Origin of the sequence: Ensifer sp. 22521 (assembly GCF_052044795.1) — a bacterium.
In the GTDB taxonomy this organism is placed as follows: Bacteria; Pseudomonadota; Alphaproteobacteria; order Rhizobiales; family Rhizobiaceae; genus Ensifer.
This window is the reverse complement of the sequence record NZ_JBQENM010000013.1, coordinates 1-54,803: the sequence shown is the minus strand read 5'-3', so window position 1 is coordinate 54,803 and position 54,803 is coordinate 1. Positions and strand designations below refer to the sequence as shown.

54 protein-coding genes, 1 tRNA gene, 1 other RNA gene and 1 pseudogene (1 of these 57 running past the window's edge) are annotated in these 54,803 nt (G+C 63.1%); 31 read left to right on the top strand and 26 right to left on the bottom strand.

The features are described from left to right. A protein-coding gene (locus ACTJKE_RS20835; RefSeq protein ID WP_058326184.1) for a lytic murein transglycosylase crosses the window boundary here: on the bottom strand, positions 1–213 show its start. It extends 1,026 nt beyond the left edge of the window; 213 of the gene's 1,239 nt are visible here — the first part of the coding sequence; the start codon lies at positions 211–213; its stop codon lies beyond the left edge, outside the window. A 42-nt stretch (positions 214–255) separates the two neighbouring features. Then, complete coding sequence (recR, locus tag ACTJKE_RS20830) at positions 256–861, bottom strand: recombination mediator RecR (RefSeq protein ID WP_057247812.1); 606 nt, start codon at positions 859–861, stop codon at positions 256–258. Positions 862–1,001: 140 nt separating this feature from the next. Here recR and ACTJKE_RS20825 point away from each other — a divergent pair, with 140 nt between their 5' ends. Next, positions 1,002–2,828, top strand: coding sequence for a patatin-like phospholipase family protein (locus tag ACTJKE_RS20825; RefSeq protein ID WP_058326183.1), 1,827 nt, complete (start codon positions 1,002–1,004; stop codon positions 2,826–2,828). A gap of 64 nt (positions 2,829–2,892) precedes the next feature. Here ACTJKE_RS20825 and ACTJKE_RS20820 read toward each other — a convergent pair whose 3' ends face one another. The 3 genes from ACTJKE_RS20820 to ffs all read right to left on the bottom strand — a co-directional run bounded on the left by ACTJKE_RS20820 (position 2,893) and on the right by ffs (position 5,267). Further along, a complete protein-coding gene (locus tag ACTJKE_RS20820; protein WP_057247810.1) occupies positions 2,893–3,216 on the bottom strand; it encodes a YbaB/EbfC family nucleoid-associated protein in 324 nt (107 codons plus the stop codon). Positions 3,217–3,255: 39 nt separating this feature from the next. Further along, positions 3,256–5,124 carry a DNA polymerase III subunit gamma/tau gene (locus tag ACTJKE_RS20815; RefSeq protein ID WP_057247809.1) on the bottom strand — a complete coding sequence of 623 codons (1,869 nt, stop codon included), beginning with the start codon at positions 5,122–5,124 and terminating at the stop codon, positions 3,256–3,258. Between the two features lie 45 nt (positions 5,125–5,169). Next, an RNA gene (gene ffs, locus ACTJKE_RS20810) (signal recognition particle sRNA small type) lies at positions 5,170–5,267 on the bottom strand. A gap of 64 nt (positions 5,268–5,331) precedes the next feature. Here ffs and ACTJKE_RS20805 point away from each other — a divergent pair. The 4 genes from ACTJKE_RS20805 to ACTJKE_RS20790 all read left to right on the top strand — a co-directional run bounded on the left by ACTJKE_RS20805 (position 5,332) and on the right by ACTJKE_RS20790 (position 7,943). Beyond that, the gene (locus ACTJKE_RS20805; protein ID WP_058324514.1) at positions 5,332–5,781 is read left to right on the top strand and encodes an HIT family protein; all 450 of its coding nucleotides are present in this window, start codon (positions 5,332–5,334) and stop codon (positions 5,779–5,781) included. Between the two features lie 2 nt (positions 5,782–5,783). Beyond that, positions 5,784–6,764, top strand: a complete 981-nt coding sequence (nudC, locus tag ACTJKE_RS20800; protein WP_440637151.1) for an NAD(+) diphosphatase — start codon at positions 5,784–5,786, stop codon at positions 6,762–6,764. A gap of 28 nt (positions 6,765–6,792) precedes the next feature. Then, on the top strand, positions 6,793–7,500 hold the full coding sequence (locus ACTJKE_RS20795; RefSeq protein WP_058326182.1) for a helix-turn-helix transcriptional regulator: 708 nt from the start codon (positions 6,793–6,795) through the stop codon (positions 7,498–7,500). Positions 7,501–7,574: 74 nt separating this feature from the next. Next, complete coding sequence (locus tag ACTJKE_RS20790) at positions 7,575–7,943, top strand: VOC family protein (RefSeq protein ID WP_058324513.1); 369 nt, start codon at positions 7,575–7,577, stop codon at positions 7,941–7,943. Between the two features lie 162 nt (positions 7,944–8,105). Here the strand turns inward: ACTJKE_RS20790 and ACTJKE_RS20785 are convergent, their stop codons facing one another. From ACTJKE_RS20785 to ACTJKE_RS20775, 3 genes are all read right to left on the bottom strand, one after another. Beyond that, a complete protein-coding gene (locus ACTJKE_RS20785) occupies positions 8,106–8,243 on the bottom strand; it encodes a DUF1127 domain-containing protein (protein WP_064817013.1) in 138 nt (45 codons plus the stop codon). A gap of 484 nt (positions 8,244–8,727) precedes the next feature. Then, complete coding sequence (locus ACTJKE_RS20780) at positions 8,728–9,582, bottom strand: prephenate dehydratase (protein WP_057247803.1); 855 nt, start codon at positions 9,580–9,582, stop codon at positions 8,728–8,730. A 19-nt stretch (positions 9,583–9,601) separates the two neighbouring features. Then, positions 9,602–10,360 carry a 3-deoxy-manno-octulosonate cytidylyltransferase gene (locus tag ACTJKE_RS20775; protein WP_057247802.1) on the bottom strand — a complete coding sequence of 253 codons (759 nt, stop codon included), beginning with the start codon at positions 10,358–10,360 and terminating at the stop codon, positions 9,602–9,604. Between the two features lie 156 nt (positions 10,361–10,516). Between ACTJKE_RS20775 and ACTJKE_RS20770 the strand changes: the two genes are divergently transcribed. Next, complete coding sequence (locus tag ACTJKE_RS20770; RefSeq protein WP_057247801.1) at positions 10,517–11,218, top strand: c-type cytochrome; 702 nt, start codon at positions 10,517–10,519, stop codon at positions 11,216–11,218. Positions 11,219–11,367: 149 nt separating this feature from the next. Here ACTJKE_RS20770 and ACTJKE_RS20765 read toward each other — a convergent pair whose 3' ends face one another. After that, positions 11,368–12,312, bottom strand: a complete 945-nt coding sequence (locus tag ACTJKE_RS20765) for an AEC family transporter (protein ID WP_057247800.1) — start codon at positions 12,310–12,312, stop codon at positions 11,368–11,370. Positions 12,313–12,443: 131 nt separating this feature from the next. On the opposite strand from ACTJKE_RS20765, the gene ACTJKE_RS20760 reads away from it, so the two are divergent. From ACTJKE_RS20760 to ACTJKE_RS20745, 4 genes and pseudogenes are all read left to right on the top strand, one after another. After that, entirely contained in the window at positions 12,444–12,725 is a 282-nt protein-coding gene (locus ACTJKE_RS20760) for a BON domain-containing protein (RefSeq protein WP_057247799.1), read from the top strand. Between the two features lie 248 nt (positions 12,726–12,973). After that, positions 12,974–14,157 (top strand): annotated as a pseudogene (gene cml / locus ACTJKE_RS20755) (CmlA/FloR family chloramphenicol efflux MFS transporter). 126 nt (positions 14,158–14,283) lie between these two features. Then, positions 14,284–15,090, top strand: a complete 807-nt coding sequence (locus tag ACTJKE_RS20750; RefSeq protein WP_058326180.1) for a MerR family transcriptional regulator — start codon at positions 14,284–14,286, stop codon at positions 15,088–15,090. A 47-nt stretch (positions 15,091–15,137) separates the two neighbouring features. Continuing rightward, positions 15,138–16,067 carry a hypothetical protein gene (locus tag ACTJKE_RS20745; protein ID WP_058326179.1) on the top strand — a complete coding sequence of 310 codons (930 nt, stop codon included), beginning with the start codon at positions 15,138–15,140 and terminating at the stop codon, positions 16,065–16,067. Between the two features lie 117 nt (positions 16,068–16,184). Here the strand turns inward: ACTJKE_RS20745 and ACTJKE_RS20740 are convergent, their stop codons facing one another. From ACTJKE_RS20740 to ACTJKE_RS20730, 3 genes are read right to left on the bottom strand one after another with little or no spacing between them, the layout of a single operon-like run. Continuing rightward, a complete protein-coding gene (locus ACTJKE_RS20740; protein WP_057247795.1) occupies positions 16,185–16,808 on the bottom strand; it encodes a dihydrofolate reductase family protein in 624 nt (207 codons plus the stop codon). A gap of 12 nt (positions 16,809–16,820) precedes the next feature. Then, on the bottom strand, positions 16,821–17,297 hold the full coding sequence (locus ACTJKE_RS20735) for an SRPBCC family protein (protein WP_057247794.1): 477 nt from the start codon (positions 17,295–17,297) through the stop codon (positions 16,821–16,823). Position 17,298: 1 nt separating this feature from the next. After that, entirely contained in the window at positions 17,299–17,631 is a 333-nt protein-coding gene (locus ACTJKE_RS20730) for an ArsR/SmtB family transcription factor (protein WP_057247793.1), read from the bottom strand. Positions 17,632–17,829: 198 nt separating this feature from the next. On the opposite strand from ACTJKE_RS20730, the gene ACTJKE_RS20725 reads away from it, so the two are divergent. Beyond that, positions 17,830–18,252 carry a DUF6636 domain-containing protein gene (locus ACTJKE_RS20725; protein WP_113399017.1) on the top strand — a complete coding sequence of 141 codons (423 nt, stop codon included), beginning with the start codon at positions 17,830–17,832 and terminating at the stop codon, positions 18,250–18,252. 150 nt (positions 18,253–18,402) lie between these two features. Here ACTJKE_RS20725 and ACTJKE_RS20720 read toward each other — a convergent pair whose 3' ends face one another. After that, positions 18,403–18,756: a MerR family transcriptional regulator gene (locus ACTJKE_RS20720; protein ID WP_057247792.1), complete on the bottom strand. Its 354-nt coding sequence runs from the start codon at positions 18,754–18,756 to the stop codon at positions 18,403–18,405. Between the two features lie 92 nt (positions 18,757–18,848). Here ACTJKE_RS20720 and ACTJKE_RS20715 point away from each other — a divergent pair, with 92 nt between their 5' ends. Then, entirely contained in the window at positions 18,849–19,664 is an 816-nt protein-coding gene (locus ACTJKE_RS20715) for an aminotransferase class IV family protein (protein ID WP_058326177.1), read from the top strand. Positions 19,665–19,713: 49 nt separating this feature from the next. On the opposite strand, the gene ACTJKE_RS20710 is transcribed toward ACTJKE_RS20715, so the two are convergent. From ACTJKE_RS20710 to ACTJKE_RS20695, 4 genes are all read right to left on the bottom strand, one after another. Beyond that, complete coding sequence (locus tag ACTJKE_RS20710) at positions 19,714–20,352, bottom strand: class I SAM-dependent methyltransferase (RefSeq protein WP_058326176.1); 639 nt, start codon at positions 20,350–20,352, stop codon at positions 19,714–19,716. Positions 20,353–20,492: 140 nt separating this feature from the next. Then, the gene (locus ACTJKE_RS20705; protein WP_113512238.1) at positions 20,493–21,350 is read right to left on the bottom strand and encodes a sigma-70 family RNA polymerase sigma factor; all 858 of its coding nucleotides are present in this window, start codon (positions 21,348–21,350) and stop codon (positions 20,493–20,495) included. A 126-nt stretch (positions 21,351–21,476) separates the two neighbouring features. Then, positions 21,477–21,782 carry a putative quinol monooxygenase gene (locus ACTJKE_RS20700; protein ID WP_057247789.1) on the bottom strand — a complete coding sequence of 102 codons (306 nt, stop codon included), beginning with the start codon at positions 21,780–21,782 and terminating at the stop codon, positions 21,477–21,479. Positions 21,783–21,922: 140 nt separating this feature from the next. Then, positions 21,923–22,012 (bottom strand) — tRNA-Ser (locus tag ACTJKE_RS20695). A gap of 381 nt (positions 22,013–22,393) precedes the next feature. Between ACTJKE_RS20695 and ACTJKE_RS20690 the strand changes: the two genes are divergently transcribed. The 3 genes from ACTJKE_RS20690 to ACTJKE_RS20680 all read left to right on the top strand — a co-directional run bounded on the left by ACTJKE_RS20690 (position 22,394) and on the right by ACTJKE_RS20680 (position 24,920). Continuing rightward, a complete protein-coding gene (locus ACTJKE_RS20690; protein WP_057247788.1) occupies positions 22,394–22,711 on the top strand; it encodes a hypothetical protein in 318 nt (105 codons plus the stop codon). A gap of 42 nt (positions 22,712–22,753) precedes the next feature. Continuing rightward, positions 22,754–23,407: a peptide-methionine (S)-S-oxide reductase MsrA gene (gene msrA / locus ACTJKE_RS20685; protein ID WP_058326263.1), complete on the top strand. Its 654-nt coding sequence runs from the start codon at positions 22,754–22,756 to the stop codon at positions 23,405–23,407. A 520-nt stretch (positions 23,408–23,927) separates the two neighbouring features. Beyond that, positions 23,928–24,920 carry a BMP family lipoprotein gene (locus ACTJKE_RS20680; RefSeq protein ID WP_057247787.1) on the top strand — a complete coding sequence of 331 codons (993 nt, stop codon included), beginning with the start codon at positions 23,928–23,930 and terminating at the stop codon, positions 24,918–24,920. Between the two features lie 80 nt (positions 24,921–25,000). Here ACTJKE_RS20680 and ACTJKE_RS20675 read toward each other — a convergent pair whose 3' ends face one another. Both ACTJKE_RS20675 and ACTJKE_RS20670 read right to left on the bottom strand, forming a co-directional pair. Continuing rightward, positions 25,001–25,210 (bottom strand): SlyX family protein, encoded by a 210-nt coding sequence (locus ACTJKE_RS20675; RefSeq protein ID WP_057248228.1) that lies wholly within the window; start codon positions 25,208–25,210, stop codon positions 25,001–25,003. A gap of 102 nt (positions 25,211–25,312) precedes the next feature. Continuing rightward, a complete protein-coding gene (locus ACTJKE_RS20670) occupies positions 25,313–26,050 on the bottom strand; it encodes a sulfate transporter family protein (protein WP_058326173.1) in 738 nt (245 codons plus the stop codon). 204 nt (positions 26,051–26,254) lie between these two features. Here ACTJKE_RS20670 and ACTJKE_RS20665 point away from each other — a divergent pair, with 204 nt between their 5' ends. Genes ACTJKE_RS20665 through ACTJKE_RS20655 form a run of 3 tightly spaced genes read left to right on the top strand, consistent with a single transcriptional unit; the run spans position 26,255 to position 29,246 of the window. Continuing rightward, complete coding sequence (locus ACTJKE_RS20665) at positions 26,255–27,616, top strand: amidase (protein WP_058326262.1); 1,362 nt, start codon at positions 26,255–26,257, stop codon at positions 27,614–27,616. Then, complete coding sequence (locus tag ACTJKE_RS20660) at positions 27,613–28,524, top strand: ROK family protein (RefSeq protein WP_058326172.1); 912 nt, start codon at positions 27,613–27,615, stop codon at positions 28,522–28,524. The genes ACTJKE_RS20665 and ACTJKE_RS20660 overlap by 4 nt, the downstream gene beginning before the upstream one ends. Continuing rightward, positions 28,521–29,246 carry a copper homeostasis protein CutC gene (locus tag ACTJKE_RS20655; protein WP_058326171.1) on the top strand — a complete coding sequence of 242 codons (726 nt, stop codon included), beginning with the start codon at positions 28,521–28,523 and terminating at the stop codon, positions 29,244–29,246. Before ACTJKE_RS20660 ends, ACTJKE_RS20655 begins: the two co-directional genes overlap by 4 nt. A 73-nt stretch (positions 29,247–29,319) precedes the next feature. Here the strand turns inward: ACTJKE_RS20655 and nagA are convergent, their stop codons facing one another. Genes nagA through ACTJKE_RS20635 form a run of 4 tightly spaced genes read right to left on the bottom strand, consistent with a single transcriptional unit; the run spans position 29,320 to position 33,173 of the window. Further along, positions 29,320–30,480 carry an N-acetylglucosamine-6-phosphate deacetylase gene (nagA, locus tag ACTJKE_RS20650; protein ID WP_058326170.1) on the bottom strand — a complete coding sequence of 387 codons (1,161 nt, stop codon included), beginning with the start codon at positions 30,478–30,480 and terminating at the stop codon, positions 29,320–29,322. After that, positions 30,477–31,499, bottom strand: a complete 1,023-nt coding sequence (locus ACTJKE_RS20645; RefSeq protein ID WP_058326169.1) for an SIS domain-containing protein — start codon at positions 31,497–31,499, stop codon at positions 30,477–30,479. Before ACTJKE_RS20645 ends, nagA begins: the two co-directional genes overlap by 4 nt. 28 nt (positions 31,500–31,527) lie before the next feature. Further along, positions 31,528–32,292 carry a GntR family transcriptional regulator gene (locus tag ACTJKE_RS20640; RefSeq protein WP_058326168.1) on the bottom strand — a complete coding sequence of 255 codons (765 nt, stop codon included), beginning with the start codon at positions 32,290–32,292 and terminating at the stop codon, positions 31,528–31,530. Beyond that, positions 32,289–33,173, bottom strand: a complete 885-nt coding sequence (locus ACTJKE_RS20635) for an N-acetylglucosamine kinase (protein ID WP_058326167.1) — start codon at positions 33,171–33,173, stop codon at positions 32,289–32,291. Before ACTJKE_RS20635 ends, ACTJKE_RS20640 begins: the two co-directional genes overlap by 4 nt. 199 nt (positions 33,174–33,372) lie before the next feature. Here ACTJKE_RS20635 and ACTJKE_RS20630 point away from each other — a divergent pair, with 199 nt between their 5' ends. The 9 genes from ACTJKE_RS20630 to ACTJKE_RS20590 all read left to right on the top strand — a co-directional run bounded on the left by ACTJKE_RS20630 (position 33,373) and on the right by ACTJKE_RS20590 (position 45,165). After that, positions 33,373–34,269, top strand: a complete 897-nt coding sequence (locus ACTJKE_RS20630) for an N-acetylmuramic acid 6-phosphate etherase (protein ID WP_058326166.1) — start codon at positions 33,373–33,375, stop codon at positions 34,267–34,269. A gap of 57 nt (positions 34,270–34,326) precedes the next feature. After that, the gene (locus tag ACTJKE_RS20625; protein ID WP_058324494.1) at positions 34,327–35,586 is read left to right on the top strand and encodes an ABC transporter substrate-binding protein; all 1,260 of its coding nucleotides are present in this window, start codon (positions 34,327–34,329) and stop codon (positions 35,584–35,586) included. Positions 35,587–35,952: 366 nt separating this feature from the next. Further along, entirely contained in the window at positions 35,953–36,903 is a 951-nt protein-coding gene (locus ACTJKE_RS20620) for a carbohydrate ABC transporter permease (RefSeq protein WP_057248225.1), read from the top strand. 11 nt (positions 36,904–36,914) lie between these two features. After that, positions 36,915–37,754: a carbohydrate ABC transporter permease gene (locus ACTJKE_RS20615; RefSeq protein WP_057247778.1), complete on the top strand. Its 840-nt coding sequence runs from the start codon at positions 36,915–36,917 to the stop codon at positions 37,752–37,754. Further along, positions 37,751–38,815, top strand: coding sequence for a Gfo/Idh/MocA family protein (locus ACTJKE_RS20610; protein WP_058326165.1), 1,065 nt, complete (start codon positions 37,751–37,753; stop codon positions 38,813–38,815). Before ACTJKE_RS20615 ends, ACTJKE_RS20610 begins: the two co-directional genes overlap by 4 nt. A 13-nt stretch (positions 38,816–38,828) precedes the next feature. After that, positions 38,829–39,830, top strand: a complete 1,002-nt coding sequence (locus ACTJKE_RS20605; RefSeq protein WP_058326164.1) for an ABC transporter ATP-binding protein — start codon at positions 38,829–38,831, stop codon at positions 39,828–39,830. A gap of 258 nt (positions 39,831–40,088) precedes the next feature. Next, positions 40,089–41,309 (top strand): efflux RND transporter periplasmic adaptor subunit, encoded by a 1,221-nt coding sequence (locus tag ACTJKE_RS20600; protein ID WP_440692288.1) that lies wholly within the window; start codon positions 40,089–40,091, stop codon positions 41,307–41,309. Between the two features lie 9 nt (positions 41,310–41,318). After that, on the top strand, positions 41,319–44,459 hold the full coding sequence (locus ACTJKE_RS20595) for an efflux RND transporter permease subunit (protein ID WP_058326163.1): 3,141 nt from the start codon (positions 41,319–41,321) through the stop codon (positions 44,457–44,459). A 61-nt stretch (positions 44,460–44,520) separates the two neighbouring features. Then, positions 44,521–45,165 (top strand): TetR family transcriptional regulator, encoded by a 645-nt coding sequence (locus ACTJKE_RS20590; protein WP_058324490.1) that lies wholly within the window; start codon positions 44,521–44,523, stop codon positions 45,163–45,165. A gap of 52 nt (positions 45,166–45,217) precedes the next feature. Here the strand turns inward: ACTJKE_RS20590 and purU are convergent, their stop codons facing one another. Beyond that, a complete protein-coding gene (gene purU, locus ACTJKE_RS20585; protein WP_058326162.1) occupies positions 45,218–46,072 on the bottom strand; it encodes a formyltetrahydrofolate deformylase in 855 nt (284 codons plus the stop codon). Between the two features lie 238 nt (positions 46,073–46,310). Continuing rightward, complete coding sequence (gene polA, locus ACTJKE_RS20580) at positions 46,311–49,319, bottom strand: DNA polymerase I (RefSeq protein WP_113512239.1); 3,009 nt, start codon at positions 49,317–49,319, stop codon at positions 46,311–46,313. Positions 49,320–49,410: 91 nt separating this feature from the next. On the opposite strand from polA, the gene ACTJKE_RS20575 reads away from it, so the two are divergent. The 4 genes from ACTJKE_RS20575 to ACTJKE_RS20560 all read left to right on the top strand — a co-directional run bounded on the left by ACTJKE_RS20575 (position 49,411) and on the right by ACTJKE_RS20560 (position 53,710). Further along, positions 49,411–49,797, top strand: coding sequence for a hypothetical protein (locus ACTJKE_RS20575; protein ID WP_058326160.1), 387 nt, complete (start codon positions 49,411–49,413; stop codon positions 49,795–49,797). A 362-nt stretch (positions 49,798–50,159) separates the two neighbouring features. Beyond that, on the top strand, positions 50,160–50,603 hold the full coding sequence (locus ACTJKE_RS20570) for a MarR family winged helix-turn-helix transcriptional regulator (protein ID WP_058326159.1): 444 nt from the start codon (positions 50,160–50,162) through the stop codon (positions 50,601–50,603). A gap of 335 nt (positions 50,604–50,938) precedes the next feature. Further along, on the top strand, positions 50,939–52,330 hold the full coding sequence (locus tag ACTJKE_RS20565; protein WP_058324486.1) for a M20/M25/M40 family metallo-hydrolase: 1,392 nt from the start codon (positions 50,939–50,941) through the stop codon (positions 52,328–52,330). A 420-nt stretch (positions 52,331–52,750) separates the two neighbouring features. Beyond that, positions 52,751–53,710: a lysylphosphatidylglycerol synthase transmembrane domain-containing protein gene (locus tag ACTJKE_RS20560; protein WP_058324485.1), complete on the top strand. Its 960-nt coding sequence runs from the start codon at positions 52,751–52,753 to the stop codon at positions 53,708–53,710. Positions 53,711–53,724: 14 nt separating this feature from the next. Here ACTJKE_RS20560 and ACTJKE_RS20555 read toward each other — a convergent pair whose 3' ends face one another. Beyond that, on the bottom strand, positions 53,725–54,660 hold the full coding sequence (locus ACTJKE_RS20555) for an IS110 family transposase (protein ID WP_058326157.1): 936 nt from the start codon (positions 54,658–54,660) through the stop codon (positions 53,725–53,727). Positions 54,661–54,803: the final 143 nt, after the last annotated feature.

Below are 54,803 nucleotides of genomic sequence, written 5' to 3'. Positions count from 1 at the left end.
AGGCGCCAGATCCGGCAGGTCCCAGTTGAGCTTCACGTCGGCGAAGGCGGCCTTGAACGAACCGGCAGAAATGCCCGCCTTCTGCGCTTCCGGCCAGAGATCGTTCTGAAGCCAGGCGCGAAACTCCGCCTCGACATCCGCCTTCGTCGCGGCATGCGCGAACCCCAGCCAGCCACAGAGCAAAAAGGTCGAAAGTGAAAGAAGTCTCAGCATAAGGCTTCCCTGTCGGTTGGATCGCGGGGTTCGAAAATAGCGTCAGATCGACGTGCGGGCGCGAAGGGCGGCTGCCAGCGTGCCTTCGTCGAGATAGTCGAGTTCGCCGCCAACAGGCACGCCATGGGCAAGCCGGGTGATCTTCACTTCCATGCCCTCGAGCTGGTCGGTGATGTAGTGCGCCGTGGTCTGGCCCTCGACCGTCGCATTCACGGCGATGATCAGTTCGCGGACGCCGCCATTGGCGACGCGCTGGACAAGTCCTTTGATGTTGAGGTCTTCAGGACCGACACCGTCGAGCGGGGAGAGCGTGCCGCCAAGCACGTGATAGGCGGCGTTCATCGCGCCGGCGCGCTCCAGCGCCCAGAGGTCGGAAACGTCCTCGACGACGATGATGACCGACTGGTCGCGACGCTCGTCCGAGCAGACGGTGCAGGGATCGATCGTATCGACATTGCCGCAGCAGGAGCAAATGCGGACCTTACGGTGGGCCTCGCCCATCGCGTCGGCGAGCGGCCCCAGCAACTGGTCCTTCTTCTTGACGAGATGGAGGGCGGCGCGCCGTGCCGAACGCGGCCCGAGCCCCGGGACTTTTGCCAGGAGCTGGATGAGTTTTTCGATTTCGGGGCCGGTGACTCGTTTTGCCATGCGGCGCTTTTAGCCCATATCGAGCCCGAACGGAATCGACTTCGCACACTGCAATGGGCCATCGCAAAGGGCGCAGGAGAAATCGGCGTGCATTCGACGAGGGCGCAATCTATTGTTGATCGCAGCAGATGGAGGCTCCGATGACCAATACGCCTTTCCGCTATGCAGCCCCCAGCGATGAATGCGATCTGATCATGAAAGGCGGCATCACTTCGGGTGTCGTCTTCCCGCGCGCCATTACCGAACTCGCGACCCGCTACCGCTTCATGCACATCGGCGGCACATCGGCCGGTGCGATTGCCGCCGTCATGACAGCCGCTGCCGAATACCGACGCCAAAGTGCCGCAACGGCGGACGAAAAGAACGCTGGCTTCGCGCTGATCGATGCGATGCCGAAGGAGCTGGCCGCCAATCTCCCGACCTTCTTCCAGCCATCGGCGGAAACAGCGCCGCTCTTTCGCGTCGGGATGGCGATGGTGCGAACGCAGGGAAGCAAGGTGGCGGCGGCAGGCCTGGAGGCCCTCAGGGTTTTTCACTTGGCGTTGCTTCTTGCCGCCCTCCCCGGCCTCGCGCTGATCGTCGCCGGCATCGCCGCGACCGACTGGGCGCTTGGCATCCTGGGGGCGCTCGTCGTCCTGATCGGCGCGATGGCGATGTTGACCTATCAGCTCTATCGCGCGGTCGCGGTGGTGTTGCCGGCCCACGACTTCGGCCTATGCAGCGGCCTGACCCAACCGGGCGCGAAGAAACCTGCATTCACCAACTGGATTGCCGAGCGGATCGAAGCCATTGCCGGCCCGGTTCGCTCCGACGGAGAAGCGCGGCCTTTGACGATCGGCGATCTCGATCGCTACGAGATCACGTTGAAGAGCGTCACCACCGATCTCTCTTCGCGGCGGCCTTACGAGCTACCCTTTGGCGACCGGGTGCACAATTACCGCAAGTCGGAATTCGAAAGGCTGTTTCCGCCGTCCATCATGAGCTACCTCCTGAAGGAGAGCAAACCACGCGACATCGTAGGGCCGGACGGCGTGCGGGATTACTACCAGCTACCGCCGGCAAGGAAGCTGCCGGTGGCGATCATCGCCCGCATGAGTCTCAGCTTCCCCGGATTGATCCGCGGCGTTCCACTCTATCGCTACGATTATTCCCTGCGCGCGGCAGCCCGGCGCGATCCGTCAACCCATATCCGCTGCCTGTTTTCCGATGGCGGCATCACCAGCAATTTCCCGATCCATTTGTTCGACGGACTGCTGCCCGGTCGCCCGACCTTCGGTATTTCGCTGGCGAGTTACGATCCGAGGCGCCATGGAGAGGATGAGGACGGATCAGGTGGCAGCCGCGTGCACCTGCCGCGCCGTACGGCCGAAGGCAAGGCGACGCCGGTCTATCCGGTCGAGGGACTTTTCGCCTTCGTCGGCGCTATCCTCGACACAGCCCGCAACTGGCAGGACACGCTACAGAGCCAGCTCCATGGCTACAGCGAACGCATTGTCGAGGTGAGGCTCGACGATGCCAAGGAAGGCGGGCTCAATCTCGACATGGATGGAGAAACCGTGAATTTCCTGAGTATGCTCGGCGGCAAGGCCGGCGACGTCGTGCTCAAGAATTTCGACTTCAACGAACATCGATGGCGCCGGGCGATGACGATGCTGCCGACACTTTCCGAGTCGCTGCGCAAGCTGTCCAATCGTTACATGGAACCGGCGACCGAGCGCAGGATCGACTATCCGGCGATCCTGACGGAATACGATCCGACCGGCCTCGTCGGCGTTACAAAGGCTGATCGCCTAGCGCTGAACGAGCTTACCCAGAAGCTCGCAGCCATAGGCGCCGAACTCGATCGGCGCCCGATTCCTCCACCTTCCAGCCAGAAGGTGGATCTCAGGATCACCGCCAGCATGGATACCAATCCACGCGGGGCGAACCCTCCGCGGCCGGACACGCCACCGGCGCCCAATCAATAGAGCGGGATGCGGAATAATGCGTGCGGTTTTCCGAACGCACCGCGCTCCAACTCGTTCAAACCGGTCAGAACGGCAGCTTCATGCCGGGCGGGATCGGCAGGCCGGCGGTCAGTTCGGCGGTCTTTTCCGCCTGGACGGCTTCGGCCTTGTCCTTGGCGTCCTTGTGGGCGGCGACGATCAGGTCTTCGAGGATCTCGACGTCGTCTTCCTTGAAGAGCGAAGGATCGATCTTCAGGCTCTTGAGGGTGCCCTTGCCGTCGAGGCGGACGGTCACCAGACCACCGCCGGACGTGCCGTCGACTTCGAGTGCGGCGATCTCCGCCTGCATCTTCTCCATCTTGGCCTGCATTTCCTTGACCTTGCCCATCATCCCCATGATGTCGCGCATCGTCGTCTCCTGTTTTTCTGTTTCTGCTCGCAGACGGGACTATTCGATGTCGTCGCCAGGGACGATATCGCCGTCGGCGGATTCGGCTGTAGCCGGAGCAACACTCTCGGCCTCTTCCTCGACGGCGCGAATGCGCACGTCGGTGATCTTGGCACCCGGGAAGCGGGCGAGAATGGCCGCGACATCCGGGTCCTGGCGCGCATCGTTGACGCGCTGTTCCTGCGCCCGCTGTTCGGCCTCGATCAGCGTCGGCTCGCCGCGCTCGCGGCTGTAGCTGACGATCCAATGGATGCCGGTCCATTCCTTGAGCTTGACCGCGACTTCACCAAGCAGCGTCTTCGGCGCATCGTCGGAAACATTGACGTCGAGACGACCGGCCTCGATATGCACCAGACGCAGGAAGCCGCGCACCAGCGTCTTCAGCTTGATGTCGCGGTTCTTGGCGCAAAGTTCGGCGATATCTGCGATCGAATTGACCGGAACCGACGGCTGCGGCTTGGCAGCTGGGGCCACCGCGGGTCGCTCCTCGATACGGCCGACGGTGACCGGCTGGGGTGCTGCATCCGGCACGGCGCGCAGCATCGTCGCGCCGTTGCTCGTCGGGCGCTGCACCGGCATCGCCTGCGTTGCCTGCGCCGAAATCGATCCTGAGGCGGAGGCCTGTGCCCCGCCGCCATTGCCGCCAACCGGCCCGGAACGGGCGCCGCCGCCTTCACCGCCGGAAAGCTCAAGCACGCGTCGCGCAGCCTCTTCCGGCGCCGGCAGGTGTGCGGCATGCGCCAGCCGGATCAGCACCATTTCGGCAGCTCCCGCCGGGCGCGACGAGCTTTCCGCTTCCGGAATGCCCTTGAGCAGCATCTGCCAGATACGCGAGAGTGCCGTGACCGCAACGCTTTCGGCGAAGACGGCACCGCGGGTGCGCTCGATCTCGCTCAGCGACTGATCGTTGACCGCCTCCGGCACGTATTTCATGCGGGTGACGAGATGGGTGAAATCGGCAAGGTCGGTCAGAACGACCGTCGGATTGGCTCCGGCCTCGTATTGCGCGGTAAATTCCTGGAGTGCGGCCGCAACATCGCCTTTGACGACATGGTCGAAGAGATCGACGATGCGGGCGCGGTCGGCAAGGCCGAGCATCGAGCGCACGGTCTCGACCTCAACCGCACCGCCGCCGTGCGCAATCGCCTGGTCGAGCAGCGACAGGCCGTCACGCGCCGATCCTTCGGCGGCGCGGGCGACCATGGCGAGCGCTTCCGGATCGAAGGAAACGCCTTCCTTGCCGAGGATCGTCGAAAACAGGCCGACGAGATCAGACGCGCTGATGCGGCGCAGATCGAAGCGCTGGCAGCGCGACAGCACCGTGATCGGAACCTTGCGGATTTCGGTGGTGGCGAAGATGAACTTCACATGTTCCGGCGGCTCTTCGAGCGTTTTCAACAGGCCGTTGAAGGCCTGGGTCGAGAGCATGTGCACTTCGTCGATGATGTAGACTTTATAGCGCGCCGATACCGGGCGGTAGCGAACCTGTTCGATGATCTCTCTGATGTCATCGATGCCGGTATGCGAGGCGGCGTCCATTTCGATGACGTCGACATGGCGGCCATCCATGATCGCCTGGCAGTGTTCGCCCGGCACACGAAGGTCGATCGTCGGCCTGTCGGTCTCAGCGGTCTTGTAGTTCAGCGCACGGGCGAGGATGCGGGCGGTGGTGGTCTTGCCGACCCCGCGCACACCGGTCAGCATATAGGCCTGCGCGATGCGACCCGTTTCAAAAGCGTTGGTGAGCGTGCGCACCATCGGTTCCTGGCCGACCATCAGGTCGGAGAAATCCTTGGGGCGATACTTGCGCGCCAGAACACGGTAGGCGGCCGGTTTCTCAACGGATGAAATGGACGTGTCGTCGCTCATCGACCCTGCCGCTGTTCGAACTCTTGTCCCGACAGGACGGAAAAGGTGGGAGGCTGGCACGATGACCCGTGCCGGGGCTCGTTAGGGCTGCTTCCTTCCGGACCTGACCCGGTTGGCGAGTGGCTCGTCCACCACCAACCTCCCGGCTTCCATATCGGCAATATCGAAAGCAAATGCAAGCCAAGCCATCAAAAAACTGATATCGATATGCAAAACAAGGCGAATCCGTTGTCTTTGCCTGAGGAGAATGACTTGGCGACCTTCACTCTCGACGAGCGGCTCGAACGCGACGGCATCCCGATCGCCTCGATCGGCCTCTGTCAGATGCGGCTGATGAACGACCGCCGCTGGCCCTGGCTCGTGCTCATTCCGCAGCGTGAAGGCATTTCGGAAATCTTCGACCTGACCCCACTCGACCAGACGATGCTGACCTTCGAGACGACCATGGCGGCAACCGCCCTGAAGACGGTCACCGGCGCTCAAAAGATCAATGTCGGCGCATTGGGCAATATCGTTCGGCAACTACATGTGCATATCATCGCCCGCAACGACGGCGACCCGAACTGGCCGGGGCCGGTCTGGGGCTTTGGCAAGCCGGAGCCGTGGGACGAAAAAGAGCATCGAGACTTCGCAGCGCGCATTCTGGAAAACCTCTGAACATGACGAAATCGATCTTTGACCTTCGTAGCCCGCATCCGGAGCCAAGCACTCTCGTCGCCTTTTCCGAAAACCATCTGGACCGCCAGTCGGAGCACCGCAGCGACGATTGCGTCGAGCTGGCGCTCAAGCACCCGGGCGCCCATTTCCTGGCCTTCTCGGGACCGAAGCTGATCGTCAAGCACGACGAGAAGATCATCGACCCGCTGTTTGCCCCTTACGAACTCGAAGGGCTCGAACCGGTGCTCGACGAGACCATCCTGCTCGGCTACCTGCCGAACGGCGAGCCACGGCTTGCCGTGCCGACGGGCTTGACCGAAGAGACGATCACTGAGCCCTTCAAGATCGCCGATGGCCGCACGCTCTACCGGCAGCAGATGCTGCCGGAGGAACTGCTCGGCCAATTCGCCCAGGCCTCGAGCCTCATTACCTGGAACGCCAACAACCGCTTCTGCGGCCGCTGCGCCGGGCCGATGGACGGCACGGCCGGCGGCTATCGCCGGGTCTGCACCGCCTGCGGCCACATGGTCTTTCCGCGAACAGATCCGGTCGTCATCATGATGACGATCGACCTTGAGCGCGACCTCTGCCTGCTTGGCCGCAGCCCACATTTCGCGCCGGGCATGTATTCCTGCCTTGCCGGTTTCGTCGAGCCGGGCGAGACGATCGAAAATGCCGTGCGCCGGGAAACGCACGAGGAGTCCGGCATCCACATCGGCCGGGTGCGCTACCATGCCTCGCAGCCCTGGCCGATGCCGCACACGCTGATGATCGGTTGTTATGCCGAGGCGAAATCGACCGTCATCAAGCGCGACGAGCAGGAGCTGGAAGACGTGCGCTGGTTCACGCGCGAGGAAACGATCGCGATGCTCGAACGCTCGACCGGCGTTGCCAATACCGGCGACGAGCATATTCCGCCGCCGAAGGGCGCGATCGCGCACCAGCTGATGCGCGACTGGCTCGCCTGGGACGAGCGGGCCTGAGGGCGACGGGTTACGAGGAGGGCCGACCGTGTCCCGCTCCGAACGGCTGCTGGATCTTCTGCAGGTGCTCCGGCGCTACCGCCAGCCGGTGAGCGGCCAGCGGCTGGCGGAAGAGACCGGCGTCAGCCTCCGAACGCTCTATCGCGATATCGCGAGCCTGCAGGCGCAGGGCGCCCATATCGAGGGCGAACCGGGGCTCGGCTATGTGCTGAAGCCCGGCTTCATGCTGCCGCCGATGATGTTCTCGGCGGAGGAAATCGAGGCACTGGTGCTCGGATCGCGCTGGGTTTCAAAGCGTACCGACGACGATCTCGCAGGTGCTGCAGCGAACGCCCTTGCCAAGATCGCCGCGGTGCTTCCGGCAGAGCTTCGCGAGGAGCTGGACAGCTCGACCCTGCTCGTCGGGCCGAGCCCGCCGGCCACCAACGGCATCGACATTGCCGCGCTCAGGCGGGCGATCCGCAACGAGCGCAAGGTGGAACTCGACTACGTGGACAACGATGGCAGTGCAACGCAGCGCACGATCTGGCCCTTTGCGCTCGGCTTCTTCGAGAACGTGCGCATGGTCATGGCGTGGTGTGAACTGCGCCTGGATTTCCGGCACTTCCGCGCTGACCGCATGCGCCGGATGACTGTCACCGAAGCGCGTTACCCTCGTCGCCGCCAGATATTGATGAAGGACTGGCGCGCCAGCCAGGACATCGCCGCATCCAAGCGCCAGACGGTCGGCTCCTGACGACTCTCGATGCTGACAGAAGTTGGCAGCCACCACGCCTAGCCTGCAATTCCCCGCAACAAGGAGGAAACAACATGGCCAAGGCAAATCTCATCGTTCTTTATGTCAAGGACCCGCTGGCGAGCGTGGCGTTCTACCGCGATGTCCTCGCGCAGGAACCAAGCGTCACCTACCAGACCTTTTCGTCCTTCGAACTGCCCGGCGGCTTCACCCTCGGGCTCTGGGCCGAACATACGGTCGCGCCGGAGCCGACGGCATCAGGCCATCGCTCGGAACTGGCTTTCATGGTGGAGGATGAGGGCGCAGTGCGCGCGCACTACGAGAAATGGAAGGCGGAAGGGCTGCAGATTGCGCAGGAATTGACCGAGATGGATTTCGGTCCGACCTTCGTCGCGCTCGATCCGGATGGTCACCGGCTGCGTGTCTGCCTCTTCGATTCGTGATCGAGAGGACAGCGGCGCGTATCCCGCCAGCCCTACAGCGCCGCACGTCTTAGCAGACGTGCAAAGGTCGCTGCAGCACTTACATTGCCGCATATTTTTGTCCTTTGATCGGAACGATCAAAGGACACATGCAGACGCAGCGGGATACGCGAATGATGCGGATTAGCGGCCGTAAACGGCGGCCTGGATCTGCGAACGGGACAGACCGATATCGCTCAGTGCGTGATCGTCGAGAGCGTTCAGCTCGCGGATCGCACGGCGGGTCTTCGCATATTCCATGATCTTCTGACGGATCTTCATCTTTAACACTCCTTACGTGAACGAGCGTTAGATAGGCATTTGCCTAAAATTTGTGTACCGCCGCGATTGCAGATTAGGCATGCGCCAGACGCGTAGCCGGTTAACGAATTTTTGCCACTTTCTTACGCCGCGACACGATCGTTAAGCTGATGATTCCCGTTGCAAAACCGCCTTGGATCACGGCCGGAACGAACGGGTGTTGCCACAGCCAATTCTATTAGCCAGGCTTGATAAGCGAAGATGACGACATGCGAATGGGAGAAGATCGCAGCCTTTCAGATGCCGCCGGAATTCGATCGCTTCGAGCGCTGGATGCAGATCAGGTGGGCGCGGGGATCGCCCTGGAGGTCCCGGTGAGGACATCTCGCGCGGGGAGCTTACCGGACGAAAAGTGGTATCGGCACCTTGCGTCCGGTGAGGTGTGGCGGCTCGTCTCGCCCGACTTTCCCTTTCGAGGAACTTTCGAGCAGGTCTGAGCCAAGCGTCAGAGCACGCCGCGCATCGGGTGCGCCTTGTAGGTGCCAAGGATGCGGACCTTCTCGGAGAAGAAACGCAGCTCGTCCATGGCGTGGCGCACGCCGATATCGTCGGGATGGCCTTCGATATCGGCGTAGAACTGCGTCGCCACGAACTTGCCGCCGAGCTGATAGCTCTCGAGCTTGGTCATGTTGATGCCGTTGGTCGCGAAACCGCCCATCGCCTTGTAGAGGGCCGCAGGAATGTTGCGGACATTGAAGACGAAGGTGGTGATGATCAACTCGTCGTCCGCGGAACGCCCTATGCGCTGTTCTTCACGGGAAAGCACGACGAAGCGGGTGACGTTGCTTTCGGTGTCCTCGACGTTCTCGGCGATGATCTCCAGACCATAGAGATCGGCGGCAAGCCGCGGTGCAAGCGCCGCCATCGAGCGGTCGCCCTTTTCGGAAACAAGCTTCGCCGCGCCGGCGGTATCGCCGGCGACGACCGGCTTCCAGCCATTGGAACGCACGATCTTGCGGCACTGGCCGAGCGCGTGGATGTGGCTGTGCACGGTGCGGATTTCGTCACGCGTGACGCCGGGCAGCACCATCAGCTGGAAACGGATCGGCATGAAGTATTCGCCGACGATGTGCAGCCGCGATTCCGGCAGCAGATGATGGATATCGGCGACGCGGCCGGCGATCGTGTTCTCGATCGGGATCATCGCGAGATCGGCGTCACCGTTCTCGACGGCGACGAAGGCATCCTCGAATGTCTGGCAGGGCAGCGGCTCCATCGACGGAAACATGTCGCGGCAGGCCATGTCGGAGTTGGCGCCGTAGTCGCCCTGAAAGGAAATCCTGTTGGTCTTGACGGTCACGGTAGCTTCCTTCTCAGGCTTATTCGGGATGGCGGGCGGAAAGGATACGGCGGGCTTTTTCCAGCTCCACCGGCGTATCGACGCCGAGCGGAACCGAATCGACGATCTCGACGTCGATGCGCATGCCGGCCTCGAGCGCGCGCAGTTGCTCAAGCGATTCGCGGCGTTCGAGCACGGAGGGCTTTAGCGATACGAAGCGCTCCAGCGCCTGGCGGCGATAGGCGTAGAGACCGATGTGATGGTAGAGCGGCCCCTGGCCGTAGGGCGCGGTCGCGCGGGTAAAGTAAAGTGCGCGCAGGCGCGTGTCCGAAAGCGGCGAACCAACGACCTTGACGATGTTCGGATTGGTCTTTTCGCTCTCTTCGGCGATCGCCACCGTCAGCGTCGCGATATCCGTGCTGGCGTTTTCAAGCGGGTTCAGTGCGGCACGGATCGATGCCGGCTCGACCGTCGGCAGATCGCCCTGCACGTTGATGACGATCTCCGCTTCGCCGGTCGGGTCGGCCTTCTGCAGCGCTTCATAGATCCGGTCGGATCCGGACTGGTGATCGATGCGGGTCATGATCGCTTCGAAGCCGGCCTCCCGCACCACGTCGAAGACCTGCTGGTCGTCGACGGCGACGACCACGCGGCCGACGTCCGCTTCCTCGGCGCGTTTCGCCACCTGGACGATCATTGGCAGGCCGCAAATGTCGGCGAGCGGCTTTCCGGGCAGGCGAGTCGAGGCCATGCGCGCCGGAATGAGCACGATGGCTTTACCTGAATTTTCGCGATTCATGATCTGGCCTTCAAAAACCCCGCTGAAAGTGTCAATAAGTCTCAGTTAGGGGCCGATAATCACTGTTGCAACGCAGAGCCAAAAGACATAGGTTCCGCGCGATTTCAAGATAGGCCGGGTTTTTGTTTGCGCCGGTGGCAAAGGGAGCGTTTGCAGATGAATTCATATGTGAACATGGGCGTGGGTGCCTTTCTGGGGACGGTCTTCGTTCTGATGTCCGTGTCCATTGCATCGGAAGGCATTTTCCACTCCGAGGCTCCCGAGAAGGAAGGCTTCGCGATCGTTGCCGAAGAGGGCACGTCTGAAGCCGGCGCCGGCGGCGCCGCAGAAGTCGAAGTCGATATCAAGCCGCTGCTTCTCAAGGCCGATGCTTCTGCCGGTGAAGCCGTGTTCAAGAAGTGCGCAAGCTGTCACACCGCCGACAAGGGCGGCGCAAACAAAGTCGGTCCGAACCTCTGGGGCCTCGTCAACCGTCCGATCGCCTCGCATGAAGGCTTCAGCTATTCGGCCGGCATGAAGACCTTCTCCGAGGGCAGCAAGGTCGTCTGGGATTACGACCACCTGAGCTTCTTCATCGAAGCGCCGAAGAAGCACGTTCCGGGCACCGCCATGGGCTTTGCCGGCGTCAAGAAGCCGGACGAGCGCGCCAACCTGATCGCGTGGCTGCGCGAGCAGGCCGATTCTCCGGCTCCGCTGCCGGATGCGGCTGGCGGCGCTGCCGAAGCGGCACCGGCTGCTGGCGCCGAAGGCGCAAAGCCGGCAGAGGCTCCGGCAACCGAAACCAAGCCGGCTGAGGGCCAGGCCGCTCCGGCGACGGAATCCAAGCCTGCCGAAGGCCAGCCGGCACCGGCGCAATAAGCTTAGCGGTTGGAAACAACCCATTAGAAAGGCCCGGCTCGCGCCGGGCCTTTTGCATTTGCGGGGCACGGTGACGCGACACATCCACGCGAATCGATAGACGGGATTTCGCTCCTCCCGAGGAAACACTTCCCGAAGTTCCGAAGCAGTCACACCAGCAGATAGGCCCAGACCGAAACGCTGACGACGCCGAGCGCGGTCGTCAATGTGATGGTCGAGGAGGCGAGTGCGTGGCCGACGTTGAAATGGTTGGCGATCAGCCAGGCGTTGACGCCGGTTGGAACGGCCGATGTCAGCACCAGCGCCGTCGTCCAGTTGTCGTTGAGGCCAAGCAGGTGGCAACTGGTGAACACGACCCCGGGCATGACGAGGAGCTTCAGCACACTCGTAAAGGAAGCAAGACCGAGATTGCCGGCAAGGCCGTATTTGTCTAGCGCCATGCCGATCGAGATCAGCGCTGCCGGCGCCGCCATCGAGGCAAGCTGATCGACGACAGTCTTCACAGGTCCGCCAAGCGGCTGGCCGACGAGATGAAACGCTGCGCCGCAAGCAAGCCCGATGACCAGCGGATTGCGCACCAGGTTGCGGCCGACGCCGGCGAGAAGATGCAACGGGCTTTGCCCTGGTTTGCCGCTTGCACGGCGCTCGGCACGCTCCATCAGCAGCGTGCCGGCGATCATCATGACCGGCAGATGGACGGACAGCAGGATCGAAATCGCCACTATTCCCTCCTCGCCGACGATGCGTGAAACCAACGGCAAGCCGATGAACACGGTGTTGGCGAAGGCCGAGGAGACGCCGGCAAGAACGCCCATGCGTGGGTCACGCCGGAAGATGAGCGTTGCAGCCAGATGCCCGGCCGCCCAGGTGACGGCAACGCCGGAAAAGTAGGCGACCCAGAGCGGCCAGGGCGAACCGTCCTTGAAATCCGCTTCGGCAATCGTGCGAAATAATAGAACGGGAACGGCAACACGAAAGACGAAGTCGCCGAGCGCTTCGCCGACAGCCGGTTTCAGATAGCCTGACCGAACCAACAGCCAGCCGGCAAGGATCAGGACGAAGATGGGCAGAACGTTCTGGAAGATGTCGGACATGCGCAGGCCTTGGGATGGGACTGCCAGCAATAACCGCGTTCACGCCAGGATCGCAAGCGCGGCGCGGCAGAGCACTTTCAAGGGAACCTTCGCAGACCGCAGGCGTTCGGGAAGAGCATGAGGAACATGCCATGCCGCCAGATAAGCCCATTTATGCCCATGGAGACGACGATCCGCATCTGACGGATGACGCGCTCGCCGACAAGGTGCTGCGCTTCATCCAGTATGCCGCCCTGGTCGACACGAGCCGCATCTCGGTGATGGCGCTTGGCGGGCTCGTCGTTCTTTCCGGTGAGGTCGCGAGCGAAACGGACGTCGCCTGCGCCGGGGATGCGGCGGCATCGGTGATCGGTGTTGCCAGCGTCGAGAACCGGCTGAACGCGAAGCCGGGCGACGCCGACCCGCATGCCTGAGCGGTGATCCGACGGGTTGCCGCGTCAAAAGCCGAATGATAGGACATGCGCCACTATTGATGTCGATATGGGCTTGGCATTGCCGTCAGCCTGCAGGAGCCGCAGATGAGGACCGACGAGTCAGCAACCAGGTAAGCCGCAACAACGGTTTGAAAAAGTTGTTGCGGCGTCTGTCGGCTCACACTCCCAAGATTTGATGAAGTGGCAGATCGCCGCCGAATGTTACCCATTTGCGCGGATGTTTCATCATGCCCGATCATAACTTGCCCACCTGGCCCTATACGCTGCCGGCGGCTCTGCTGCTGATGGCGCCTTTCGATATCCTGGCGTCGCTCGCCATGGACATCTATCTGCCTGTCGTGCCGGAAATGCCCGGCATTCTCGGCACGTCGCCGGCAATCGTCCAGCTGACGCTGAGCCTCTACATGCTCATGCTGGGCTTGGGACAGGTGCTCTTCGGCCCGCTCTCCGACCGGTTCGGCCGCCGTCCGGTGCTTCTCGGAGGCGCGACTTTGTTTGCACTGACGTCATTGCTGCTGGCGGTCACCACCTCAGCGCCGGCTTTCGTGGCACTCCGGCTTGCGCAGGCGGCGGGCGCCTCGGCGGCGCTGGTCGCGACCTTCGCGACGGTGCGGGACCTCTATGGCGCACGTCCGGAAGGCGTCACCATATACGGCCTCTTCAGCGCCATGCTGTCCTTCGTTCCGGCGCTCGGACCGATTGCCGGCGCGCTGATCTCAGGCGCTTTCGGCTGGCAGGCGATCTTCCTGACGCTCGGCGTGCTCGGTCTTACCGCGCTCGGCCAGGCGCTGCTGCGCTGGTCGGAAACCCGGCCAATCCCTTCCGGCAACGGGAAGCCCAGCTTTAAGCCCATTCTCAGGAACGGCGCGTTCTGGACCTATACGCTCGGCTTCACGCGTTCTTCGTGTTCTTCTCGACCGCGCCGCGCCTGCTCATCGATCGCGCCGGCTATTCGCAGTTCGGCTTCAGCCTCGCCTTCGCGACGGCGGCAGTGGTGATGATCCTGACCACGCGCTTCGCCAAGGGTTTCGTCGGCCGCTACGGGATGTCCGGCTGCCTCATGCGCGGCATGGCAGCGCTGATCCTTGGCGGGCTGTTGCTTGCCGCCGGCGAAGTCTTCACGACACCCTCCTTCGCAAGCTTCGTGCTGCCGATGTGGGTGATCGCCGTCGGCATTGTCATGAGCGCCTCGGTGACTGCGAACGGCGCGCTGAAGGCCTTTGACGCGATCGCCGGAACGGCGGTGGCGCTCTACTTCTGCATCCAGAGCCTGATCGTCGCCGTCGTCGGCACCGGCGCCGTGCTGTTTCTGAAGGGCGATACGGCCTGGCCGCTCGTCGGCTACTGCCTGGTGATGGCGACGGTCACGCTCCTGGCGCTGGCGCTCCTGAGCCGACGTGGAAGGCAATAGCTGCCATGTACCTCCCGGAGCGGTTGCCTGCTCCGGGAGGTATTCAGCCAACCGGTCCGGCGGCTGCCAGCAAGACGGCAAGATGCCTCTTGACCTCGCCCCTGGGGCAGGCCCCAGACTTGTCTCATGACCGATTCTTTTTTCCTCGCCGGCCGTTTCGGCGCTGCCACAAGACTGTCGCCGAAGGCGCTCCGGCTCTATGCCGAGCAGGGCCTGCTCGTGCCCGCCCACGTCGATCCGGTGACCGGCTACCGCTACTACGCCGCCGAGCAGGCGGGCCGCGCCCGCTTGATCGCAAGGCTGCGGCAATTGGGCCTGCCGATCGCCCGAATCGCCCGCCTGATCGAGCTTCAGCCCGAAGTGCGCCTCGCCGAACTTCGCGCCTGGCTGGAGGTACAGACCAAACGGCTCGAGGAGCAGAGCGAGCTGGTGCAGGCGATCTTCCGGCAATCGTCCGGCGGCGATGATCCGCTGATCAAAGCCGTCCGCGTCCGCGACACTGCCCCTTCGAAGATCGTCTATCGGCAGGGTCATGTGACGGTCGATGCGCTCGACGCTTTCACGGAAAGCGCCGAAGCGGCGATCCGCAGCTACCTGGCACTATGCGGCAAGGACGACGATGGGCCGATGACGCTGCATTTCCACGAGCCCGTGAACCATGATGGCAAGGGCCTCGTCGAGGTCGCGATCGGCTACACCGGCAGCCTCGAACCGTCAGGTGATCTGCGCATGCGACTTCAGCCGGCTGGGCGCGAAGCATTCCTGCCGGTGTCCGAGACGTTCGAGACCTTTCCGGCGGTGCTGCGTGTCTACGACGCGATCGAGGCCTGGTTCGAGCACAGCAACGATCTCAATTGTTTCGGCAGCCCCTACGAAATCTACCCCGGCAGCGGCGACGCCCGTTTCGATGTCGCCTATCCCATCGTGCCTTAACAAGCCTCCCTTCACATCCCCCCTCAATCGCTCAAGGGTTCCATCCGATGCAGCACGTTCCCTATGTGGGCTCCGGCCCCTATTGCTACGCCAGTTCCTTCGCCATGATGTTCGGCGAGGCGGCGCCCTCGCCCGCCGTCATCGAATTTGCCACAAGCAGCCCGTTCGGAATGCAGCTCATCGGCGGCTCGCTGCCGTTCTTCGACCCCTATGGCTGGGACCCGGAAGCCGGGTTCGACGGCGCGCTTGCTGCGCTCGGCTGGACCTCGGAAGTCAGCAAGGGTGACGATGCCGAGGACGCGCTTTCTCGCCTCCGGTCGACGCTCAAGGATGGCCCGGTCTGGGTCGGCCCGGTGGAAATGGGACATCTCCGCCATCAGCCCGGCATGACCGGGCCGATCGAGGCCGACCACTATGTCGTAGTCCTCGCGCTCGACGAGGAGCGGGTGCTGATGCACGATCCGCAGGGCTACCCCTACGCCTCGCTGCCGATCAGTGATTTCATGGCGGCCTGGAGCGCGAAGACGCTCACCTACGGCGATTCTTTCACGATGCGGTCGGGCTTTTCGCGGGTGGCGGAGGTCTCGGAGGTGGACGGGATCCGGGCCTCGATCCCGGCCGCGATCCACTGGCTGTCGATGGTTACGGATCGAGCGATGCCGCCTAGGAGCCTCGGCAATGCCGAGGCCGCCGAAGCGCTGGCGGCGCGCATCGAGGAACGCTGTGACAAGGGCTTGCGGGCGCACCTGATCCATTTCGCCGTTCGCGTCGGCGCCCGCCGTGCGGCTGACGCCGAAACCTGCCTCGAGCGCGCCGGCTTTGCCAAGTCCGCCGCCGTTGCCGGCGAACAGGCGCGACTCATCGGCGCGCTGCAATATCCGTTGGTCTTGCGCAGAGATGCGGAAGCGGCGGAAGCCCTGCGGCGGCTGGCTCCGACCTACGATCGGCTGCTCTCCGCCCTGCGAGGCGGAGACTGATTCCAGCAACACGCAACTCCGGACGGAAAACCGCTTCGCACTTTTCCTGGAATTGCTTCACTTGGCACGGGCGCAATTCCGGACGGAAAACCGCTTCGCACTTTTCCTGGAATTGCTTTAGGCAATGAGCTCGGAGAAGCTCTTCGGCCGCTCCGACTTGGCGTCGCGTACGGTTGCGTAGTGAAGTCCGACGACACCGTTGTCGTAGTGTTCGCTGCCGATCAGCTGCAGTTCGTTCTTATCCCTCAGCCGGGCGAACCACGGTTCACCCGGCGAGACGACGGGATAGACGAAGAAGTGGTAGCGATCGACCAGCCCAAGGCCGATCACCGTCTGCGCCAGGCTGGCGCCACCCGAGAGATGGATATCGCCGCCGGGCTCAGCCTTCAGCTCCATCAGGTAGCGCGAAAGTGCGGCGTCGTCGGCAGCCACGACCTGTTCGGCATTGTGCCAGGGGCTGATTGCCTGCTCACCGGTGCGGGAGAACACAATCTTGCGGGAGTCGTGCATGCGTTTGGCCATCACGCGATTGGTCTCGCCGTTGACCTCATCGTTCAGCGCGCCGGGCCAATAGCCGACCATCTCCTCGTAGGTGGTGCGCCCGACGAGTACCGTGTCGTAGCCGGCATAGAGGCGGTCGATCGCCCGGTACTGCTCATCGACCACCGTGCCCATCCAGGCAAGCGGATCGTCGAGGCGGCCATCGAGCGTCGTCATCATCTGCAGGACGATGTTGCGCATGTCTTCGCCTCCTTAATGGGTTTGCTCGACGAGCCGGGCCAGTTGCTCCGCCACCGTTCCCCAGCCGTCGTGGAAACCCATCTCCTCGTGCATCTTCCGGTCCGCGCCGTTGCGGTGCATCACGTGGGCGGCGTACTCAGTGCCGGCCGGATGGTCGCTGAGCGTGATGATTGCCGTCATGAAGGCGTTCTCGGCCGGCCGCCAGCCGGCAACGAGCGTATCGGTGAAGACGATGCGCGAGAGTTCGTCGACCGCGAGGAAGCAGGCATTGATATGCGGCACGAACTCGCCGCCGCCTTCGCTGATCCGGGTCACGAAGCCGCCGCCCGGCTTCAGGTCCATATCGATCACCTTGCATATTGCCGGCGCCGGGACCCACCATTGCTCAAGCCGGGTCCGATCGCTCCAGGCGCGCCAGACGGTCGCGCGCGGCGCCTTGATGATGCGTGCCATCGTCAGGTCGAGTTCGGGATCTGGAGAGCGGATCATGTCATTCCTCCTCGTGTTCAGTGACGAATTTTTCCAGCCGGTCGGCACGGCCTTCCCAGAGCGCGCGCTGCGCCGAAAGCCAGGTCTCGACCACGGCGAATTGCGCCTTCTCGATGGCGCAGGTCCGCACCCGGCCCTGCTTGTGCGTGCGGATCAGGCCGCTGCCTTCCAGGAAGTGGATGTGCTTCATGAAGGACGGCAGGGCCATGTCGAAGGGTCTGGCGAGATCGCTGATGCTCGCCGGGCCGCCGCCGAGCCGCGAAAGCACGGCGCGCCGGGTGGGATCGGCGAGCGCCTGAAAGATCACGTCCAATCGGCCTGAATACTGTTCCATAAGGCTAAGTATCATGACCAAACACTTAGCGCAACAGCTAACTATTGAAGTCCTCCCCGACAGGCTCGAGCCACTTTGTCTCACGGCGCCGTGCCGTCGACCGCAGGTCGAGAGCCGAGACCATTTCCCCATTTCCCGCTGATATGTTTTACTTGCTGCACTTTGCGGGATCGACAAAGGTCAGGGGCCAAAGCTCGAATGATGCGCTTTCTTGTGTTCGCGGTCGCCGCGCTCATCGCATTCGACGGGAATGCAGCAGAGCAGAATTTCCCCGCCGATGGCGGTCTGATTTATTTCAACATGCCGACCGGCAACATCGGTTGCCAATACACGCCAGCCGGTGGCTCCGATGTTTATGTCCCGGAGGACGGCGGCCCGGAACTTGGCTGTGACCGCATCGAACCGACCTATCAGAGGTTCATTCTGGGAAAGGCGGGCAAGGCCCGACGATTCCAGAACGCGGGCGATACAGCATGCTGCGACGGCTCCCATATCCTGAGCTACGGCAACAGCTGGAAGAAGGGGCCGTTTAGCTGTCGGTCCAGCAAGACCGGGCTCAGCTGCGAGCGCAGTGACGGCCACGGTTTTTACATCAGTCGATCGAAGACCGACGTCTATTAGAGCGGCAGCAGGAAAGGTGCATACGGTTTGCCGCGCGCCCTGACTTCTGGTTGATGGCCAGAGCGGGTTTGGTCGCAATCCTGTCGCGTTAGCGCTGACGAGGCCAGCAAGGGGTCGCCGCAGCACGCGGTAGCTCGATCCGGCAGAAGATCAGCGCTCGCCTATCTCCTGCAGAAAAGTCTCCAGGACGCTGCGGCTCTGCGCCAGCTTTTCCGTCTTCTCTTCGACAAGCCGGATCTGCTCGTGCAGGGTGACGCGCAGTTCGTCGCAGGGCTCAAAGATCGGACCTTCTCCGCGAACGCACGGCAGGAACTGCAGGATCGTCGGAAGGGTCATGCCGCCGGCGCCCAGGAGTTTGATGCGCTCGACGGTTCTCACCTCCGCCAGATCATAGTCGCGATAGCCGCTTTCGGTGCGTCCAGGCTTCAACAGCCCTTCGGCTTCATAGTAGCGCAGCATCCGAATGCTGACGCCGGTGCGTTTCGACAGCTCGCCTATTTTCATTCCGGTCCCTTCGCCTCGCCCTTGACTCTGACAGCGCTGTCAGACCTTAGACCTATTGGCTCCTTCATGTGAACACACCCAGGAGCAAGACCATGCCGAACGAAACAAGCCTCTATCCCGCAGCGCTCAACGGCCGCCCGGCCAGCGCTGCCGATCTGATCCCCTTGGCTTTTGCCGGCTTCGCCCACTTCACCGCAATTCAGGTCAGGGACTGCAAGATCAGAGGTCTGGACCTGCATCTGAAGCGCCTCAGCAACGCCTCTCTCTCCTTCTTCGGCCGCGCGCTGCCCGACGAAGAGTTGCGCGCCCACATCAAACAGGCAATCGACGCAGGTCCGGCGGACCAGTCGCTGACGGTCACGATCTTTTCGCCGGACGGCGAGTTTACCGCCGACAGCATTCAGGGAGACCTCGCCGTTCTCGTGCGCAGCGGCCCACCCTCCAATGGCCCGAAGGGTCCGCTGCGGCTTGCCGTCATCGAGCACGAGCGACCACACCCCACGATCAAGCACGTCGGCGAATCCGGCAAGACCTATTACCTGCATCAGGCGATCAGGGCGGGTTTCGACGACGCCGCCTTCATGGACCGGCATGGTCGCCTCAGCGAAGCCAGCATCTGGAACCTCGTCTTCTGGGACGGCGAGGCGGTCATCTGGCCCAGGGCCGACATGCTGACCGGCACGATGATGGGTACGATCCAGCGACAACTCGAACGCCTGGCCGTGCCGCAGCGCCGGGAGGAAATTACCCTTAGCCGGCTCAAGGATCTCTCCGGTGCGGCCGTCATGAATTCATGGACGCCAGGCATTGCCGTCAGCGCCATCGGTTCGACGGCAATCCCGGAAGCAAAGGCGTTTCTGGATCTGCTGCACCGTGCGCATGCCGCAGAGCCGGCCGAGTCAGTTTAGGGCAGTTGAGTTTGGCCGAGGCGGACAAACCATGCTGCCGCGGCCTGCCTCAGCGCTTGCGAGCAACGATATAGGGACGGTTGTCGTTGCCTTTGGTCGCGTGGTTTTCGATGTCCAGAATGTCGAAGCCGGCAGCCGTTATCTCCTGGCTCAGCTCGATCAAGCCGAAGGTTCCTGCATAGGGTGCCTTTCCGAACGCGCGCATCGCCGGCAACAGCGCCAAACGGATCAGGGGGCTCATCTCCCCGACGCAGGGCGTCTTGGAGATGAACAGCCCGCTCGATGCGAGCAGGGCATGGATGCTGCCGAGCGTGCCCGAAAGGTCGCGCACCAGATGCAGATAGTTGAAGGCCAGGACCGCATCGTATTGCACGCGCTCGGCGGCCAGCGCTTCGGCCGTTGCGGCGCGGAAGACGAGGTTCGGCACCAGGTCGACGGCGTATCTCTCGCTGGCAATTGCGATCATCTCGCTGGAAAAATCGGTCGCAAGATAGTCCCGGACATCGCCTGCGAGCCGAAACGCCGTTGTCCCCGTGCCGCAACCGAGTTCCAGCACGCCGTCATCGGGCAGAAGCAGAGAGCGGGTACGGTCGAGCGTGCGCTCATATCCGGCCGGGTCCGCGATCGCCCCCTTGGCGTATCGCTGCGACGTCCGGTCCCAGAAACGCGCGTCACTCGCCGTCTTCATGCTGCCTGCTCCCCAGATCGCGACCAGATCTCCTCGGCACGGTCGAGGCCGGAGCCACGCCGGTCAAGGGATTCCGGCTACCGCGCAATCGTCAACAAATGGCGGAGATCGGACGGTCAATCAGCGAAGGCCCCTTCGCGCTAGGCCAGACGAACCCAATCGACGGTTTCAAGCACATAGGGCGCGAAGAGAAAGTCGCGGATCGCAGCGATCTCGTCCTCGCGCCAATCGAGAAGAACGAAATGCGCAGGCATCTCCATGGGCCCGGCGCTGTCGAAAACCAGCATGACCGGACGCCCCTCGATCGCACCGAGCGCGAACCGCCACCTCGTCTCCTCGGCATAGCGGGTGAAGTAGCGGCCAATGCCCTCACGGCCCTCCAGCCTCAGCCTGTTGACGAGCTCGAGCTTGACGTCTTCGGCCAGCATGGCGCGGATCGCATCGAAATCGCCCCCCTGAAACAGGCGCACATAGGTCGCCATCTTCTGCCGGTTGGCATCGGACATCAGCGGCAGCCGCATATCGTCCGGGCGATCCGCCAGTTGCCGGAGCGACGCGCGTCCGCGCTGGAGCGCCGACTTGGCAGCCGCCGGCGTGCAGTCGGCAATATCCGCGATTTCTTCGACCGAATGTCCGAGCACATCCTTGAGAATCACGGCGCAGCGCTGAAGTTCAGGCAGCTGCAGGAAGATGTGAAAGCCGACCGCAACGATGTCCGCTTCGGGCAGCGGTGCGTCCTCCAGATCATCGCGCAGCGGAACGACCCTGTGCCGGGACCGCCGGCGCAGGAAATCGAGGCTGGTATTGTGGGCGATGCGAAGCAACCAGCCCTCGAGATTGTCCACGACCACACCGTCCGCCCGCGCCTGCAGGGCCTTGATCAAGGTATCCTGCAGCACGTCCTCGCCGTCCACGGCCGAGCCGGTCATGCGCGCGCAATAGCGATGCAGCCGCGGCCTGAACTCGCGCAGGCGATCCTCGAAATCTTCCACGTTCATGTATCGAGCTCCATGGGCGCATTTCCAGGCGTCAGCCCATCGGCGACGACGGCACGATAACGCGGGTCCAAAGAAATGTCCGCCGCCTTCCGGCCACTGTCGGCGGGCGTCGGCGGCGGATCGACATCACCTGTTATCGCTGAACACGGCCTCGCCCAGGATCGACTCAAGGCTTGCCAATTCCAGGATCTGCGGGAAGTAGGCCTTCATCCGGGGATCGGCCCGCATCGCCTCAATGGCCGCCGGCGTCTCCCATTCCGAATAGATGATGACGCTGGCGCCGTCCTTGGCGGCGATCAGCCGGCTTGTGTGCCAACCGCCGAGCGTGCTGATCACGGTTTCGATGTTGCGCTTCAGGAGCGCAATCAATTGCGCCTGCTTGCCGGGTTCGACCTTCAGCAGATTGACGAGTGTGACAGGTTCGGTGGTCATCAGCGTGTCTCCTTTGCTACGGACACAGCAAAGACGAACCGGAGAGGCGAAACGGATCGCGCCGAAGAAGATTTTTTGCGGGTTGGCGCCAAGCGGGTTGGCAACGTCTTGATATTGATCGCTGTGGCAAGGGAGAGAAATGGCGGACAGAGAGGGATTCGAACCCTCGATACGCTTTCACGTATACACGCGTTCCAGGCGTGCGCCTTCAACCACTCGGCCACCTGTCCATCCGTCAGCAGCCGATGGTCAATCCGGCTGGATGGGAAGGGCGGGGCCCTTCGGTGTCGACCGGTGTAAACCGGCGGACGCGCGTCTATATACCGATGATTTGCTTGGGATCAACTGCTTTCTGACAGATTGTTGACATCTTGTGAAACGAGCGGCCCGTCGTCCCCATTGTGCATACCAGGCGGCACGCTTATCTCTTGCGCCGGGACGAGTGTCACGTCCCGGCAGCGTCCAGATGCCAGCTCGGCTCTGCTGCGATCCCCGCATAATTTCGCCACTGGGCCTTGTCCGAGACCCCTGCGATCGAAGAAGATGCCGCCGGGGCGTTGCGCTTGACCATGACATGACGCGACCAGTGACATGAAGGGATAATTGGACCGATGCGGTTTCTACTAAGGCTGGCGAGCGCCGTCGTGTTGTTTGCCGCCGTGCTTGCCGGCGCCGTCGACGCGATTCAGTCGGTCGCCGCATCGGAACTGGTGATGACCTCGCTTGGCGACGACCTGGAGGCGCTGGGCGCCGACACGGCGAGCTGGATCCAGTTTGCGCAGCGTTCCGATACGGCGCAGACGATCTGGCATTCGGTGCTGCATTGGCTGCTGATGCAGCCGGCCTTCGCCGTGCTGGCGCTGCTCGCGCTCGTTCTGTGGATGGTCGGTTACAAGAAGCGGCCGGCCGCGGGCCGCTTCGCCGCCTGATTTTTAGCGGAGCCCGTCTCTGCACCGACGAGGAGTATGCTGATGTTCCTGATCGACATGTTCAACAAGAAGACGATCATGCCCGATGCGCAGACAGCGCTGCCGGGTCGCGACGAGGCGATCCCGACGGCCGAGACGCATTTCGTCTCCGGGCGGCCGCTGAATGGCCCCTACCCCGACGGCACGAAGCAGGTCCTGCTTGGCATGGGCTGCTTCTGGGGCGCCGAACGGCTGCTCTGGAAGATCCCCGGTGTCTACGTGACGGCTGTCGGTTACGCTGGCGGGCTGACACGGAACCCGACCTATCAGGAGACGACCACCGGGCTCACAGGCCATGCCGAGGTGGTGCTGGTCGTCTATGATCCAGAGACGGTTCCGCTTGCGACCCTGCTCAAGACTTTCTTCGAGGAGCACGACCCGACCCAGGGCATGCGCCAGGGCAACGATATCGGCACCACCTACCGCTCGGCAATCTACACCTATGACGACGAGCAGCTGGCGGAGGCCAAGGCCGCGCGCACCACTTTCCAGGCGGCGCTGAAGTATTCCAACCATGGCGGCAGGATCACCACCGAGATCGGCGAGGCCGGCCCATTCTACTTCGCCGAGGACTATCACCAGCAATATCTGGCGAAGAACCCAAACGGCTATTGCGGCCTGCGCGGCACCGGGGTGAGTTGCCCGATCGGGTACTAGAGCGCCGTGCGTTCGACTGAACGCACAAAGGACGCCCTAGCACTTTGATTCTAGAGCATCTTTCCGCCTCCGGCGGTTCCACTCGAGAGCGGGATGCTCTAGACAGGCCGATGTGCTTGGCCTCAATCGACCCAAACCTTCACCATGATCGTTTCGTGTAAACAAACGCGGGATGCAGGCGGTAAGCCGCACACACTTTTCCTCATCCCGCTCCGACACCGGGGGGCCGCTTTGGGCCTCTCGAAAGCAAGCGCGATAGCCACAACCCAGAGGTCGCGCCGGATGGGCGCGCACACTTGCCGGCGATCTCAAAAGCGCAACAGAACCGGTGCCTTACGGGTACCGGCATCTGTGGGTTCAATTTTTACCATCTGAAAAATTTTGAGTGTTTTTTTGCCGTGACCGTGCAAGGATGCGCCACCCTAGCCCCAAGGAGAAGGGGGTGGGTTCCGCAGACAGGTTCCGTCAGGGAGCCGGCGGGAGGACCCAATAAGATCAATAGCGACAACAGGGCTGCACGATGAAAAAAACCATTCTCGGTCTCTTTGCCTTTTCGATGATGTCCGCGACGGCACTGGCCGCCGACATCAAGCCAGCGATCATCTACGATCTCGGCGGCAAGTTCGACAAATCCTTCAACGAGGCTGCCTTTAACGGCGCCGAAAAGTTCAAGACGGAATCGGGCGTCGAATACCGCGAGTTCGAAATCGCCAACGATGCCCAGCGCGAACAGGCGCTGCGCCGCTTTGCGAGCGACGGCAACAGCCCGATCGTCATGGCTGGCTTCAACTGGGCGGCTTCGCTCGAGAAGATCGCGCCGGAATATCCTGATATCAAGTTTGCGATCATCGACATGGTCGTCGAGAAGCCGAACGTCAAGTCGGTCGTCTTCAAGGAACAGGAAGGCTCCTACCTCGTCGGCGTTCTCGCCGGCCTCGCTTCGAAGTCGAAGACCGTCAGCTTCATCGGCGGCATGGACGTTCCGCTGATCCACAAGTTCGCCTGTGGCTACGTTGGCGGCGCCAAGTCGACCGGCGCTGACGTCAAGGTTCTGGAAGCCTACACCGGCACGACGCCGGACGCCTGGAACGACCCGGTCAAGGGCGGCGAAATCGCCAAGTCGCAGATCGACCAGGGCTCGGACGTCGTCTACCACGCAGCCGGCGGCACCGGCGTCGGCGTTCTGCAGGCAGCAGCAGATGCCGGCAAGCTCGGCATCGGCGTCGACTCCAACCAGAACGGCCTGCAGCCGGGCAAGGTCCTGACCTCGATGCTGAAGCGCGTCGACGTCGCCGTCTACGAAGCCTTCACGGCGGCCAAGAACGACAAGTTCGAGTTCGGCATTTCCAACCTCGGCCTCAAGGAAGATGGCGTCGGCTATGCGCTCGACGACAACAACAAGGCGCTGATCACGCCTGAGATGCTCGATGCAGTGGAAAAGGTGAAAGCCGAAATCATTGCCGGCAAGGTCGAAGTTCACGACTACATGAGCGACGAATCCTGCCCCTACTAAGAGCAGCACTTATGTAAATAGAAAGGCCGCCGGTTCGTTGGACCGGCGGCCTTTTTATTCCCGTTTGCCGTGGCGCTCGATCAGTAGTGCGGCGGCCGGGTGATCGCCGGCGCATCGAGCGATTGCTCCTCGAGCGACAGGAAACGCTCGGTCAGCCGGTCGAGCTTGGCGCGCGTCTGCTCCACCACCTTCCATTGCTCGGCGAGCTGGTCGGAAAGTTCCTCGATGGTCTTGGCCTGATGGGCCACCGTTTCCTCGAGGTGGGTGATCCGTTCGTCCGTCTTGTTCATGTCCGCCAACTCCGTCCTGCCACGCGCCGGCGCGCCCGCGCAGCACAATGGGATCTTGCCGGCAGATTGGCCATAGCCGGCATCATGTCAAGCAAGAGCCTCTCAGGCCTTCGCCGCCGCACCGCCCGACAGCGAAAATCCGGGATCCTTTGCCGAAAGCCGCTTGTGCAGATGCACCATCAGACCGGCGGCAAAGAGCGGCGTCAAAAGGTTGACGAAGGGCACCGCCAGAAAGGCCGCGAGCAGAAGGCCGGCGAGAAACACGGTGGAGCGGTGCTTCTCGCGGAAGAGCCGCGCCTCCGCCGGTGCACGATAGCGCATTGCCGCGAACTCGAAGAATTCGCGCCCGAGCAGATAGCCGTTGACCAGAAAGAAGGCGACGAGATTGACGCCCGGAACGAGCAGCAGGAAGAGCGCCAGCAGGTTGCCGAGGATGACAACGCCGAGAAACTTCAGCGATCCGGCGATCGCCTCGCCAAGCGGCAGCGGCCGGCCCTGCGGCTCGCTCGGATAGTCCCGCTTCTCGATCACCTCGGCAACATCGTCGAGGAAGAAGCCGGCGATCAGAGCGGTGACGGGGGCCAGAAGCAAAGCCAAGGCGAGCGCCAGCCCGAAGCTCGCGAAGATGCCGACGACGAAGGTCAGCCAACCGGCCCAGACGGGCGTGCCCGGCATCAGCGTATCGATCCACGGCAGCGCCAGCCAGATAAACACTTCGCGCACCGCAAACCAGAGCGCGACGAGCGCCAGTATCGTCAGGCCCAGCACCTTCCAGAAAACCGATCGGGTCTCGGGCGCAAGGAGATTGGCAAGCGAAAGTCGCGCCGCGTCCAAGATCATCTTCGCTCTCCAGTATGGCCCAAGGTTCGATGATGCATGTAGGCAGAGGCACCACCGGCGACAAGACACGCGCGGCGGAAGCCAGTCTTTATGCAAGATTCACGCGCCTCTTCTAAGGGAAGCATGGAAAACGCCAAGGGCGGCGATATTGTAGACGTAGCGGACAGCAGCAGCAGGCAAGAACAGCATTCCGCGGAGGATGACATGACAGAACAAAAGACACTCGCCAGCCTTTCCGTGCTGGTGCAGAGCGGCAAGCTGGACCCCGTGGACCTCGCCAAGCAAACCTATGCGGCGATCGACGCACACGGCGACTATGCCATCTTCGTCGAACTGACACCTGAGCGCGCGACGCGGGATGCCGAGGCCGCCTCGAAACGCCTCAGGGCGGGACGCTCGCTCGGCCTGCTCGACGGCCTGCCGGTCGCGTGGAAGGACCTCTTCGATGTGGCCGGCAGCGTCACGACCGCCGGCTCGAAGGTGCTGCAGACGCACGCCCCGGCCAGGAGCGACGCTCCGGTCGTTGCCGCCGTTGCCGCAGCCGGCATGGTCAGCGTCGGCCGCACCAATATGAGCGAGTTCGCCTTTTCGGGCCTTGGTATCAACCCGCATTACGGCACGCCGAGGAACCCCGCGGCCACCGACGTCGAACGCATTCCCGGCGGCTCGTCGTCAGGCTCGGCGGTCGCGGTCGCGGCCGGCCTGGTGCCGGCGGCGATCGGCACCGATACCGGTGGCTCCGTCCGCATCCCCGCGGCGATGACCGGCATTGTCGGTTACAAAGCAACACGCGGCCGCTACACGATGAAGGGCGTCTTTCCGCTGGCTGAAAGCCTGGATTCGCTTGGGCCCCTTTGCCACACGGTGCAGGACGCCGTGTGGGTGGACGCTGCCATGCACGGGCTGACGGCCCCGACGGTGCGCCGCGCCGACCTCTCCGGCGTCGCGCTGGTGATCCCGGAAACGGTGGTCTTCGACGATGCGGAGACGGAAGTCGTCGAGGCGTTCGAGGATGCCATCAAGCGGCTTGAAAAAGCCGGCGTTGCCGTCAGCCGCCGCGCCTTCCCGACCTTCTCGGCGGTCTTCGGGCTGATGGCCCGCCACGGCGCCCTGGTGACGGCCGAGGCCTATGCGCTTCATCGCGAGCGGCTGGCCGGGCACGAGGCCAATGAGATCGATCCCCGTGTCGTTGCCCGCACCAGGCTCGGCGAGAAGATCACCATGCCCGACTACATTGCCCTGCTCGACGCGCGCGACCAACTGATCCATGAGACGGTCGACAGCCTGAAGCCGAACGAGCTCATCGCCCACCCGACCCTGCCGCATGTAGCGCCGCCGATCGCGCCGCTGATCGAGGACGACGAGCTGTTCTTCAAGACCAACGCCAAGACGCTCCGCAACACGTCGATCGGCAACTTCCTGGATTTCTGCGGCATCTCCATTCCGTGCGGTACCGGTGCGGCGGAAATGCCCGTCGGCTTCCAGCTTGCAACGCCGCATCACCAGGACGATCGGCTGCTCTCCGTCGCGCTCTCGGCCGAAGCAATTATTCGGGGCGAAGCATGATCGTCTGCTTCGACATCGGCGGCTCGGCGATCAAGGGCGCGATCGTGCATTCGCGCGACCGGATCTTTCCGCTACCGCGACGGACGACGCCGCTCAGCAACTTCCGCCAGTTCGTTGAGGTGCTCGAATCGGTCCTGGACGAAGCGGGCGGACACCCGGATTGCGTGGCGATCTCGATCACCGGCGTCATCGATCCTGAGACGCGGCGGATCAAATGCGCCAACATCCCCTGTATCGACGGGCGCGAACTGGTCGCCGAACTCGAGGCGGCGCTGCACCTGCCGGTGAAGATCGCCAATGACGCCGACTGTTTTGCACTGGCCGAGGCCGGCGCGGGTGCGGGACGCGGCCATCGCATTGTCTTCGGCGCCATTCTCGGCACCGGGGTCGGCGGCGGCCTGGTGATCGACGGCCGGCTGATCAATGCCGATGGCGGCTTTGCCGGCGAATGGGGGCACGGCCCGGCGATCGCGGCCGAGGCCGGTAACCCGCCGATCACCATTCCCGCCTATGACTGCGGCTGCGGCCTGAAGCGCTGCGTCGATACCGTTGGCGGCGCGCGCGGGTTGGAGCGGCTGCACCAGACCGCCCATGGCAAGACGCTTTCAAGCCATGAGATCATCGAGGCCTGGAAGGCTGGGGATGCAGAGGCAAAGCGCACGGTCGATCTGCTCGTCGATCTCGTGAGTTCGCCTTTGGCACTCGTCATCAACATCACCGGCGCGACGATCGTGCCTGTCGGCGGGGGACTCTCCAATTCCGAGGAACTACTCGCCGAAATCGACAGGACAGTGCGTAGCCGGATTCTCCGGCAGTTCGACCGGCCGCTGGTGGTGCGTGGTGAATGCCGGGTCGAGCCCGGATTGATCGGCGCGGCGCTGCTTGGCCTCGGCGAGGAGAAGATATGAGCGACATCAAACTCGAAGTCTGCGTCGACGATGCGGACGGGCTTTATGCGGCGATCGAAGGCGGCGCCGACCGGATCGAGCTCTGCGCCGCCCTGTCCGTCGGTGGCCTGACGCCCAACCCCGGATTGATGGCGCTGGCCGGTCCGCCGCCGGTGCCCGTTTACGCAATGATCCGCCCGCGCCCGGGCGACTTCGTGTTTTCAGCCGCGGACCTCGACGTCATGCGTCGCGATATCGACGCGGCACGGGATGCGGGCCTGGCGGGCGTCGTGCTCGGCGCCTCGCTTGCCGACGGGCGCCTCGATACGTCGATGCTGATCAAGCTCACAGGCCATGCGGCCGGACTCAGGATGACGCTGCACCGCGCCTTCGACCTGGTTCCGGATTTCACCGAGGCGATGGAGGTGGCGGTCGAGCTCGGCTTCGAACGCATCCTGACCTCGGGCGGTGCCAGGAGCGCACCGCAGGCGATCGATCGATTGGCCGAAATTGTCGATCTCGCCAAGGGCAGGCTGTCGATCATGCCGGGGTCCGGCGTCACCCTCGATACGGTCGATGCCCTTCTCGACCGGGTGACCGTCAGCGAAGTGCACTCCTCCTGCTCCGTTCGTGAGCCGGCTCAGGATCCGCGATTGGTCGAAATGGGCTTCGTTTCGGCCGACCGGCGCCGCACCGATGCGGAAACGGTCCGGGCGATGAAGGCGAGACTTTCAGCGCGCTGAGACACCGTTGCCCGAAATGAAAAGCCCCGGACAACGTTTGCGCTGTCCGGGGCTTTTGCTTGATGCGTTATGATCAGGCTGCGTAGACCTGCGTGCCGCCGATCCAGGTAGAGCTCATGCCGAGCTCCGGCGTCAAAAGCACGAAATCCGCATCGGCGCCGGGCTTCAGCCGTCCCTTGTGGGTGGCGAGACCCATGGCATCGGCCGGATAGGCGGAGGCCATCCGCAAGGCTTCTTCCACCGGCAGGCCGAGCTTGTCGTGCACGAAACGGACCGACGACAGCATGTCGATGTCGGCGCCGGCGAGCGTACCGTCGGCAAGCGTCAGGCGACCGCCTTCGCGCAGGATCTCGCGGCCGTTCAGCTGGAAGCTGGTCATGTCCGTGCCGATCGGCGACATCGCGTCGGTCACCAGGAAGATCTGGCCCGGGCCGACTTTTGCGCGCAGCGCCACGCCCATCGAGGCCGGCTCGACATGGTAGCCGTCGGCAATCAGGCCCGCATGCAAGGTGCCGGTGGCAAGTGCCGCGCCGACCACGCCAGGCTCGCGATGGCCAAGGCCGCTCATGGCGTTGAAAAGATGGGTCACCGTCCTTGCGCCCGCCTTGGCATAGGCGACGGCAGTTTCGTAACCGACATCGGTGTGGCCGAGGCTGACGACGGCGCCGGCTTCGGCCAGCGCCCGCACCTGTTCCCGGGTGGCGTTTTCCGGGGCGACGGTCACCATCAGCACGCCGAGCGCCTTGGCGCAATCGAGCATTTCGGCGAGATCGGCATCGTCCATCGGGCGGATCAGCTTCGGATCATGGGCGCCCTTGCGTGCGACCGAGAGATGCGGACCTTCGAGATGCAGCCCGAGGAAACCCGGCACGCCAGCGGCCTTGGCGTCGAGACCCGCCTTGATGGTGGCGCTTCTGATTTCGCGTGTGTCGGTGATCAGCGTCGGCAGCAGTGCGGTGGTGCCGAACTTGGCATGCGCCGAACAGATCTGCCGGATACCCTCGACGGACGGTTCTTCGTTCAGAAGCGCACCACCGCCGCCGTTGACCTGCAGGTCGATGAAGCCCGGCACGAGCAGCATGCCATGCGCATCGATTTTTTTGGCATCGGCGGGGACGTCCGCCACTGCCACGATCGCCTTGACGCGGCCGGCCTCGATCACGAGAGCACAGCCGTCATGCCATTCGACGCCGTCGAACAGGCGGGCGCCGGTGATTGCTTTCCTCTCGCTCATCTCGTCTCCGTTACCTTCTTGAGGCTCGCCGGTGCGTCGGGGTTGAGACCGCGCGAGCGCGACCAGGCTTCGACGAAGCCATAGAACGGCAGGATCAAGGTCAGCGCGTCGGTGATCGGGTGGCCCGTCTCGACGAACGGCAGGCGCTTGGCCTTGCCGGCAAGGCTCGATGTAACATGAACCACTGCGCCCTTTTCGGCCATACCGTCGGCAATGCCGGCGACCGAAGTTTCGGCTGCATCACGGGCCGCAAGCGTCAGCACCGGGAACTTGGCGCCGACGAGCGCCACCGGCCCGTGCAGAACTTCGGCCGCGGAATAGGCTTCCGCATGCATGCCGGAGGTTTCCTTGAACTTCAGCGCCGCCTCGCTGGCGATCGCAAGCGCCGGGCCACGGCCGAGCACATAGAGCGATTCCGCCTCGCCGAGATCGTCGGCAAAGGCCTGCCAGTCGAGCTTGACGGCCTTCGCAAACTGGTTCGGCAGATCGGTGACTGCCCGCTTAAGCGCTGCGTCACCGGTCCATTCGCCGAGCACGGCAAGGCCGGCGACGATCGAATTGACGTAGGACTTGGTGGCCGCAACGGCGATTTCCGGACCGGCGAGAATGTCGAGAGGGTTGGTGCAGGCCTCGGAGATCGGCGAGGGCAGCGTGTTGGTGAGCGCGATCGAGACGGCGCCGGCATCGGTCGCGGCCTGGGCCATAGCGACGATATCCGGGCTCTTGCCCGACTGCGAAATCGCGATCGCCGCGGCACCGCCGAGCTTCAGCTTGGCGCCGTAGATCGAGGCGAGCGACGGGCCGAGCGAGGCGACCGGTCGACCGGCCTGCAGCTCGATCGCATATTTGAGGAAAAGCGCGGCATGATCGGAGGAGCCGCGGGCGATCGTGACCAGGAAGGCCGGATCCTTGACGCGGAGTGCCGCGCCGGCGGCCTTGAGCTGATCGGCCGAGCGTTCCAGCAGGCGCTGGGCGGCTTCGGGGATCTCGTCGATTTCTCGGCGCATATTGGTCTGCATGGTCAATTCCTTTCTGCGGGCGGTCGCTTTAGGATTCCGACAGCGTCAGTTCCGCGACAAAGTCATAGGCATCGCCCCGGTAGAGCGAGCGGGTGAATTCGACGACGCGTCCCGATGCGAGATAGGAGACGCGTTCGATGGAAAGGCCGGCCGAGCCAACGGCAACGCCGAGCATCGAGGCATCCGGGTCCTTGATGTTGCAGGCGGAGATGCGCTGAACGGCACGAACCGGACGGGACCGCGTCTTGTCCAGCGCCGAATAGAGCGACGAGGTAACGGCCTGCGGGTCCGGCAGGAACTCCGCGGAGATGCTGGCGCGCTCGATCGCAAGCGGCATGTCGTCGGCGATTCGCAGGCGCCCGAGACGGGCAACCAGCGCGTCAGCGGGAAGGCCAAGCGCCATCATCTCATCCGGCGAAGGATGAAACAGGCCGCGTTCCAGCCAGCGCGCATGGGTGTTCAACCCGCGGCGCGCCATGTCTTCGGTGAACGACGTCAACCGCGACAGAGATTGCTGCACCTTGGAGACCGGCTTGACGACAAAGGTGCCGGAACCGTGGCGGCGAACCAGCAGCCCATCGCGCACCAGATCGTCCACCGCCTTGCGCACGGTCACGCGGCTGATGTTGGCATAGTCGGCAAGGTCGCGCTCTGGCGGCAAGGCGTCGCCATGGTTGAGCTTGCCCGACTGGATTGCGTCTTCGAGCGATTGCCGAAGCTTGAGATAGAGCGGCCCCGATCCTCCGGACAGCAGGCCCTCGAGCGGCAGAATGGAAGCGAGCTGGTGCGTCATGCACTCGCCCTCGCCTGTGAGCCAAACCGTTGCGCGGCCAGAGCGACCGACCCGGTCAGTGCGTCCGCCTCGGCCTCGACGAGCAACGCCTGATGGCGCTCGGCAAGCCAGGGGCGATAGAGCGGCGCCAATCCGCCAAGCAGACACAGCCTCTCGCAGCCTCGTGCAACCACGACATCCAGCGCCTCATCCACCGTAAGTGCGGCGGCCTTCAGGATCCGCACGGCGACGGGATCGCCTGCGGCAGCCCCTTCGAAGACCCGCGGCGCATAGCGGCCGAACTCGCCGGGCTTCGCAAGACGGGCAAAATCGACGACATCGCGCGCGTCGTTGTTGAATTCGGCCAGAACGCTATCCGTGACCGCGGAAGCTGCATGAATACTGTCGAAGGCAAGCAGGCTTTCCTGCAGAAGCGCATGGCCGATGCGGGCTCCGCTGCCATGGTCGCCGATGGTGAAACCCCAGCCGCCGACATAACTGACCGTATCTCCCTGGCGCAAAATATAGATGGTGCCCGTACCGAGGATGGCGACCGCGCCATCCTGGTTGCCGAGCGCACCCTGCAGCGCGATCAAACCGTCGGATTCGATATCCGCGGCGGCGAAGGGCAGACGACGCTTTACGTAATGCACGGCATCGCCGACATTATGTCCGGCCACACCGACGATCGCCTTGGCGGCGGCAATGCCCTCAGGATCGAGGCCCGCCTCTTCAAAGGCTGCGCGGGCGGCTCCGCCGATATTGGCGAGCGCGGTTTCCGGGTCTGTCAGGATATTGGCGGCGCCGGCCTTGCCACGCCCGAGAATGCGCCCATCTGCCGTTGCCACGGCAGCCCGGCAGCTCGTCCCGCCCCCGTCGATTCCTATCAGGTAATTTGTCATGAGTACCTCCGCCCATTGAGGATACCAAAAAAATACCAATAACCAAGTCTGAATCCGCCCACGCTTTCGATTTCGTTGCAATTCATTGAAATTTAAAGACTAATTTAGACGATCGGTTTTTTCGGACGCCAAAAGTTAAATTCTGCTGGACAATTGGTATTTTTTTGGCATTAATTTCAACCGAGAGGAGACATGACCCATGCCGTCAGCAAAGACCGAAGAGCGTCACGACAACGCCAAGGGCCTGGATCTTATGCATCCGGCGCTGGCGCTGCGACTGCTCGCCGCCGGCCAGCAGGCAGCGGCCAAGGCCGTCGATGCGGCGATTGAGTCGATCTCCGCCGCCGCCTCGATTGCCGCCGAAGCGCTCAGCTCCGGGCGGCGTCTTGCCTATGCGGGCGCCGGCAGTTCCGGCCTCATGGCGATGGCCGACGCGCTCGAACTGCCCGGCACCTATGGCATTGCACAGGATCAGATCGTCATCCTGCTTGCCGGCGGCGCTGCCAGCCTCAGCGACCTCGCGGGCGGTTATGAGGACGACATGGACCTCGCCCGAGAGGACGTGCGCAAGGCGGGCATCGGCGCGGGCGACTGTCTCGTTTCCGTTTCCGCAAGCGGTTCCACCCCTTACGCGCTTGCCGCCGCCGACGAGGCCCGCAAGCGCGGCGCCAAGGTAATCGCCGTCGCCAACAATCCGGGTGCGGCGCTCTTCAAGGACGCGGACGTCTCGATCCTCTTGCAGACGCCGCCGGAAGTGGTCTCCGGCTCGACCCGCATGGGCGCCGGCACCGCACAGAAGATCGCCTTCAACATGTTCTCGACACTGGTCGGCATCCATCTCGGCCACGTGCTCGACGGCCACATGGTCAACCTGCGCGCCGACAATATCAAGCTGCACGGCCGCGCGATCCGCATCGTCACCGACATCACCGGCATCAGCGCCACTGAGGCCGGCCGGCTGATCAACGAGGCTTCCGGCTCGGTCAAGGTCGCGATCCTTCTCGCCTCGGGCGCGAAGGACGTCGCAGCCGCGGACGCCGCTCTGAAAGAGGCGAAGCAGAACCTGCGCCGGGCGATCGATATCGTCTCGGCCTGAATCAATTCTGGGATCCAAACCGCGCCAAAGCGGCGCCTATAAAAAGGGAGAACCTGCATGACCCGTACAACAATCAAAGGCCTGCTGCTCGCTTCGAGCATTCTCGGCACGGCCGGGCTGGCGCACGCCGAGGACGTGACGCTGACCATCGAAAGCTGGCGCAACGACGACCTGGCGATCTGGCAGGAAAAACTTATCCCTGCCTTCGAAGCGAAGAACCCGGGCATCAAGGTCAAGTTCGCCCCGATGGCGCCGACCGAATACAATGCGGCGCTGAACGCCAAGCTCGATGCCGGCTCCGCGGGTGACCTCGTTACCTGCCGTCCGTTCGACGTCTCGCTCGAACTCTACAACAAGAAGCACCTTGCCGACCTGACGGCGCTGCCGGGCATGGAAAACTTCTCGCCGGTCGCCAAGTCCGCCTGGACCACCGATGACGGCAAGTCCACCTTCTGCGTGCCGATGGCTTCAGTCATCCACGGCTTCATCTACAACAAGGACGCCTTCGACCAGCTCGGCATCCAGATCCCGACGACGGAAGCGGAATTCTTCGCCGCCCTCGACAAGATCAAGGCCGACGGCAACTACATCCCGATGGCGATGGGCACCAAGGACCTCTGGGAAGCCGCAACCATGGGCTACCAGAACATCGGCCCGAACTACTGGAAGGGCGAAGAAGGCCGCGCTGCGCTGATCAAGGGCGAGCAGAAGCTGACCGACGAACCGTGGGTCGAGCCCTACCGCGTTCTCGCCAAGTGGAAGGACTATCTCGGCGACGGCTTCGAAGCCCAGACCTATCCGGACAGCCAGAACCTCTTCACGCTCGGCCGCGCCGCGATCTATCCGGCCGGCTCGTGGGAAATCGGCCTGTTCAACACCCAGGCACAGTTCAAGATGGGCGCCTTCCCGCCGCCGGTCAAAAACGCCGGCGACACCTGCTACATCTCGGACCACAACGACATCGGCATCGGCCTCAATGCCAAGAGCGCACATGCCGAACAGGCCAAGACCTTCCTGACCTGGGTTGCTTCGCCTGAGTTCGCCGACATCTACGCCAATGCACTGCCGGGCTTCTTCAGCCTCAACTCCACCCCGGTGAAGATGACCGATCCGCTCGCTCAGGAATTCGTCTCCTGGCGCGAAAAGTGCAAGCCGACGATCCGCTCGACCTACCAGATCCTGGCGCGCGGCACGCCGAGCCTCGAAAACGAGACCTGGGTCGAGTCGGCCAACGTAATCAACGGCACGGATACGCCGGAGGTTGCCGCCGAGAAGCTGCAGAAGGGCCTCGACTCCTGGTACAAGCCGGCGAAGTGAGAAGAGACGTAAGCGCAACAGGTTCCCTCCCCTTTTTGGGGAGGGTCGGCCCTACGGCACCCGTGTCCTGTCGGACGCAGAAGGGCGCCGTAGCAGTTTGAATTGCTGCATGTTTTGTCCTTGGGACAGTTGCAGCAAGGCCGGGCGGGGCGACATTGGCCGATGAGGCACTCCCCCAGCCGTCGCGTCACAGGCCTCCCATCGTGGGAGGCCACCGACGCAGTCGTTTGCAAAAGAACGCGATAGACTTAACCTTCGTCATGAGCCCTCGCAAAAAGGGCAGATGGCATGCGGCGAGACCGGCCGTGTGGCGTCGATGCGCATCGTGACTGTCTGGGGACCGGTCTTCTAGAAACGGATGGACCAATGAGTGACGCTCTTTCAGTGCAAGACGGACAGCCGACCGCAAGGCGGCCGAAGCGCTGGCACATCCTCGTTTTCCTGCTGCCGGCCTTCCTGGTCTATTCGGCGGTGATGATCCTGCCGCTGATCGAGACGCTCAGGCTCTCTCTGTACAACACGGTTGACGGACAGCCGGCTTTCGTCGGCCTTGCCAATTTCCAGACGCTGTTTGGGGAAGAGCGCTGGGCCCACGACTTCTGGAACGCGCTGAAGAACAACGTCATCTTCTTCATCATCCACATGTGCGTGCAAAACCCGATCGGCGTCGCCCTCGCCGCCATGCTGTCGATCCCGAAGCTGCGCTTCGTCACCTTCTACCGCACGGCGATCTTCCTGCCGACGCTGCTCTCCTTCGTGATCGTCGGCTTCATCTGGAAGCTGATCCTGTCGCCGATCTGGGGCGTGTCGCCCTGGATACTCGACCTCGTTGGCCTGAAGTCGCTGTTTGCGCCCTGGCTCGGAAAGCCGGGCTCGGCCCTCATCGCCGTGTCGCTGATCTCGGTCTGGCAATATGTCGGCATCCCGATGATGCTGATCTACGCAGCGCTGCTCAACATTCCCGATGAGGTGATCGAGGCTGCCGAATGCGACGGCGTCACCGGCTGGAGCCAGTTCTGGAAGATCAAGCTGCCGCTGATCCTGCCGGCCATCGGCATCATCTCGATCCTGACCTTCGTCGGCAACTTCAACGCCTTCGACCTGGTCTACACGGTGCAGGGCGCGCTCGCCGGGCCTGATGGTTCGACCGACATTCTCGGCACGTTGCTTTACCGCACCTTCTTCGGTTTCCAGCTGCAGCTCGGTGACCGCTCCATGGGCGCGACGATCGCCACGGTGATGTTCCTGATCATCCTCGCCGGCGTGTCGCTCTACCTCTTCGTCATTCAGCGCCGCATGCGCCGCTACCAGTTTTGAGGAGACCGGAGATGTCGAAAGCACGCGATTCTTTCCTCCGCACCGGCTTCGTCCACGTGGCGCTGATCGCCTACACGCTGGTGTCGCTGTTCCCAGTGTTCCTGACGATCATCAACTCGTTCAAGGATCGCAACGCGATCTTCAGGGCGCCGCTGACGATCCCGACGCCGCAGACCTTCAGCCTGATCGGCTATGAAACGGTCCTCGGCCAGGGCGATTTCGCCACCTATTTCCAGAACAGCTTCATCGTCACGATCGTCTCGATCGCACTGGTGCTGCTCTTCGGGGCGATGGCCGCCTTCGCGCTGTCGGAATACCGTTTCCGCGGCAACACGGTGATGGGCCTCTATCTTGCGATCGGCATCATGATCCCGATCCGTCTCGGCACCGTCGCCATTCTCCAGGGCATGGTCGCCGCCAATCTGGTCAACACGCTGACGGCGCTGATCCTGGTCTACACGGCGCAAGGGTTGCCACTCGCGATCTTCATCCTCTCGGAGTTCATGCGCACGGTCTCGGATGACCTGAAGAACGCGGGGCGCATCGACGGGCTTTCGGAATACTCGATCTTCTTCCGCCTGGTTCTGCCGCTGGTGCGGCCGGCCATGGCGACTGTCGCGGTGTTCACGATGATCCCGATCTGGAACGACCTCTGGTTCCCGCTGATCCTGGCCCCGGCGGAGGCGACCAAAACGGTGACGCTCGGCTCGCAGATCTTCATCGGCCAGTTCGTCACCAACTGGAATGCGGTTCTGGCGGCCCTCTCGCTCGCCATCCTTCCGGTCCTCGTTCTCTACGTCATCTTCTCGCGGCAGCTGATCCGCGGCATCACGGCAGGAGCAGTCAAGTGAGTGCAAGCAGCAAACCCGTCCGGGTCCTCGTCGCAGGGCTCGGCAACATGGGGCGCAGCCATGCGCTCGCCTATCACAACAACCCCGGTTTCGAGATCGTCGGCCTCGTCAACCGCTCAAAGGTGCCGCTGCCGGAAGAGCTTGGCAGCTACCAGATCCATCCCGACTTCAAGACGGCACTGACCGAGCTGAAGCCGGATCTCTGCTCGATCTGCACCTATTCGGACAGCCATGCCGACTTTGCTGTCATGGCGTTTGAAGCCGGTGCCGACGTCTTCGTCGAAAAGCCGCTCGCAACCACCGTTGCCGACGCCGAGCGCGTCGTCGCGGCGGCGAAAAAGCACGGTCGCAAGCTGGTGATCGGCTATATCCTGCGCCACCACCCCTCGTGGATCCGGCTGATCGCCGAGGCGCGCAAGCTCGGTGGCCCCTATGTCTTCCGCATGAACCTGAACCAGCAGTCGAGCGGACCGACCTGGGAGACCCACAAGTCGCTGATGAAGACGACGTCGCCGATCGTCGACTGCGGCGTGCACTATGTCGACGTCATGTGCCAGATCACCGACGCAAAGCCGGTGGAAGTGCGCGGCATGGGACTTCGCCTCTCCGACGAGATCGCCCCCGACATGTACAATTACGGCCACCTGCAGGTGATCTTCGAGGACGGTTCGGCCGGCTGGTACGAAGCCGGCTGGGGTCCGATGATCTCGGAAACGGCCTTCTTCGTGAAGGACGTGATGTCACCGAAGGGCTCCGTGTCGATCGTCATGGACCAGAACGCCAAGTCGGACGACATCGACATGCATACCAAGACCGCGGTGATCCGGCTGCACAACGCCGAAACCGGTCCCAATGGTCGCTTCCTGAGGGCCGATGAGGATCTCAAGATGGACGGCGAGCCCGGGCACCAGGAACTCTGCGACCGCGAGCAGGCCTATGTCCTGAAAGCCATTCGCGAAGACATCGACCTCGACCGTCACATGAACGACGCCGTGCAGTCGCTGCGCATCTGCCTTGCCGCAGACGAAAGCGTGCGCACCGGCAGACCAGTCAAACTCTAAAGGGGGCAACCAGGTGGGATCGCTTCAACTCAAATCCATCCGCAAGGCCTATGGCAGCCATGAAGTGCTGAAGGGCATCGACCTCGAGGTGAAGGACGGCGAGTTCGTCATCTTCGTCGGCCCGTCCGGCTGCGGCAAGTCGACCTTGCTGCGCACCATCGCCGGCCTCGAGGACGCGACCTCCGGCAGCGTGCAGATCGACGGCACCGAGGTCGGCCACGTGGCGCCTGCCAAGCGCGGCATCGCCATGGTGTTCCAGTCCTACGCGCTCTATCCGCACCTGACGGTGAAGGACAATATGGGCCTTGGCCTCAAGCAGGCCGGCAAGCCGAAAGCAGAGATCGACGACAAGGTCGGCAAGGCGGCGAACATGCTATCGCTTGATCCCTATCTTGCCCGGCGCCCGGCCGAACTCTCCGGCGGCCAGCGCCAGCGCGTGGCGATCGGCCGTGCGATCGTGCGCGAACCGAAGCTCTTTCTGTTTGACGAGCCGCTCTCCAACCTCGATGCGGCGCTGCGCGTCAACACCCGGCTCGAGATCGCCCGGCTGCACCGCAGCCTGAAGGCGACGATGATCTACGTGACCCACGACCAGGTGGAGGCGATGACGCTCGCCGACAAGATCGTCGTCTTGAACGCCGGCCAGATCGAACAGATCGGCTCGCCGATGGACCTCTACAACCGGCCGGCAAACGTCTTCGTCGCCGGCTTCATCGGCTCGCCGCAGATGAACTTCATCGAGGGCGCACGGCTCGGCGATATCAGCGCCAAGACCATCGGCATCCGTCCCGAGCATATGGCGCTTTCGCGTGAAAGCGGCGACTGGAAGGGCAAGGTGGTCCACGTCGAACATCTTGGTGCAGACACCATCGTCTACATCGATTCCGAACAGGTCGGCACCATCACCGTGCGCCTCTTCGGCGAGCATCGCTATGCACCTGACGATATCGTCTATGCGACGCCGATGGTGGGTAGCATGCACCGTTTCGGCGACGACGATCGCGTTCTCGCCTGAGCCCATTTTAGGGCCGACGCCCCATCACAGCTACGTGAAAACCAGCCGCCACAAGGACTAAATCCCTGTGGCGGCTGAATTATTTTTTGATTCGACGCACCGCATCACGCTGTTGCACTGCAAAGCGAATTAACATACATTTGTGTTTGTATATTAGCTTTCCGGTATTTGCCGAACCTGATACCGGTTCCGCTCCCCTTCACTTCCGGACCGCCCGGGCACCTTGCGAGATGCAGCCGTTGCCTGCGGTCACCGAATATGGACATCGCTATGCGCATGAACCGACCGACACTGGCCGCCGCCTTGGCAACTGTGATTCTTCTTTCCGGTTGCCAGAAAGAGGACGAGCAGCCGGCCGCCGCCGCATTCCCACCGTCCGCGGTCGCGGTCTTCACGACCAAGACCGAAACGCTGCCGATCACCAACGAGCTCCCCGGCCGCATCACCGCGACACGCGTCGCCGAGGTCCGCCCGCGCGTCTCCGGCATCGTCGTCGAGCGCGTCTTCCAGCAGGGCTCCAAGGTCAATGAGGGCGACGTGCTCTACTGCATCGATCCGGCCCCCTTCCGTGTGCAGGTCGAAAAGGCCGAGGCGACGCTGCGGCGCGCCCAGTCCGTGCGCCTGCAGGCCCAGCAGAAAGCTGACCGCCAGGAACAGCTGAAGAAGGCGAACGTCGTCGCCGCGCAGCAGTTGGAAGATGCGGCGGCCCTGCTCGCGACCGCCGACGCCGATGTTGCGATCGCCGAGGCCGGCCTCGCGGCAGCGAAACTCGACCTGCAATATGCCGACGTGACGGCACCGATCAGCGGTCGCATCGGTCGCGCGATGATCACCGAAGGCGCGCTCGTCAGCACCAACAGCTCGGAAAATCTCGCGACGATCCAGCAGCTCGACCCGCTCTATGCCGACTTCACCCAGTCGGCGACCGACCTCATCCGCCTGCGGAAGGCGCTCGAGGACGGCAAGATGCTGAGCGGCGACGAAGAAGCCGAAGTCCAGCTCGTGCTCGACGACGGCACGGCTTACGAGCACAAGGGCAAGCTGCTGTTCTCCGAAGCGGCCGTCGATGCGACGACCGGCCAGGTGACGCTGCGTGGCGAGTTCCCGAACCCCGAAAACGACCTGCTTCCCGGCATGTATGTGCGCGTGCTCGTCCAGCAGGGCGTCGAGAAGGATGCGATCACCGTCCCGCAGCAGGCGGTCCAGCGCAACAATGCCGGCCAATCGCAGGTCTACGTCGTTGCCGCCGACAACAAGGTCGAGTTCCGCAATGTGACGCTCGGCCGAACCATCGGCACCCGCTGGCAGGTGACCTCCGGCCTCAAGGCCGGCGAGAAGGTCATCGTCGAAGGCTTCCAGAAGATCGGCCCCGGCGCCCCGGTCGAGCCGACGGACTGGAACCCGGATGCCAAGCCTGCGGCAGAAGCAGCCCAGACGACGGCCTCTGCCGACGAAAAGCCTGCCGAAGCTACAAAGTGAGTTTGATTGATGCCCAGTTTTTTCATCGACAGGCCTATTTTTGCCTGGGTGGTGGCGATCTTCATCATGGTCGCCGGCGTCATTGCGATCCCGCTTCTGCCGGTATCGCAATATCCTGACGTCGCACCGCCGCAGATCTCTATCAACACGAGCTACCCCGGCGCCTCGTCGCAGGACACCTATCAGAGCGTTACGCGACTGATCGAAGACGAGTTGAACGGCGTCGAAGGCCTGCTCTATTTCGAATCGACCTCCAGCGCCTCCGGTTCGGTCGAAATCAGCGCCACTTTCGCACCCGGCACCGATCCGGGACAGGCAGCGGTCGACATTCAGAACCGCGTTCGCCGCGTCGAGCCGCGCCTGCCCGATTCGGTCAAGCGCCAGGGCGTTCAGGTCGATGAAGCCGGTTCCGGCTTCCTGATGATCGTGGCCCTGACCTCGACCGACGGCTCGATGGATGCCATCGGCCTCGGCGATTATCTCAGCCGCAACGTTCTGAGCGAAATCCAGCGTGTGCCCGGCGTCGGCCGAGCACAGCTTTTTGCCACCGAACGTTCGATGCGCGTCTGGCTCGACCCGGACAAGATGCTGGGTCTGAACCTGACCGCGGCGGACGTGACGAACGCGATCACGGCGCAGAACGCCCAGATTGCCTCCGGTTCGATCGGCGCACAACCGAACCCGATCAGCCAGCAGATCAGCGCGCCCGTTGTCGTCAAGGGCCAGCTGGAAAGCGCCGAAGAGTTCGGCGCGATCGTGCTTCGCGCCAATCCGGATGGTTCGTCCGTTCGCCTGCGCGACGTCGCCCGTATCGAAATCGGCGGCGAAAGCTACGCCTTCTCGACGCGGCTCAACGGCAAGCCGTCCGCGGCCATCGCCGTCCAGCTGTCGCCGAGCGGCAACGCCATGTCGACCTCCGCGGCCATCAAGGAACGCATGGACGAACTGGCGAAGTTCTTCCCGCAGGGCCTCGAATATTCGGTCCCCTACGATACTTCGCCCTTCGTCGCCGTCTCGATCGAGAAGGTGCTTTCGACGCTGGTCGAAGCGGTCGCGCTGGTGTTCATCGTGATGTTCCTGTTCCTGCAGAACATCCGCTACACCATCATCCCGACGCTCGTCGTGCCTGTCGCCCTGCTCGGCACCTGCGCGGTCATGCTGGCGATGGGCTTCTCGATCAACGTTCTGACCATGTTCGGCATGGTGCTGGCGATCGGCATTCTCGTCGACGATGCGATCATCGTCGTCGAAAACGTCGAGCGCATCATGTCCGAGGAAGGACTGACGCCGAAGGAAGCAACCCGCAAGGCGATGAAGCAGATCACCGGCGCCGTCATCGGCATCACGCTGGTTCTCGCCTCCGTGTTCATCCCGATGGCCTTCTTCCCGGGCGCCGTCGGCGTGATCTATCGCCAGTTCTCGCTGACGATGGTCGTCTCGATCCTGTTCTCGGCGCTGCTTGCCCTTTCGCTGACACCGGCGCTCTGCGCGAGCTTCCTGAAGCAGGTGCCGAAGGGCCATCACCACGCCAAGCGCGGCTTCTTCGGCTGGTTCAACCGCAGCTTCGACAAGACCTCGCACGGCTATAGCGGCATCGTGAAGCGCCTTGTCCACCGGACCGGCCGCTACATGATCGTCTACGTGGCCGTGCTGGCCGGTCTCGGCTGGCTGTTCATGAAGCTGCCGTCGTCGTTCCTGCCGGACGAAGACCAGGGCTTCGTGATCGTCATGATGCAGCTGCCGTCGGAAGCGACCGGCAACCGCACGACCGAGGTGGTGGAGCAGGCCGAGAAGATCTTCGGCCAGGAGCCGGCCGTCGAACGCATCATCGCGATCAACGGCTTCTCCTTCTTCGGTACCGGCCAGAACGCGGCACTTGCCTTCGTGACGCTCAAGGACTGGAAGGAGCGCGACGCCAACAACGCCGCACAGTCGATCGCCATGCGCGCGACGATGGCGATGAGCCAGATCAAGGACGCGATCAGCTTCGCGCTGTCGCCGCCGGCGATCCAGGGCCTCGGCACCACGGGCGGCTTCTCGTTCCGCCTGCAGGACCGCGGCGGTCTCGGCCAGGCGGCACTGTCGCAGGCCCGTGACCAGCTGCTCGGCATGGCCGCCGAGAGCAAGGTGCTCACCGGCGTCCGCTTCGAGGGCATGCCGGACGCGGCCCAGGTCAGCGTCACCATCGACCGCGAGAAGGCCAACACCTTCGGTGTGACCTTCGCCGACATCAACTCGACGATCTCGACAAACCTCGGCTCGTCCTACGTCAACGACTTCCCCAATGCCGGGCGCATGCAGCGCGTGACGGTGCAGGCGGATGAAGGTCAGCGCATGCAGACCGCCGACCTCCTGAACCTCAACGTCCGCAACGCCAATGGCGGCATGGTGCCGCTGTCGGCCTTCGCGACCGTGGAATGGGTCAAGGCCTCGACCCAGACGATCGGGTATAACGGCTACCCGTCGGTCCGTATCAGCGGCGAAGCCGCCCACGGCTACTCCTCGGGTGACGCGATCGCAGAGATGCAACGGTTGGCGGGACAATTGCCTGCAGGCTTCGGTTACGAGTGGACAGGGCAGTCCCTGCAGGAAATCCAGTCCGGCACCCAGGCGCCGCTCCTGATCGCGCTGTCGTGCCTTCTGGTGTTCCTGTGCCTGGCCGCACTCTACGAGAGCTGGTCAATCCCGGTGGCGGTGATCATGGTGGTGCCGCTCGGCGTCATCGGTTCCGTGCTCGCCGTGATGATGCGCGACATGCCGAACGACGTGTACTTCAAGGTGGGCCTGATTGCGATCATCGGTCTGTCAGCCAAGAACGCGATCCTGATCATCGAGTTTGCCAAGGAACTGCGCGAGCAGGGCAAGTCGCTGATCGACGCGACGCTGGAGGCGGCACATCTTCGCTTCCGGCCGATCCTGATGACGTCGCTGGCCTTCACGCTCGGCGTTCTGCCGCTGGCGATCGCCACGGGTGCGAGCTCCGGCAGCCAGCGCGCCATCGGCACCGGCGTCATGGGCGGGATGATCTCGGCAACGGTGCTCGCCATCTTCTTCGTTCCGGTCTTCTTCGTGTTCGTCACGAAGCTCTTCGGTCGAAAGAAAGTGGAAAACACACCGGCAGCCGCAGAAAACCCGACGCCCGCCGAGTAAAACGACAACAGACGGCCCGCTGAACACCACTGTCGGCGGGCCGTCTGATGAGGAGGAATGAATGCGCCGAACAAAAGCCGACGCAGAAGTAACCCGACAGAAAATCCTGTGCGCCGCCGAGCGCGTCTTCTACGAAAAGGGCGTCTCGAACACGACGCTGGAAGAAATCGCCAAGGCCGCCGGCGTGACGCGCGGTGCCATCTACTGGCACTTTGCCAACAAGACCGACCTGTTCCTCGCACTGCACGACGCCGTGCCCCTGCCGCAGGAAGACATGGTCGCCCGCGAGATCGAGGCGGAAGCCGCCGATACCCTTTCCATTCTCGAAAGCGCCATGGGCGACTGGCTCGATGTTCTCGCCGCCGACGAGCAGCGCCAGCGCATTCTGACGATCATGCTGCGTACCAATTACGACGGCGACATGAGCGAGGTCCTGACCCGCCAGAAAGAACTCGACGAGCGCCACAACGTTCTGCTTGAGCTCGCCTTTTCGCGAGCGCTCGCCAAGGGGCAGATGCACGAGAGCTGGACGCCGGCCTCGGCGACGCGGACGCTGCACTGGATGATGCTCGGGCTCTGTACGGAATGGCTGCTTTTCGGCCGTCCCTTCGATCTGACGGCCGAGGGACGCGAAGGCCTGAGCCGGCTCTTCGCGAGCTTCCGCGCGCCGGCGATCACGGCAACCGCCGTTGCCGCACGCCCCTGACATCCTTAGCCGGCGCCCGTGCGGGTACCGGCTCAGATGCTTTCGGACCCTGTTAGCTGAACACCACCGTCTTGTGACCGTTGAGCATCACGCGCCGCTCCAGGTGCAGCTTGACGGCCCGGGCAAGCACGCGGCTTTCGATGTCGCGGCCGGTGGCGACGAAGTCCTCGGCCGTCAGCGCATGGCTGACGCGCTCGGTTTCCTGCTCGATGATCGGACCCTCGTCGAGATCGGGCGTGACGTAATGCGCCGTCGCGCCGATCAGCTTCACCCCGCGCTCATGCGCCTGATGATAGGGCTTGGCGCCCTTGAAGCTCGGCAGGAAGGAATGGTGGATGTTGATCGCCTTGCCGTAGAGGCGCTTCGACAGATTGTCCGAAAAGACCTGCATGTAGCGGGCAAGGATGACGAGATCGGCGCCGGTCTCCTGGACCAGGCGCAACAGCCTCTCCTCCTGTTCGGCCTTGTTGTCCTTCGATACCGGCCAACAGTGGTAGGCGAGCCCCTCGGCCTCGGCCGCGCCTCGGCTGTCCTCGTGGTTGGAGACAATGGCAACGACCTCCGCGTTCAGCCAGCCGACACGGATCTGGTAGATGAGATGCAGGAGCGCATGATCGAACCTGGAGACGAGGATGAGGATCTTCGGCTTCACTGTGGCGTCCGCGAGAACGGTCCGCATCTGGAAACGCTCGACGGCCGGGCGCAAGGCCCGCTCGACATCACCAGCCTGAACGCTCGCCGCAACCTGAAATGCGATGCGCATGAAAAAGCTGTTGGTCTTTGTGTCCCAGAACTGGTTGCTTTCGGCGATATTCGCGCCGAGCGCGGCAAGCTCGGTGGTGACGGCCGCGACGATGCCGGGTTTGTCGTCGCAGGAAAGCACAAGAATGAAGGTCTTCGGCGCCATGATCTCCTCCGATTGCGGCGGTTCCGGATGAGGCCTCGAGCCCCCTCCCACCGCTGCCTATGGGGAGTTGAACGCGCCGGCAATCGTTCCGGCTGCGACGGCCGACGCTTTCTATCATCCTGATGGAAAGACGCCCGAGGGCATTAAATGCCCCCGGGCGCTGCAAGATTCATCGCATATGACTTTTGAGGTTTTCTGAGGGAATTCCATCAGAAAACCAGGCACAGGGCCGCTCGGATTAGTGCGCCTCGTCCCAGTTGGTCGCGGCGCGCGCATCGACCTTGAGCGGCACCTTCATGTCGAGCGCCGGCATGGCGGCGTTCTCCATCACCGAGACGACGATCGGAATGGTCTTTTCCACCTCGGCGTCCTCAACCTCGAAGATCAGTTCGTCGTGCACCTGCAGCAACATGCGGGCCGAGAGTTTCGCCTCGGCCAGCGCCGGCTCCATCTTCGCCATGGCGCGGCGGATGATATCGGCGGCCGAGCCCTGGATCGGCGCGTTGATCGCGGCGCGTTCGTTGAAGGCGCGATGCGACGGGATCGACGAGCGGATATCCGGATAATGTGCCCGGCGACCGAAGATGGTCTCGACGTAACCGTGCTCGCGGGCGAACACCTTGGTGCCTTCCATGTAATCGCGAATGCCCGGGAAGCGCTCGAAATAGCGCTTGATGTAGTCGCCGGCCTCGGAGCGTTCGATCGACAGCTGGTTGGCGAGCCCGAAGGCCGAGATGCCGTAGATGATGCCGAAGTTGATCGCCTTGGCGCGGCGGCGGATCTCGCCCGGCATGCCCTCGACCGGAACGCCGAACATTTCCGAGGCCGTCATCGCATGAATGTCGACGCCGTCGGCGAAGGCCTGGCGAAGCTGCGGAATGTCGGCGACATGGGCGAGCACGCGCAGTTCGATCTGGCTATAGTCGGCCGAGACGAGCTTGTGGCCGGGCGTCGCGACAAAGGCAGTGCGGATCTTGCGGCCTTCGGCGGTGCGCACCGGGATGTTCTGCAGGTTCGGATCGGACGACGACAGGCGACCGGTCGTGGTGGCGGCCAGCGCGTAAGACGTGTGAACACGCTTTGTCTCCGGGTGGACGAAGCCCGGAAGCGCATCGGTGTAGGTGGATTTGAGCTTGGTCAGCTGCCGCCAGTCGACGATCTTGCGCGGCAGCTCGTGCCCCTCGGCGGCGAGATCTTCCAGTACCTGCGCCGAGGTCGACCATTGCCCGGTCTTCGTCTTCGACCCGCCGGCAAAGCCCATCTTGCCGAACAGGATGTCGCCGAGCTGCTTCGGCGAACCGATGGTGAAGGTTTCGCCAGCGAGCTTGTAGATCTCGTCCTCCAGAGCCGCCGCACCTTGCGCGAGCTCGCCCGAAAGCCGCGACAGGATCTGGCGATCAATGGTAATGCCGCGATCTTCCATGCGCGCAAGCACGGCGACCAGCGGCCGCTCGAGCCGTTCATAGACGCGCGTCAGCCCCTTGGCGGCCAGCCGCGCCTTCAGGATGTGCCAGAGTCTCAGCGTGACGTCCGCATCCTCGGCGGCATAGGCAGTCGCCCTGTCGATATCGACGAAGTCGAAGGTCACCGACGACTTGCCGGAGCCGGTGATGTCCTTGTAGGCGATCGGCTTGTGGTTCAGCCAGCGCTCGGAAAGCGCATCCATGCCGTGCGTGCCGTTGCCGGCATCGACGACATAGGACATGAGCATCGTGTCGTCGAAACTCTCCACGGTGATGCCGTGCCGCTTCATCACGAGGTAATCGTATTTCAGGTTCTGCGCGACCTTGAGGACGGAGGGGTCCTCGAGCAGGCGCTTCAGCCGGCTCAGCGCCTCCCCGACCGGGATCTGGTTCTCGGCGAGCCCGCCGCCCAGGAGATCGCCGACACCGGTCTTGTGGATCAGCGGAACGTAGGCCGCCCGGATGGCGGTGCCCGTTGGGTCGGCCCGATGGTCGGCGATCGCCACCGAGAAACCGACGAGATCGGCCTGCATGGCATCGAGCGAGTTCGTTTCCGTGTCGAAGCCGACGACGCCGGCATCGTGCGCGGCTGATATCCACTGGTCGAGCGTGGCGACATCACGGATCGTGACATAGGCGCTGTGATCGAACGGTGCCTTGGCGAAGATTTCGGCGCGAGCTGCGGCCAGCGCCTGCGGCGTGGCGTCTGCCGCATCCTTTTCGCCGGCACGTGACAGGACAGCGGCGGCCTCGGCGGCCTCACCGCGGACCGCTGCCTTGGCGGTGGATCCTTCGCTGACAGCCGTCGCCGCGTCTCCCTTGTCGAGGTCCGGGCCGCGCGCATCCGCGCCCCATTCCACCGGCACGCTTGCGGCCTCCACGGCGTCCGCGTCCGTGCCCGTCGCCACGGCGACACGACGCGTCAGGGTGGTGAATTCCATCGCCTTGAGGAAGGCGATCAGCTTCGGCCCGTTCTGCGGCTCCAGGCTCAGCTCTTCCAGCGGGACATCGAGCGGCGTGTCGGTCTTGAGCTCCACGAGCTGGCGCGACAGGCGCGCGAGATCGGCATTGGCGATGATGTTCTCGCGGCGCTTGGCCTGCTTGATCTCGCCGGCACGCGCCAGCAGCGTTTCAAGATCGCCATATTCTTCGAGCAGCTGCGCCGCCGTCTTCGGGCCGATGCCGGGAATGCCGGGAACGTTGTCGGTGGAGTCACCGGTCATCGCCTGGAGGTCGATCATCTTCTCCGGCGGCACGCCCCATTTCTCGATGACCTCGGGGATCGAGATCTGCTTGTCCTTCATGCTGTCGTACATCGACACATTCGACGTGACGAGCTGCATCAGGTCCTTGTCGGACGAGACGATGGTGACACCCGCGCCGGCCGCCTCGGCAAGGCGCGCATAGGTGGCGATCAGATCGTCCGCCTCGTAGCCTTCCTTTTCGATGCAGGGCAGATTGAAGGCGCGGGTCGCGTGACGGATCAGGCCGAACTGCGGAATGAGGTCTTCCGGCGGAGCCGTCCGATTGGCCTTGTACTGATCGTAGAGCGCGTTGCGGAACGTCTTCGAGGAATAATCGAAGATGACGGCGAAATGGGTCGGCGTGACGCCGACCGAGGTGTCGCGCGCATCGGTGAGCAGCTTCCACAACATGTTGCAGAAACCCGATACCGCATTGACCGGGAGGCCATCGGATTTGCGGTTGAGAGGCGGGATGGCATGGAACGCCCGGAAGATGAATCCGGAGCCGTCGACGAGGAAGAGATGATCACCGTTTTTCATGGGCAAATGGATAGCGCGGGGTGAGGCAAAGGTCCATTGCGGTTTTCCCGCCGGGCACTACAATCTCCACTTGCCACAGAGGAGGCCAACCATGCCGCATGACGTGCGCTACGCCCTGCAACAGTATCTCCTTCTTTCAGGCTTTGCCGTCTTTTGCTTCCTTATTTCCTGGCTCCTGTCGGCCAATCCGACATTCCTTATCGTTATCAAGACGGCTTTCGCACCCATCTATCTGCTCGCAATGGCGGGCCTCGATACCCATTTTAAGCGCGCGGACGGCGCTCCCTGGCCGCGTTGGCAGAAGGTGGAATATGCAGCAGCCCGTGCCGCACTCAACGTTGCCTTCATTGTCGTCATATCGATCACGCCAGATCAAACAGCTGGCGAAATGGCGAAGACGGCGATGATGGTTGCAATGGCGATCGGCGTTGGGGAACTCATTTTCGCCTTGCGAAATCGGGCCTCGACGGATCGCTGAGAGGTGCGTGAGCTTTCACGCAAACGTTACGCATTTGTAATGTCGGAATCGCACCGGCTATCCTTGAAAAGCCACATTTGACTCCTCAAATCTTAGTCAACGGCACCGAGTGATGCCGTCTTCTGGTGATTGGCCTGTCCCCCGCCCGCACCAGATGAGGACAAAGGCCTTATCCCCCTCTCCGGGCCTTTGTCCCGTTTTCAAGAAGCCGTCACGGCGCCGCCTCCGCGCCGTGACGGTTTTTTATTTGGCACCAAGGCTTTCGATAAAGTCCGCTCAAATCGAAGTGAGCTCAGCGCTTCCCAAGGTTCATCGCCTGCATTGTAACTTGTCTTCATGACGCTTCGGGCGTACCGATAGGCATGGCCTTCAATCGTATGGAATCTGCGACCTATCTGGCCAGCCTGCTGGCTAAGAGCTTTTCGCGCGCGCTTCACGAGCGCGGCCAGAAGCTTGGTTTCGCACCCGGTCAGTTTCCGATTCTGCTCGAACTTTGGGCCGAGGAAGGCCTGACGCAGAAGCAACTGCTCGATCGCCTCGACATCGAGCAGGCGACGATGGCCAACACGCTCTCCCGCATGGAGCGCGACGGGCTCATCATCAGGCGCAAGCACCCTCAGGACAAGCGCTCGCAGCAGATCTTCCTAACCGAACGGGCAAAGGAGATGGAGGCAGCCGCCAAGGAAGCAGCCCTTGCCGCCGACCAGTCGCTGCTTTCCGGCCTCAGGAATTTCGAGCGCGAGCTGATGCTCGAATATATGCGCATGGCGCTTGCCAGCGTGGCACGTGGCGACGGCCGCGCCTGAAGCTTCGCACCTCCCCTGATCGATCCATCAAAATATTTGGCTTAAAGCGAATGACCTTAGGCTCTAAAACCAGAGCGAGCGCGTCCAGCGCCTTTGCGTGTCTGAAGGCGCAGCGTCGAATGCTCGTCAGTCGCTGCCGCTCTACAGCGCCGCGCGTCTTATCAGACACGCAAAGGTCGCTGCAGAACTTTGATTTGCTGCATGTCTTTGTCCTTAAATCGAAGTCGATTAAAGGAGACATGCAGTGGAACGTCCCCACGGATTTCGTGCGCAAATCGATTTCGATTTGGCGATTGATGCAGTAGGTTCCGGCAAAACTTGAAGCAAGGATATGCATGATGGCAGATATCACCCCCGTTCTCGAACGCGCAGACGCCAACCTGCCTGACAGCCTCGACCGGCTGTTCGATCTCGTTCGGATCAAGTCGATCTCCACCGACCCGGCCTTCAAGGCGGAATGCCGCAAGGCAGCCGAATGGCTGGTGGCGGAACTCAACGGCCTCGGCTTCACCGCCTCGGTGCGCGACACCCCCGGCCATCCCATGGTCGTCGCTCATCACGATGCTGCCAAGCCTGATGCGCCGCATGTGCTGTTCTACGGTCACTACGACGTCCAGCCGGTCGATCCGCTGAACCTCTGGGACACGGACCCGTTCGAGCCGGGCATCAAGGAAATCGAACCCGGCCGCAAGGTGATCACCGGTCGCGGCACAGCTGATGACAAGGGGCAGCTCTTGACCTTCGTCGAAGCGGTACGCGCCTACAAGGACGTCCATGGCGGCCTGCCCTGCCGCGTCACCATTCTGTTCGAGGGCGAAGAGGAATCCGGCTCGCCGTCGCTGAAGCCTTTCCTGGAAGCCAATGCCGCCGAACTCAAGGCCGATTATGCGCTGGTCTGCGATACCAGCATGTGGGACCGCGATACGCCGGCCATCTCCGCGGGCCTGCGCGGCCTCGTCGGCGAAGAGGTCATCGTCAGGGCTGCCGACCGCGATCTGCATTCCGGCTATTTTGGCGGCGCTGCAGCCAACCCGATCCGCATCCTCACCACCATTCTCGCCGGCCTTCACGACGAGAACAGCCGCGTAACGCTCCCAGGCTTCTACGAAGGCGTCGAAGAGACCCCGGCCCAGATCAAGGCTGCCTGGGAAACGCTCGGCCAGACGGCCGAGAAGTTCCTCGGCGAAATCGGCCTGTCGATCCCGTCGGGCGAAAAGAACCGCTCGGTGCTGGAACTGACCTGGGCGCGCCCGACCGCCGAAGTCAACGGCATCACCGGCGGCTATACCGGCGAAGGCTTCAAGACGGTGATTGCGGCCGAGGCTTCGGCGAAGGTTTCCTTCCGCCTCGTCGGCAACCAGAACCCGGAGAAGATCCGCGAAGCGTTCCGCGCCTATGTCCGCTCCAAGGTTCCGGCGGATTGCTCGGTCGAGTTCCACGCCCACGGCGGTTCTCCGGCCATCCACCTTCCTTACGAATCGCCGCTGCTCAACACGGCGAAGGTGGCGCTTTCCGACGAGTGGCCGAAGCCGGCCGTCATCATCGGCATGGGTGGCTCGATCCCGATCGTCGGCGACTTCCAGAAGATGCTCGGCATGGAATCGCTGCTGGTCGGCTTCGGCCTTTCCGACGACCGTATCCATTCGCCGAACGAGAAGTACGAGCTGCAGTCCTACCACAAGGGCATCCGCTCCTGGATCCGTATCCTGGACGCGCTCGCCGCTTGACATCATCAGAGCCGCGGCGAAGTGCTTCGCCGCGGCCTTCGACTGCGGTTGCACACACGCCAATCACGCAGCTCTCACGCGCAGTGCATCAACCGACACGCGCGCATTTCCAAACGATCGACGCGGTGTCCGCGCTTTACCGTTTCCCCTTCACCGTTTCCCGGCGGTTTCTCCGGTTTCGGCAGACCCTCAATCCTTGACCTCAGGGGTCTCAGGTGCTTCCTTTTTGTGAAACAAATCACAAAGGGAAATCGGATCATTGGCAAGGGTAAGGACCGAAGCGTCGCGCTGCGGGCGTGACGCTACGACAAAGCAGCTTAGAAAACAGGATGTCTCCGCTCGGAGAACCACTCCGGCAGCTGCAACAGAAGTGTCCTCGGAACGCCTCGCCCACGTCCTCACAACGATCGCGGCGCCTGTATGAAGAGGCTGCAGACCTATTTCTGGCCCGTTGTCGGCCTTCTCGCGATCCTCTTTTCGGTGAATGCGCTTTATCACGAGCTCCGCGGCCTTTCGCTCGACGAGTTCCTCGCAAGCTTCAACGCGATCTCGCTTAAAAGCTGGCTGTTGGCGATCTGCTCGACACTGGTCGCCTATGCGGCGCTTGCGGCTTACGACCGGCTGGCGCTCGACCATCTCGGTCACCGCATCTCGATCTGGTTCATCACGCTCTGCTCGTTCACGACCTACGCGCTGTCGCACAATCTCGGTGCCTCGGTCTTTTCCGGCGCGGTCGTTCGCTACCGGGCCTATCGCTCCAAGGGGCTTTCTCCAGGTGAAGTCGGCGTGCTCGTCGCCTTCTGCTCCTTCACCTTCACGCTCGGCACACTGGTGCTTTCGGCCATCGTCCTCCTGGTGCGACCCGACATCATCGAGCGCTTCGCCGAATTCCTGCCGGTGGAAATGTCGCTGACCACAGGCGTGCTCATCCTCGTCGTTATCGGGCTCTATGTCATCGGCAGCCTCGTCGGGCTGCCATCGTTCCGCACGCGCTGGTTCCACCTTCACTACCCGAAGCCGAGGATCGTCTTCCGGCAATTGGTGATCGCACCCGTGGAACTGATCGGCGCTGCCGGGATCATCTATTTCGCACTGCCGGAAGCCGGAAACCCGGGCTATATCGTCATCCTCGGGATCTTCCTCGCCTCGTTCTCGGCGGCGCTGCTCTCGCATGCACCGGGCGGGCTCGGCGTGCTCGAGCTGATTTTCATCGCAGCCCTGCCGGAAATGGATCCGGCCGACGTTCTGGCGGCGCTGGCCATCTTCCGCCTGCTCTACCTAGTCATCCCGTTTGTCCTGGCATTGGTGGTGATCCTCGTTTTCGAGCGGGCACGCTTCTTGGCACAACGCCCTCCCCCGGGAGGGACCGACCTTCCCTAGAGTATCCGTGTTGGTCAAGTACGGGTTGGTTCCCATATGCGGCCATCCCTGAGCAATGCGTTTGCGATGATGATGAGCTTTCGCATGACGGCGGTAATGGCGAGTTTTGAGGCTTTTCCGGCGGCCTTGAGCCGGTCGTACTTGGCCTTGAGGTCGGGATTGAAGCGGATGGCGACGAGCGCGGGCATGTAGAGTGCTCGTCGGACATTGGCCCGGCCGCCGCGGATGAAGGCGCGGCCGATCCACTGTCCGGACTGGCGAGCGACCGGAGCGAGGCCGGCGAGGGAAGCGACCTGGGCCTGGTCGAGTGTACCGAGTTCGGGCATGTCGATGAGAAGCGCGAAGGCGGTGATTGCTGACACGCCCGGGATCGAGACGAGAATGTCGAAGCGTCGTGCGAGGTCGGGATCGACCTTGATGAGCGCCATGATCTCGTTTTCGAGGGCCGCGATCTGGCGCTCGATCTGCCTGAGCTGTTCGGCGTTGTGGCGCTTGAGGATCGGCAAGGTCAGGTTTTTCGCCCTGTTCCTGGCCGCCGTTCGGTTCTTCACCAATGCCTCGCGGGCCATGTGCAGGTCCTTGAGATCGTTGAGGGTCGGGCCTCGCGCCGGCCGCGCCTCGAGTTCGAGCAACACCCCCATGCGGGCGAGCATCGCAGCATCCAGCCGGTCGGTCTTGGCGAGCCTGCCGGTGGCCTCGGCAAATCGCCGCGCCTGACGCGGATTGACCTTGACCAGCGCGAAGCCCGCCTCTGCCAGCCTGTGCTCAAGGGCCCGATGATAGGGGCCTGTCGGCTCGTAGACGATACGCAGCTCAGGCCGCTCCAACCAGCCGATCAATGTCCTATGGCCACGGCTGTCGTTGGCGAAGCGCCGGCTCACACCGTCGCTCAGCCTGTGGACGTCGAGATGGTCTTTCGAGATGTCGACCCCGATGCTATCGTTCATCATCTTTCGCTTGTCCTGTGCTTGTCATCCGGAGCCGAACTCCGGGTATCCGTTCAGGCCTCAAGGGAAAGACGAGGGCGATCCGACTCTAGCTCGACCCATCAAAAGGTCCGCAATTCCAACGATCCGACCCTCGCCGCTGCGGG

What these genes read in the sequence shown, in the direction of transcription:
- recR (WP_057247812.1), bottom strand. Translation starts at nt 861, where the DNA reads ATGGCAAAACGAGTCACCGGCCCCGAAATCGAAAAACTCATCCAGCTC.
- ACTJKE_RS20825 (WP_058326183.1), top strand. Translation starts at nt 1,002, where the DNA reads ATGACCAATACGCCTTTCCGCTATGCAGCCCCCAGCGATGAATGCGAT.
- ACTJKE_RS20820 (WP_057247810.1), bottom strand. Translation starts at nt 3,216, where the DNA reads ATGCGCGACATCATGGGGATGATGGGCAAGGTCAAGGAAATGCAGGCC.
- ACTJKE_RS20815 (WP_057247809.1), bottom strand. Translation starts at nt 5,124, where the DNA reads ATGAGCGACGACACGTCCATTTCATCCGTTGAGAAACCGGCCGCCTAC.
- ACTJKE_RS20805 (WP_058324514.1), top strand. Translation starts at nt 5,332, where the DNA reads ATGCAAAACAAGGCGAATCCGTTGTCTTTGCCTGAGGAGAATGACTTG.
- nudC (WP_440637151.1), top strand. Translation starts at nt 5,784, where the DNA reads ATGACGAAATCGATCTTTGACCTTCGTAGCCCGCATCCGGAGCCAAGC.
- ACTJKE_RS20790 (WP_058324513.1), top strand. Translation starts at nt 7,575, where the DNA reads ATGGCCAAGGCAAATCTCATCGTTCTTTATGTCAAGGACCCGCTGGCG.
- ACTJKE_RS20785 (WP_064817013.1), bottom strand. Translation starts at nt 8,243, where the DNA reads ATGAAGATCCGTCAGAAGATCATGGAATATGCGAAGACCCGCCGTGCG.
- ACTJKE_RS20775 (WP_057247802.1), bottom strand. Translation starts at nt 10,360, where the DNA reads ATGAATCGCGAAAATTCAGGTAAAGCCATCGTGCTCATTCCGGCGCGC.
- ACTJKE_RS20770 (WP_057247801.1), top strand. Translation starts at nt 10,517, where the DNA reads ATGAATTCATATGTGAACATGGGCGTGGGTGCCTTTCTGGGGACGGTC.
- ACTJKE_RS20765 (WP_057247800.1), bottom strand. Translation starts at nt 12,312, where the DNA reads ATGTCCGACATCTTCCAGAACGTTCTGCCCATCTTCGTCCTGATCCTT.
- ACTJKE_RS20760 (WP_057247799.1), top strand. Translation starts at nt 12,444, where the DNA reads ATGCCGCCAGATAAGCCCATTTATGCCCATGGAGACGACGATCCGCAT.
- ACTJKE_RS20750 (WP_058326180.1), top strand. Translation starts at nt 14,284, where the DNA reads ATGACCGATTCTTTTTTCCTCGCCGGCCGTTTCGGCGCTGCCACAAGA.
- ACTJKE_RS20745 (WP_058326179.1), top strand. Translation starts at nt 15,138, where the DNA reads ATGCAGCACGTTCCCTATGTGGGCTCCGGCCCCTATTGCTACGCCAGT.
- ACTJKE_RS20740 (WP_057247795.1), bottom strand. Translation starts at nt 16,808, where the DNA reads ATGCGCAACATCGTCCTGCAGATGATGACGACGCTCGATGGCCGCCTC.
- ACTJKE_RS20735 (WP_057247794.1), bottom strand. Translation starts at nt 17,297, where the DNA reads ATGATCCGCTCTCCAGATCCCGAACTCGACCTGACGATGGCACGCATC.
- ACTJKE_RS20730 (WP_057247793.1), bottom strand. Translation starts at nt 17,631, where the DNA reads ATGGAACAGTATTCAGGCCGATTGGACGTGATCTTTCAGGCGCTCGCC.
- ACTJKE_RS20725 (WP_113399017.1), top strand. Translation starts at nt 17,830, where the DNA reads ATGATGCGCTTTCTTGTGTTCGCGGTCGCCGCGCTCATCGCATTCGAC.
- ACTJKE_RS20720 (WP_057247792.1), bottom strand. Translation starts at nt 18,756, where the DNA reads ATGAAAATAGGCGAGCTGTCGAAACGCACCGGCGTCAGCATTCGGATG.
- ACTJKE_RS20715 (WP_058326177.1), top strand. Translation starts at nt 18,849, where the DNA reads ATGCCGAACGAAACAAGCCTCTATCCCGCAGCGCTCAACGGCCGCCCG.
- ACTJKE_RS20710 (WP_058326176.1), bottom strand. Translation starts at nt 20,352, where the DNA reads ATGAAGACGGCGAGTGACGCGCGTTTCTGGGACCGGACGTCGCAGCGA.
- ACTJKE_RS20705 (WP_113512238.1), bottom strand. Translation starts at nt 21,350, where the DNA reads ATGAACGTGGAAGATTTCGAGGATCGCCTGCGCGAGTTCAGGCCGCGG.
- ACTJKE_RS20700 (WP_057247789.1), bottom strand. Translation starts at nt 21,782, where the DNA reads ATGACCACCGAACCTGTCACACTCGTCAATCTGCTGAAGGTCGAACCC.
- ACTJKE_RS20690 (WP_057247788.1), top strand. Translation starts at nt 22,394, where the DNA reads ATGCGGTTTCTACTAAGGCTGGCGAGCGCCGTCGTGTTGTTTGCCGCC.
- msrA (WP_058326263.1), top strand. Translation starts at nt 22,754, where the DNA reads ATGTTCCTGATCGACATGTTCAACAAGAAGACGATCATGCCCGATGCG.
- ACTJKE_RS20680 (WP_057247787.1), top strand. Translation starts at nt 23,928, where the DNA reads ATGAAAAAAACCATTCTCGGTCTCTTTGCCTTTTCGATGATGTCCGCG.
- ACTJKE_RS20675 (WP_057248228.1), bottom strand. Translation starts at nt 25,210, where the DNA reads ATGAACAAGACGGACGAACGGATCACCCACCTCGAGGAAACGGTGGCC.
- ACTJKE_RS20670 (WP_058326173.1), bottom strand. Translation starts at nt 26,050, where the DNA reads ATGATCTTGGACGCGGCGCGACTTTCGCTTGCCAATCTCCTTGCGCCC.
- ACTJKE_RS20665 (WP_058326262.1), top strand. Translation starts at nt 26,255, where the DNA reads ATGACAGAACAAAAGACACTCGCCAGCCTTTCCGTGCTGGTGCAGAGC.
- ACTJKE_RS20660 (WP_058326172.1), top strand. Translation starts at nt 27,613, where the DNA reads ATGATCGTCTGCTTCGACATCGGCGGCTCGGCGATCAAGGGCGCGATC.
- ACTJKE_RS20655 (WP_058326171.1), top strand. Translation starts at nt 28,521, where the DNA reads ATGAGCGACATCAAACTCGAAGTCTGCGTCGACGATGCGGACGGGCTT.
- nagA (WP_058326170.1), bottom strand. Translation starts at nt 30,480, where the DNA reads ATGAGCGAGAGGAAAGCAATCACCGGCGCCCGCCTGTTCGACGGCGTC.
- ACTJKE_RS20645 (WP_058326169.1), bottom strand. Translation starts at nt 31,499, where the DNA reads ATGCAGACCAATATGCGCCGAGAAATCGACGAGATCCCCGAAGCCGCC.
- ACTJKE_RS20640 (WP_058326168.1), bottom strand. Translation starts at nt 32,292, where the DNA reads ATGACGCACCAGCTCGCTTCCATTCTGCCGCTCGAGGGCCTGCTGTCC.
- ACTJKE_RS20635 (WP_058326167.1), bottom strand. Translation starts at nt 33,173, where the DNA reads ATGACAAATTACCTGATAGGAATCGACGGGGGCGGGACGAGCTGCCGG.
- ACTJKE_RS20630 (WP_058326166.1), top strand. Translation starts at nt 33,373, where the DNA reads ATGCCGTCAGCAAAGACCGAAGAGCGTCACGACAACGCCAAGGGCCTG.
- ACTJKE_RS20625 (WP_058324494.1), top strand. Translation starts at nt 34,327, where the DNA reads ATGACCCGTACAACAATCAAAGGCCTGCTGCTCGCTTCGAGCATTCTC.
- ACTJKE_RS20620 (WP_057248225.1), top strand. Translation starts at nt 35,953, where the DNA reads ATGAGTGACGCTCTTTCAGTGCAAGACGGACAGCCGACCGCAAGGCGG.
- ACTJKE_RS20615 (WP_057247778.1), top strand. Translation starts at nt 36,915, where the DNA reads ATGTCGAAAGCACGCGATTCTTTCCTCCGCACCGGCTTCGTCCACGTG.
- ACTJKE_RS20600 (WP_440692288.1), top strand. Translation starts at nt 40,089, where the DNA reads ATGGACATCGCTATGCGCATGAACCGACCGACACTGGCCGCCGCCTTG.
- ACTJKE_RS20595 (WP_058326163.1), top strand. Translation starts at nt 41,319, where the DNA reads ATGCCCAGTTTTTTCATCGACAGGCCTATTTTTGCCTGGGTGGTGGCG.
- ACTJKE_RS20590 (WP_058324490.1), top strand. Translation starts at nt 44,521, where the DNA reads ATGCGCCGAACAAAAGCCGACGCAGAAGTAACCCGACAGAAAATCCTG.
- purU (WP_058326162.1), bottom strand. Translation starts at nt 46,072, where the DNA reads ATGGCGCCGAAGACCTTCATTCTTGTGCTTTCCTGCGACGACAAACCC.
- polA (WP_113512239.1), bottom strand. Translation starts at nt 49,319, where the DNA reads ATGAAAAACGGTGATCATCTCTTCCTCGTCGACGGCTCCGGATTCATC.
- ACTJKE_RS20575 (WP_058326160.1), top strand. Translation starts at nt 49,411, where the DNA reads ATGCCGCATGACGTGCGCTACGCCCTGCAACAGTATCTCCTTCTTTCA.
- ACTJKE_RS20570 (WP_058326159.1), top strand. Translation starts at nt 50,160, where the DNA reads ATGGCCTTCAATCGTATGGAATCTGCGACCTATCTGGCCAGCCTGCTG.
- ACTJKE_RS20565 (WP_058324486.1), top strand. Translation starts at nt 50,939, where the DNA reads ATGATGGCAGATATCACCCCCGTTCTCGAACGCGCAGACGCCAACCTG.
- ACTJKE_RS20560 (WP_058324485.1), top strand. Translation starts at nt 52,751, where the DNA reads ATGAAGAGGCTGCAGACCTATTTCTGGCCCGTTGTCGGCCTTCTCGCG.
- ACTJKE_RS20555 (WP_058326157.1), bottom strand. Translation starts at nt 54,660, where the DNA reads ATGATGAACGATAGCATCGGGGTCGACATCTCGAAAGACCATCTCGAC.